Source organism: Streptomyces sp. NPDC102490, assembly GCF_044765285.1.
In the GTDB taxonomy this organism is placed as follows: domain Bacteria; phylum Actinomycetota; class Actinomycetes; order Streptomycetales; family Streptomycetaceae; genus Streptomyces.
In genome coordinates, this window is sequence record NZ_JBIWJU010000008.1 from 57672 (window position 1) to 115342 (window position 57671).

Annotated in this window: 41 protein-coding genes and 1 pseudogene (2 of these 42 cut by a window edge); 20 read left to right on the plus strand and 22 right to left on the minus strand. The window is 70.0% G+C overall.

Annotated elements, in window-relative coordinates; all coding sequences use genetic code 11:
• From ACIRGB_RS19380 to ACIRGB_RS19395, 4 genes are all read left to right on the plus strand, one after another.
• A protein-coding gene (locus ACIRGB_RS19380) for a hypothetical protein (RefSeq protein ID WP_403866139.1) crosses the window boundary here: on the plus strand, window positions 1-1638 show its end. 3366 nt of this gene lie to the left of the window's left edge; 1638 of the gene's 5004 nt are visible here — the last part of the coding sequence; its start codon lies beyond the left edge, outside the window; its stop codon occupies window positions 1636-1638.
• 164 nt (window positions 1639-1802) lie between these two features.
• On the plus strand, window positions 1803-5345 hold the full coding sequence (locus tag ACIRGB_RS19385; protein ID WP_403866142.1) for a hypothetical protein: 3543 nt from the start codon (window positions 1803-1805) through the stop codon (window positions 5343-5345).
• Between the two features lie 141 nt (window positions 5346-5486).
• Window positions 5487-5858: a hypothetical protein gene (locus tag ACIRGB_RS19390; RefSeq protein WP_403866145.1), complete on the plus strand. Its 372-nt coding sequence runs from the start codon at window positions 5487-5489 to the stop codon at window positions 5856-5858.
• Window positions 5859-6378: 520 nt separating this feature from the next.
• Entirely contained in the window at window positions 6379-10701 is a 4323-nt protein-coding gene (locus ACIRGB_RS19395; RefSeq protein ID WP_403866148.1) for an NACHT domain-containing protein, read from the plus strand.
• Window positions 10702-10934: 233 nt separating this feature from the next.
• Here ACIRGB_RS19395 and ACIRGB_RS19400 read toward each other — a convergent pair whose 3' ends face one another.
• The 9 genes and pseudogenes from ACIRGB_RS19400 to ACIRGB_RS19440 all read right to left on the minus strand — a co-directional run.
• The gene (locus tag ACIRGB_RS19400) at window positions 10935-12032 is read right to left on the minus strand and encodes an IS110 family transposase (protein ID WP_403866151.1); all 1098 of its coding nucleotides are present in this window, start codon (window positions 12030-12032) and stop codon (window positions 10935-10937) included.
• A gap of 550 nt (window positions 12033-12582) precedes the next feature.
• Window positions 12583-15975 (minus strand): hypothetical protein, encoded by a 3393-nt coding sequence (locus ACIRGB_RS19405; protein ID WP_403866154.1) that lies wholly within the window; start codon window positions 15973-15975, stop codon window positions 12583-12585.
• 11 nt (window positions 15976-15986) lie between these two features.
• A complete protein-coding gene (locus tag ACIRGB_RS19410) occupies window positions 15987-16310 on the minus strand; it encodes a hypothetical protein (RefSeq protein ID WP_403866157.1) in 324 nt (107 codons plus the stop codon).
• A gap of 768 nt (window positions 16311-17078) precedes the next feature.
• Window positions 17079-18302, minus strand: a complete 1224-nt coding sequence (locus tag ACIRGB_RS19415; RefSeq protein WP_403866160.1) for a hypothetical protein — start codon at window positions 18300-18302, stop codon at window positions 17079-17081.
• Window positions 18303-18407: 105 nt separating this feature from the next.
• Window positions 18408-19310, minus strand: a complete 903-nt coding sequence (locus ACIRGB_RS19420; protein WP_403866163.1) for a hypothetical protein — start codon at window positions 19308-19310, stop codon at window positions 18408-18410.
• Entirely contained in the window at window positions 19268-19600 is a 333-nt protein-coding gene (locus tag ACIRGB_RS19425; RefSeq protein ID WP_403866166.1) for a hypothetical protein, read from the minus strand. Before ACIRGB_RS19425 ends, ACIRGB_RS19420 begins: the two co-directional genes overlap by 43 nt.
• 481 nt (window positions 19601-20081) lie before the next feature.
• The gene (locus ACIRGB_RS19430) at window positions 20082-22997 is read right to left on the minus strand and encodes an NACHT domain-containing protein (protein WP_403866169.1); all 2916 of its coding nucleotides are present in this window, start codon (window positions 22995-22997) and stop codon (window positions 20082-20084) included.
• Window positions 22998-23628: 631 nt separating this feature from the next.
• Complete coding sequence (locus tag ACIRGB_RS19435; protein WP_403866172.1) at window positions 23629-24483, minus strand: transposase family protein; 855 nt, start codon at window positions 24481-24483, stop codon at window positions 23629-23631.
• Window positions 24484-26303: 1820 nt separating this feature from the next.
• Window positions 26304-26473: pseudogene (locus ACIRGB_RS19440) on the minus strand (pirin family protein); the annotation flags it as partial.
• Window positions 26474-27343: 870 nt separating this feature from the next.
• Between ACIRGB_RS19440 and ACIRGB_RS19445 the strand changes: the two are divergent.
• Window positions 27344-28732: an MFS transporter gene (locus tag ACIRGB_RS19445; RefSeq protein ID WP_403866175.1), complete on the plus strand. Its 1389-nt coding sequence runs from the start codon at window positions 27344-27346 to the stop codon at window positions 28730-28732.
• A gap of 50 nt (window positions 28733-28782) precedes the next feature.
• Here ACIRGB_RS19445 and ACIRGB_RS19450 read toward each other — a convergent pair whose 3' ends face one another.
• The 6 genes from ACIRGB_RS19450 to ACIRGB_RS19475 all read right to left on the minus strand — a co-directional run bounded on the left by ACIRGB_RS19450 (window position 28783) and on the right by ACIRGB_RS19475 (window position 35335).
• Entirely contained in the window at window positions 28783-30687 is a 1905-nt protein-coding gene (locus ACIRGB_RS19450) for a helix-turn-helix domain-containing protein (RefSeq protein ID WP_403866178.1), read from the minus strand.
• Between the two features lie 56 nt (window positions 30688-30743).
• Window positions 30744-31544: a 3-hydroxybutyrate dehydrogenase gene (locus ACIRGB_RS19455; RefSeq protein WP_403866181.1), complete on the minus strand. Its 801-nt coding sequence runs from the start codon at window positions 31542-31544 to the stop codon at window positions 30744-30746.
• Window positions 31545-31598: 54 nt separating this feature from the next.
• Window positions 31599-32078, minus strand: a complete 480-nt coding sequence (locus ACIRGB_RS19460; protein ID WP_403866184.1) for an NUDIX hydrolase — start codon at window positions 32076-32078, stop codon at window positions 31599-31601.
• 68 nt (window positions 32079-32146) lie between these two features.
• Complete coding sequence (lnt, locus tag ACIRGB_RS19465) at window positions 32147-33760, minus strand: apolipoprotein N-acyltransferase (RefSeq protein WP_403866188.1); 1614 nt, start codon at window positions 33758-33760, stop codon at window positions 32147-32149.
• A gap of 167 nt (window positions 33761-33927) precedes the next feature.
• Window positions 33928-34470 carry a hypothetical protein gene (locus ACIRGB_RS19470; RefSeq protein ID WP_403866191.1) on the minus strand — a complete coding sequence of 181 codons (543 nt, stop codon included), beginning with the start codon at window positions 34468-34470 and terminating at the stop codon, window positions 33928-33930.
• Between the two features lie 79 nt (window positions 34471-34549).
• Complete coding sequence (locus tag ACIRGB_RS19475) at window positions 34550-35335, minus strand: glutamate racemase (protein ID WP_403866194.1); 786 nt, start codon at window positions 35333-35335, stop codon at window positions 34550-34552.
• Window positions 35336-35374: 39 nt separating this feature from the next.
• Here ACIRGB_RS19475 and ACIRGB_RS19480 point away from each other — a divergent pair, with 39 nt between their 5' ends.
• On the plus strand, window positions 35375-36625 hold the full coding sequence (locus ACIRGB_RS19480; RefSeq protein ID WP_403866197.1) for a glycosyltransferase: 1251 nt from the start codon (window positions 35375-35377) through the stop codon (window positions 36623-36625).
• Window positions 36626-36640: 15 nt separating this feature from the next.
• Here ACIRGB_RS19480 and ACIRGB_RS19485 read toward each other — a convergent pair whose 3' ends face one another.
• On the minus strand, window positions 36641-37945 hold the full coding sequence (locus ACIRGB_RS19485) for a TerD family protein (protein WP_403866200.1): 1305 nt from the start codon (window positions 37943-37945) through the stop codon (window positions 36641-36643).
• Window positions 37946-38239: 294 nt separating this feature from the next.
• Between ACIRGB_RS19485 and ACIRGB_RS19490 the strand changes: the two genes are divergently transcribed.
• The 4 genes from ACIRGB_RS19490 (at window position 38240) to ACIRGB_RS19505 (ending at window position 42926) form a co-directional block, all read left to right on the plus strand.
• Window positions 38240-38683 carry a DUF6643 family protein gene (locus ACIRGB_RS19490; protein WP_403866203.1) on the plus strand — a complete coding sequence of 148 codons (444 nt, stop codon included), beginning with the start codon at window positions 38240-38242 and terminating at the stop codon, window positions 38681-38683.
• A 42-nt stretch (window positions 38684-38725) separates the two neighbouring features.
• On the plus strand, window positions 38726-39553 hold the full coding sequence (locus ACIRGB_RS19495; protein ID WP_403866206.1) for an MOSC domain-containing protein: 828 nt from the start codon (window positions 38726-38728) through the stop codon (window positions 39551-39553).
• 217 nt (window positions 39554-39770) lie between these two features.
• Complete coding sequence (locus ACIRGB_RS19500; protein ID WP_403866209.1) at window positions 39771-40379, plus strand: hypothetical protein; 609 nt, start codon at window positions 39771-39773, stop codon at window positions 40377-40379.
• A gap of 108 nt (window positions 40380-40487) precedes the next feature.
• Window positions 40488-42926, plus strand: a complete 2439-nt coding sequence (locus tag ACIRGB_RS19505) for a right-handed parallel beta-helix repeat-containing protein (protein ID WP_403866211.1) — start codon at window positions 40488-40490, stop codon at window positions 42924-42926.
• A gap of 28 nt (window positions 42927-42954) precedes the next feature.
• Here ACIRGB_RS19505 and ACIRGB_RS19510 read toward each other — a convergent pair whose 3' ends face one another.
• Window positions 42955-45312, minus strand: a complete 2358-nt coding sequence (locus ACIRGB_RS19510; RefSeq protein ID WP_403866214.1) for a hypothetical protein — start codon at window positions 45310-45312, stop codon at window positions 42955-42957.
• Window positions 45313-45565: 253 nt separating this feature from the next.
• Here ACIRGB_RS19510 and ACIRGB_RS19515 point away from each other — a divergent pair, with 253 nt between their 5' ends.
• Together ACIRGB_RS19515 and ACIRGB_RS19520 are read left to right on the plus strand one after the other, a co-directional pair.
• Window positions 45566-46390: a DeoR/GlpR family DNA-binding transcription regulator gene (locus ACIRGB_RS19515; protein ID WP_403866217.1), complete on the plus strand. Its 825-nt coding sequence runs from the start codon at window positions 45566-45568 to the stop codon at window positions 46388-46390.
• Window positions 46391-46542: 152 nt separating this feature from the next.
• Window positions 46543-47016: an SRPBCC family protein gene (locus tag ACIRGB_RS19520; RefSeq protein ID WP_403866220.1), complete on the plus strand. Its 474-nt coding sequence runs from the start codon at window positions 46543-46545 to the stop codon at window positions 47014-47016.
• A 41-nt stretch (window positions 47017-47057) separates the two neighbouring features.
• On the opposite strand, the gene ACIRGB_RS19525 is transcribed toward ACIRGB_RS19520, so the two are convergent.
• Window positions 47058-48182, minus strand: a complete 1125-nt coding sequence (locus ACIRGB_RS19525) for a PLP-dependent cysteine synthase family protein (RefSeq protein ID WP_403866223.1) — start codon at window positions 48180-48182, stop codon at window positions 47058-47060.
• 284 nt (window positions 48183-48466) lie between these two features.
• On the opposite strand from ACIRGB_RS19525, the gene ACIRGB_RS19530 reads away from it, so the two are divergent.
• A complete protein-coding gene (locus ACIRGB_RS19530) occupies window positions 48467-48790 on the plus strand; it encodes a hypothetical protein (RefSeq protein WP_076973109.1) in 324 nt (107 codons plus the stop codon).
• Between the two features lie 185 nt (window positions 48791-48975).
• Window positions 48976-49524, plus strand: a complete 549-nt coding sequence (locus ACIRGB_RS19535) for an ATP-binding protein (protein ID WP_403866226.1) — start codon at window positions 48976-48978, stop codon at window positions 49522-49524.
• A 301-nt stretch (window positions 49525-49825) separates the two neighbouring features.
• On the opposite strand, the gene ACIRGB_RS19540 is transcribed toward ACIRGB_RS19535, so the two are convergent.
• From ACIRGB_RS19540 to ACIRGB_RS19550, 3 genes are read right to left on the minus strand one after another with little or no spacing between them, the layout of a single operon-like run.
• Window positions 49826-52387 (minus strand): ABC transporter permease, encoded by a 2562-nt coding sequence (locus ACIRGB_RS19540; protein WP_403866229.1) that lies wholly within the window; start codon window positions 52385-52387, stop codon window positions 49826-49828.
• Window positions 52384-53133, minus strand: coding sequence for an ABC transporter ATP-binding protein (locus ACIRGB_RS19545; protein ID WP_403866231.1), 750 nt, complete (start codon window positions 53131-53133; stop codon window positions 52384-52386). Before ACIRGB_RS19545 ends, ACIRGB_RS19540 begins: the two co-directional genes overlap by 4 nt.
• Complete coding sequence (locus tag ACIRGB_RS19550; RefSeq protein WP_403866234.1) at window positions 53130-53414, minus strand: SHOCT domain-containing protein; 285 nt, start codon at window positions 53412-53414, stop codon at window positions 53130-53132. Before ACIRGB_RS19550 ends, ACIRGB_RS19545 begins: the two co-directional genes overlap by 4 nt.
• Before the next feature lie 191 nt (window positions 53415-53605).
• Between ACIRGB_RS19550 and ACIRGB_RS19555 the strand changes: the two genes are divergently transcribed.
• The 6 genes from ACIRGB_RS19555 to ACIRGB_RS19580 are packed head-to-tail and all read left to right on the plus strand — an operon-like array spanning window position 53606 to window position 56944.
• Window positions 53606-54178, plus strand: coding sequence for a TetR/AcrR family transcriptional regulator (locus ACIRGB_RS19555; protein ID WP_403866238.1), 573 nt, complete (start codon window positions 53606-53608; stop codon window positions 54176-54178).
• A gap of 16 nt (window positions 54179-54194) precedes the next feature.
• On the plus strand, window positions 54195-54590 hold the full coding sequence (locus ACIRGB_RS19560; RefSeq protein WP_403866241.1) for a cupin domain-containing protein: 396 nt from the start codon (window positions 54195-54197) through the stop codon (window positions 54588-54590).
• An 11-nt stretch (window positions 54591-54601) separates the two neighbouring features.
• Window positions 54602-55189, plus strand: a complete 588-nt coding sequence (locus ACIRGB_RS19565; RefSeq protein ID WP_403866244.1) for a DUF4865 family protein — start codon at window positions 54602-54604, stop codon at window positions 55187-55189.
• Window positions 55186-56097: a phosphotriesterase gene (locus ACIRGB_RS19570; RefSeq protein WP_403866247.1), complete on the plus strand. Its 912-nt coding sequence runs from the start codon at window positions 55186-55188 to the stop codon at window positions 56095-56097. The genes ACIRGB_RS19565 and ACIRGB_RS19570 overlap by 4 nt, the downstream gene beginning before the upstream one ends.
• A gap of 53 nt (window positions 56098-56150) precedes the next feature.
• On the plus strand, window positions 56151-56552 hold the full coding sequence (locus tag ACIRGB_RS19575; protein ID WP_403866250.1) for a tautomerase family protein: 402 nt from the start codon (window positions 56151-56153) through the stop codon (window positions 56550-56552).
• Window positions 56546-56944 (plus strand): VOC family protein, encoded by a 399-nt coding sequence (locus ACIRGB_RS19580; protein WP_403866253.1) that lies wholly within the window; start codon window positions 56546-56548, stop codon window positions 56942-56944. Before ACIRGB_RS19575 ends, ACIRGB_RS19580 begins: the two co-directional genes overlap by 7 nt.
• Window positions 56945-56965: 21 nt before the next feature.
• Here ACIRGB_RS19580 and ACIRGB_RS19585 read toward each other — a convergent pair whose 3' ends face one another.
• Window positions 56966-57671 carry the 3' portion of an ROK family protein gene (locus ACIRGB_RS19585; protein WP_403866256.1) on the minus strand. 533 nt of this gene lie beyond the right edge of the window, so only the last 706 of its 1239 coding nucleotides appear in the window; its start codon lies beyond the right edge, outside the window; it ends in the stop codon at window positions 56966-56968.

A 57671-nucleotide genomic window follows, 5' to 3' on the forward strand; every position in this document is an offset into this window, starting at 1 on the left:
AGCCTTCCGGAGTCCGTCCGGCCCGCCTTGAGCACACTGGCTGCCGTTGAACAACTCCTCACCGGGAGGAAGGCAAGGGACGTCCTCGACCCGGACCAGTACGCGCTGCTGCGGGCCTGCCGCGTGCCCCCGGCCGACGACGAACGCCTCGCCGCTGCCCACGTCGACGCCGAGTGGGCCGCACGCTGGGTCCTCGCCCGCGTCGCTGACCTGGGCTGGACGCCTGAACTGTTCGCCGAATTCGACAACATGCGTTCCCGCCACTCTGGCTCCCGCCAGTCACACAAGGGCGAACGGGTCGGCAAGAAGTACCAGTGGATGGCCCTCCACGAGCTCGTGGAACGCCTGGCGAACCACCGGCACCCCCACCGGCAGACCGAGCACGACGCCGCCGAATACCCGGGAGCGGCACGACTGTCGCTGCTCGACATCGACCCCTCCCTTCCTCCGGCCCGACACCCCTTCTCCGACACCGACGACGACAACAGTCCAGACGAAGCCGACCACGCCACCTTCCCAACCGCCGACCCCGCACACCCGCTGGCACCACCTGTCCCCGACCTGCCCGACGACGAGGGCGTCGACGAATGGATAAGCCGTCCGGACAACCTGCCCGACCTCGACGAACTGGGCATCCGCACCGACAGCGACGGCAGGCAGTGGATCGTCCTTTACGAACAGGCCATGGACGACCACGACGGCCGAGGATGGAACGTCACCCGTGGCCAGGCGGAGCAATGGCACCGCATCCACAGCTGGCTCGTGCCTGCCCCCCAACTCGCCAGCCTGCTCACATGGCTTAAGGGACGTTCGTTCACAAACCGGCTGATGCCCGAAGGGCCCGATCGCCACAGCCTTCTCCTGGCCGACTTCCCCACCGTCCCCAGTCCCTGGACCGATCCGGAACCCGAGTCCAGGCATGTGAGTAGCTTTCAGTACGACGAACCCGATCACGGTGAGGACGACTCCCCTGTCCCAGAGGACGACGATCTCTCCTCTCCGGAGCCAGCCCCTGGGCCACCGGCATCGGAGAGGAGCGTCGCCATCGCCATCTGGCGGGAGCGCAGGGCGAAGCGCCGGGAAGAGCTGCTCCTGGAGCTCGCAGAGCAGTGGGCGGACGGTCCGATGGAAGATGACGAGGACGACTGGCTGGAGCGCACCCTCGCCGCACAGCCGCGAGGCCGGATGGTGTTCGCCACAGACCCCGATGGGGAACCCGTCACCGCTATTCCGACTGACCAAACCTACAACTGGTATGGTCAGAGCCTGGACTGCTCCCTCGACGCATCCGTCTCCGTGACGCTGCTCAGTGACCCACTCCTGAGAGACAGCAAGCTGCGGCGCGACCCGGACCGCCCCTTCTGGTACGACACCGACGGGCAACTGCAGGTGCAGTACCTGACATGGGACCGCCCGAGCGGCAGGGCCTACAGTCTCCTCGCGTCCAGAGAGTGGCTCGAGCACCACCTCGAGCGCAGCGGCCACTGCCTGGTCCAGGGCATGACCGGTGAACGGCAGCCCGTGACCGCCGAGCACCCGCGTGTCTGGAGAGAGTTCAGCCAGAGCGCCGGCCGCACGGCCGAAGGACAATGCAACCCTGGGACCATCGTCACCGAAGTCAAGAGAAGCATCCGGTAGCAGGCCGTCGCCGGACTTGGCCCGGGCCCGGGCACGACCGCGGAGTACGGCCAGCGCGGCGACCCGTGCGTCGAGCGGGTCCGGCTTTCCCAGCAGACGGCGAGCCGTCTGGCTGAGCGGCTTTCCACAACCGTAGAACGCACACGGTGCGTAGCATGTGGGTTGTGAATCTTCCGGCTCGTGTGCGGCAGGCTCTCAACGAATCTGTCCATCCAGCAGAGTTCGAACGGTGCGCTTGTGCCCTGTTGCAGTCCCGGTATCCGGGGTTGTCGGCGGTCGAGGGCGGTCATGACTTCGGCCGTGACGCAGACATCTACTTTCCTTCCGACAGCAATGATCCTCAGGCGCGGGGGCGCCTTATGGTCACCACTGGTGATCCGATCGCCAACGTGCGCAACGGCCTGAATCGGATGCAGGAGGAGGGCTTGCAGGTCGACCTGGTTGTTGTAGCCAGCTCGCGCCCCGTCGACGCTCGCACCCGGAGGGCTCTGGACAAACTGTGCTCGGACCGAGGGCTACCTCCAGCCCACGTGTACGCCCAGGAGTGGTTCGTTCACCAGTTGGTGCGTGATGCGGCATGGCGGCGGAGTCTGTTGGGTATCGAGGGCCGACTCGGCGCCTTGCTCGACGAGCCTTTGGAGGCACCTCTGGTGGCGAGCCCACCGCCTCTGGTGGGCAGAGCGAGCGAGGTTGTAGCCCTGTCGGCTGCGGTGGATGCCTGCCAGGATGTGGTGCTCGTTGGAGTTCCGGGGGTGGGCAAAACTCGGCTCACCGGTCAGCTCGGAGATCAGGTGGTCTACGTAGAGCCCGCTTCGCTGGCTCACCTTCATGACGACCTGCTTCTGGTGCTGCCGAGAGCAGTGGTCGTGGACGATGCTCATGCTCATCCTGATGCGGTGCGTGTCCTGCGACACACCCGTCGACAGACCGGTCTTTTGTTTTCCGCAGTGGTAACGACCTGGCCGGATCGGCTCGCTGAGGTGGTTGGCTGGCTGCCCGGGGCGCTGGTCATCAACGTGGGCCCTCTCGAACGGACGGAGATGAACACGCTGGTCACCTCGGCGGGTGTCACCGGTCATCGGTCCCGGGCTGTAGTACTCGACCAAGCGGACGGGCGGCCGGGGTGGGCGGTGACGCTGTGCGAGCTGCTGGCCAGTGGGCAGGGCGGGGACGTCTTCAGCGGCAGAGCGCACGTAGCGCACGTCGAGCGGTACCTGAGTGAGGCAACAACATCACACACGGTGCTGGATGCGCTGGCCTGTGTGGCCGTCCTGGGTGGCGTATCGCCGGAAATGCTGTACGCCCTCGCGCCCCTGGTCGGAGTGGCTCCCGCTGAGTTGTCTGGCATGGTGGAGGGTCTTGCACACAATGGCCTGGTGGAGTCGGTGGAAGACGTTTGGCGTCTGCAGCCGGCCCTGTGCGCGCCGCTGGTAGCGCGCTGGTTCTTCACCAGTCCGGTGCGGCGGCCGTGGGCCACGCTGGTCGATGCCTTCCCCGACCACGCGCTTAACCTTGCCTCCGCGGTGATGTCCGCAGCCGAGGTATCCCCTTCCTCGCAGGCACGGGCTCAAGCAGAGAAGTGGATCCACTCGCTCTCGGCGCCCACGTCTTGGGACGTCGGCACCTTCGCCGTCGTGGCGCAGTATGCCCGATTGGACACCCGGGCGGCCCAGTTCGCGGTGAACGGGGCTCTGGCCGTGCTGGCCACTCCTCGCGAACCCGAAGAGCTGTATGGGATGCTCGTTGACCCTCTCGGTGATGCAGCTACCCGCCAACTCATTCAGAGCGCACGTCAGTTCTTGCTGCCGGAAGCGATCGGAGGACTGCTGGCCCTGGCGGTGGGAGACAGGCGGCGTCGGAACTCCACTCCGGATCACCCGCTGCGCGTGCTCAGCGATCTGGCCGGCGTGATCGACCCCGACTTCGGTACGTCCCTTGAGATCCGCGCCCGTCTGCTGCGGGCGGTGCTCGACTGGATGCGCCGCCATCGCGCCTCGGGCGAGCAATGGAGCGTGGCCACCGAGGCCCTGGCGGGCATTTTCAGCGTCGAGGTATCAGGGAACTGGCCGGATCCAGGGGCACCGAACAAAGTCACACTCGCCCACGGCGTGGACGCCGCAGAGAATCTCTCGAAGCTACTCGGTCTATGGGAGCAGGCAGTCCCGCTTCTGACCTGCGATACGGAAAGCGAGGACAGCGTCCCCTGTCCGCCCGTCGCGCTGGTCGCCCTGCTCGACATGGCGCTGGGATGGGTCCGGCTCGGCTTGGGCATCGCCCCCCGTGGCCAGCCTCCCTCCGCCGAGCAGATGCGGTGGGGGGTCGAGGGAGGACGCCGCGTTCTTGCTTCACTCCACTCGTTGCTGCAAAACAGCCCGGGAGCAGCGATGCGCGCTCACCGCGAACTCGCCCGGATCCGGGGCCGGGCTCAAACAGCTGGCCAGAAGCTGCCGACATTCGACGTCGACTCCGATCTTCAGTCCTTCTGTGAATGGGGAAGCGTCGAATTCACCCATGACTACGAGGCAGCCACCGAGCAAGTGTTCACTCAAGCGCAGACACTCGCGAAGAAGCTGACTGCTCTGGGGCCTCGAGCCGGAGTGGCCCGATTCAGCGAACTGGCCGAGCAGGCACAGGTCGTCGGTGACTACACCGGCCATCTGACAGCCATCCGCATGGCCGAGCTGATGAACGACCCGGCTGCCTGGTACCAGGCAGCCGCCGAATCAGGTGAGACCCTGTTGTTGGGAACTGCCCTGACGCAATGGCTCACCACGGCTCCCGACACCGTGCCGCCGTCCGTGTTGCTCGCGGCCCTCGACGATGCGGCCTCCCGACCCACTGTCATCAGCGCCGTCGTCGCGCGCAGCGTGGTGGATCAGACGGGAGAGCTGGTGATCGACTCGATGCGGGCCGAGGACGCGGCACTGCTCGAGACGCTGATTCGCCACGAGCCGGACGATGTCATGCAACGCCTGCTCGTCCACACCGTCCCTGCCATCGCCGCGAGCGCAGCGATCAGTTTTTCGGTCGGAGCACCACACGGCCCCACCCTGCCGACAGAATGGCAGACATCATGGCGCCGCGCGATAAAAGACCTGCGCATCGATCACCTACCCCCGCACAACCAGTGGCGAGCGGGCAGAGTCCTCACGCACCTCGCGGAGCATGACGCCGACACCTTCGAATCATGGTTCCACGAGCGGCTGAAGGACATGACCGCCCAGGGCTGGTACGCCTCGCCGCTCCCGCACGACAGCGATCACATCCTCGCTTACCTCCCACGTCCGCACCGGCTACGTCTGGCCATCCACTGCATGGGCCTGCCCCGCGTCGGCCACAGCGCCCTCATCCATCTCGTCGGCTCGGACACCAAGCTGGCCCAGCACCTGCTCGACCAACATGCCGTAAGCCCTGACAAGCTGGTCGACGCCCTCTTCGGGCAGCGCAACACGGCCGTAGAACAGATCGGTCCCCTCCTGTTGGAGCGGGGAGCGAGCGCTGACAGGATCGCGGCGGCTGTCGCCTGGTGCGACTCCTGGTCAGGGAATCGCTCGCGAATGCACTCTCAGCTTCTGGACTACTTCACCGCTCTTGCCGACCGAGAACCTGCGCTGCGCGCGGTCGCCGCAGCGGGCCGCGCACAACAAAAGGAGCTACTTGACCAGGCTGAAGAGCGCGAACGTGCCACACGAGTCCGCGGGCGATGACCACAGATGCCTCTGGTGAGCGGTCAACGCCACTGGAGTAACCGGATAAACGCAACCGCCGTCCTCACCACATGAAAGCCAATCCAACACAGTCTGATGCACGGCCCACACTCGAGGCGGCAAAGAAGGGATGAGCAAACTTTGGAAACGGAAAGCCGCGCGATGCTGATCGCCGCAGTCTCGGAGATGGCCGTACTGCGTGCACTTCAACTCGCAGGGAATCGGATCATCGGAGCGCGTGGGCGCTCCGTCCGTGGACCCATGAAGTCGGTTGAACCGTGGTCGATTCACGTGCACCTGCGGGTTGAAGAGCAGGAACTCGACGCCTTCCTCAAGGACGCCTGGCAGATTCCCATCGCAGTCGGCCTCCCCGACGACCTCCTCGATGCACTCGACCTACACACCCGCACCCTGCTGACAGCCGGCATCGAGTTCAACCGCGACGATCTACGGCGCACCCTGTGTCGACTTCCCCAGCAGCCCGCCCTGCCATGGGAGTCCGTCGGTTCGTAATGCGTACCAGCAGCGAGGAAGCGCACACTCCTCGCGCAGGTCGGGCGGCATGTCGCTTGAGGCATCGGATGACCTCACGCCGGGTCTCGCCTTCTGGGTCGGCGTTCGTAATACGCCTGGCTGCGGGCATCGAAGCGCAGCTAGGTGAACACGATGCGGTGCAGCAGTCCCGACACGTCATCACTCACGACAGCTACACTGCCAGACCCACCCGATACCGCCCCGACCACCTTGACCAAAGACATAGGGCCCCCACCGCGTTGCCCCCGGTCGGCAGGCTGTGACTCACCTGCTCTGAGCTGCGTGGGTGGCGACTGCACTCGGCGTTCGCTGCGTGCAGGCGGCTCAGGCGGCTGTTGGTCCGCCAGAGTCAGGCGCGGGTTGTTGGATGAGCGGAATGCCAGGCGTAGCCCTGCGGCGGTAGGTTCGGTGTCCTTGGCTGAAGGGGTGCCGTATGCGACTGGACAGATTCTGCGTCCCTGTGGGAGAGGACCTCCCTGTCGACTCCCATGGGTTCCTCATGGACACGTCGAGCTGGTATCGCCAGCCTCCGTCGGTTGTGCCGCTGATTGACGCCTGTTCCGCTTCTGCGGTGCTGCTCGGGGAAGCTGGCATCGGCAAGTCATCCGCGCTGAATACCGTTCTCGAGGCAACCCCGACGAGCCGGGGCTGGGATGCACAAGTGCGGGTTGATCTCGGCCAGGTCCGGTCCTGGGAGGACCTGACTCGCAAGGCTGATGCGGTACTCAGCCGACTTGGCCCTAGAGGACATACGCCCGCTGCCAGCTCGGCCGATGCCGAGGCAGGGCATGCGCATCTTCTCGTCCTGGACGGCGTTGATGAATGCCGGGCCACCGGCAAAGAAATTGCTGGCTGGTTTACCGACTTGGCCGCCACCTATGACTGCCGTCGGCTACAAGTACTGATCGCTTGCCGCAGCATGGCCTACACCGACGTCCTGAGCCAGGCAGTGATCGCCGCGTTCGATATCGACGAAGCCCGCACCTACACACTGGCACCTCTCCGCCGAAGCGACTTGGTCGCAGCCGCCTCCGCCAAGGGCGTGGATCCCAAGCTCTTTCTCGAAGCTGTGACCGACGCCGGCGCCCAAGCCCTCGCGCGTACCCCTTTGACTCTGGACCTGTTGCTCGACACGTTTCTGGAACACAGCACACTGCCTGCCAGCCGCGCCAGCCTCTACTCGTTCGCCCTCCCGCATGCCGTCATGCACCAAGGCCATGACCGTGCCCCTGACGACCTTGCTGGAAGCCAGTCCCAGAGGTTCGCCACCGCAGCCCGCCTCGCCTGTTACTGCGTGCTCACCGGCGCCGAGGGCATCACCACAAGGCGCCGAACCGAGCCCGGCCAGGCTCTGCTGGCCATCGACACCTTCCTCGGCACACGAGAGGGCACCCCCGGTGACACGTTCACGATCGAGCGCCCCATCGTTGAGGGGGTCCTGAACAGCTCGCTGTTCAGCAACCGCGGCCCTGCAGCCGCTGGTCCTGCTCACGCCTCCATCGCCTCCTACCTCACCGCTCAATACCTCACCGACCACCAAGTCCCCCGCGAACAACTGCAGGGACTTCTCGTCCACCGGGGGGAGGTCGGCGAGCCTGGCATTCCCACAGACCTTCATGAACTGGCTGCCTGGCTCATCTCCCTGCGTCCAGACCTCGGCCCTTGGCTGATCGAGGTCGACCCGCAGGCCATAGCCTCCTACAGCTCTTACATCGAGGACCCGCACTGCGCCGAACTCATCGTCGATGGCTTGCTGCGCCAAGCCCGACAGGACACGACTGGCGACGGCCTGCCCTGGTGGCATATGGCGCCCCTGCGACACCCCGGCCTTGCCGGCCAGTTGGAGCAGGCTCTTCACGAAGCCGTAAACCGCGCGCCCCACATCACACACGAACTCGAACTCATCCTCAACCTGATCGCCGAGAACGAGGTCAGGGAACTTTTGCAGGCAGTAGCTTCCATTGCCTGTGATGCCCAGCATCCTCACCGGCTGCGCCGCCTGGCTGCCCAATGTGCTGGCATGCTGGACCAGACAGAGGCTGCTCCACTGCTCAGGCCCATCCTCGCCGAACTAGCTCAACAGCCCGAGCACGATCCCGCCGACGGCTTGCGCGGCGCTGTCCTTCAGACATGCCAGCCCTGGCTCACCCTCGATGAACTCCTCGCAGCCCTGACGCCGCCACGAACCGATCCCAGCCTTTACACCTCTTTCTGCCGCCGTCTGCCTGCTTCTCTCTCGGAGGACCAGATCGCGCCATTTCTGGGCTGGGCCGGATCGCATCTCATGAATCCCAATTCCTTGTGGGCCGGCTGGTCCGACGAAGCAGCCATGGTCCAGGGCCTCCTCGACCGCGCACTGAGCGGGCCGGAAGCCGAGGCGCGTGTTCCCATTGTGGCTGTGTGGCTGCGTATCTACCTGCAGACGTACCCACAGTTGTCCGTTCCCGCGCCGCTGTGCGCACCGTTGGACGACCCTGACAACCAGCACGCTCGCCATCTGCGCCGCACGCTCACTCGACACCTCATCGACGTCGCCCAAGACGCAGAGGATGCCTTCCAGCTGGCCGAGGGATGGGACCCGCATTCCACACGGACCGTCCGCTCGCGTTTTGAGACATCCGTCGGCCCTGAACGAGAACAGCGCACCAGCCTGCTCGACGCCACAGATCTCGCCTGGCTCGTAAAATTCGAACAGAGCCTCAGCGACGAAAAGGCGCCGCATGCCTGGCCCATGCTGCAGCACGTGTGGTCCATGGCCAGGACGACAGACGCCGGGCAGGACACGGCATGGTCCACTCAAGGCACCAGAGTCTGGTCACAGGTGTTCGCTCAAGACCTTGAGGCCATTCCCATCGACGGCCCTCGCGCTGACCAGCTCAGGGCCCAGGCGGCAAGACGTCAGTCGCGAACGGAGCCATGGCAGGGCCGCGACGAGTACATCACCACCACCCGCGAGTTTCTCGCACAGGCGGAGTCGGGCGACCACGACAGCTTCGTGTCCCTGTGCTGGAACCTGCAATGCGATCCGGACACAGGCAGGTTCGCGGCCACCGAGTTGCTCACCGATCTGCTGTCTCTTCCCGGTACCGTCATCCTCGCCGACGGCTATGAACACCGCTTGCTGGCCGTAGCACGCAGGTTCGTCACGAACGGCCTGCCCACCGACAGCAGCTGGATCGGCACCAACAGCCTTCCCGCCCGTCCATGGGCAGCAATCTTTGCCTTCACAGCACTCCTCAACGACGACGGCGAGATACTGGCCACGCTGCCCTCAGGCCAATGGCAAGCCTGGGCACCGACACTCCTAGCCTTCCCCCTCACCAGCACTGCGGCCCGCCACGTCGGCCCGCGCGGCCAGCTGCTGGAAATGGCCCTCCTCCACGCCGCGCTGCAACTCGAGACCACCTACGACACGCTGGTCCGGGCGTTGTACGAGGCGGAAGAGACCTCGCCTGTCCTCGACCTGGCCTCCTACATCTGGACAACGGAGCTGGAGACCAGGTTGCTGCAGACACTCACTGACCTCACCGCGCAAGCTCACGAAAAGGCTCCCGCCATCGGCCCTGGCGGCCACGATGTCCTCGCTCGTGTCCTCACCATCCTTCTACGTCAAGGCAGCCCCCGTGTCTGCCACCAAGTACGGGACCGATTCGGTGCGCCGCTGAGCGAGCCCAACCCAGCACGCGACGAGCGTCTGGACGCCGCTTATCTGCGTGTCTTCCTGTTGGAGACACCCACAGAAATCTGGCCGACAGCAGAGCACCGTCTTCGTACCGACGGCACCGCGCTCGTAGCCGTTTCCGGCGCCTTTTCCCGCTCTCACAGCACTCAGGCGTGGCTCTTCAAACTGTCCGAACCGGCACTGGCCGAAATCGCCCGCATCCTCCTGGGCCGCTTCCTCTCGACGGACTCGGCTGGCTCGTCCCCGCCGGGTGCGACTGCTGCGCAGACGCACATTGATGTCGTACTCGACCACCTCGCCTCGCGGGGCACCGGTGAGGCCATCCGTCTCCTACGAGAGTTGGCGGCCGATTGGCCCAAGACCAGCATTATCCGAGCGGCGGCACAGAAAGCCGTGCAAGCGCACCGGGAAGGTTCCTGGGTCCGCCCCACCCCCGACGAACTCAGTCAGCTGATCCACGACCCACGTCGACGACTTGTCAGGGACGGAACGGATCTGATGGACGTCGTCATCGCTCTCCTGAACAAAATGCAGGAAGACCTGGCCCAAGGGACTCTCCCCGCGGCGATTCTGTGGAACGAAACCGAGCTGGAAACCCTGCCGAACGGCCAGAGCGGAAAGCAACGGCTGCGATTCCCCAAAGACGAGAACCTGGTGTCCGACTACCTCGCTTACGCCTTACGACGAGACCTCGTCGAAGGCGGCATTCTCATCAACCGCGAAGTGCAGGTGTACCGCAACATCAAGGGAGCAGGCGACCGCATCGACCTGCTCCTGCAGGCGCCCACCGCTGCGGCGACTCACTCCTCACCACAGCGGCAGGAAGAGTCCGTGGCCCAGGTCGCTATCGAAGTAAAGGGCAACTGGCACGACAAGATCAAAACCGCCATGCAAACCCAGCTCGCCGACGACTACCTCGCCGCGCTGGGCACTCGCAACGGCATCTACCTGATCGCCTTCTTCCCCACCGACCAGTGGACGGCGAAGGAACGCAAGCGGCCAGCTGCAAGGCAGACACCTGCCGGCCTGAAGGAGACCTACGATGCCCAGGCCGCTCAGCTCAACCAGAGTAGGAACCTGAACGTCCGAGCGTTCGTCCTCGACTGCACCATCCGCAGCTCAGCACAACGGAACACCTGACGAAACCGGCTTCTTAGGCGCATAGGCGAGTGCAATCGCAAAGTAGGCTCACCCCCAAACGCGTCACACGGGACAGGCCGCATGAGGAACCGACCACACGCGCCCGACAGCGCAGCCGCCCTCACGACGAAGCCGCACCGGAGAGCTCCGGTGCGGCTTCGTCGTCTCACGGCTCCGTGCACAGGCCCCACCAGGATGGTCCTTGGCGGGGCCTCGCCGTATCACCGACGCCCCTATAACGCGGGGGTACGGAAAACCGGTCTGACCAGGTTGAAGACCTCGCGGGCTGCGTATCGCTTGAGGCATCGGATGATCTCACGGCGGGTCTTGCCCTCCTGGGTGCGGCGTTCGTAGTACGCCTGGGTGCGCGGGTCGTGACGCAGCCGGGTGAAGACAATGCGGTGCAGGGCCGCGTTCGCCTGCCGGTCGCCGCCGTAGTTGAGCCGACGTGTGCGCCGCCGGCCAGAGGAGTACTCGATGGGGCTGACTCCGCAAAGGGCAGCAAAGGATGCCTCGGTGTTCAGTCGCTCGGGATTGTCTCCCATGGTGATCAGGAGAGTGACGGCGCTGTCCGGGCCGATACCCACCGGTTCGAGCAGCTGCGGGGCGTGGTGTTCGACGAGCCGGGTCAGGCGTTGGTTGAGCTCGTTGATCTGTGCGGTGAGCTGTTCGATGCGTTCGGCGAGCATGCGCAATGTCATGTGGGTGGCCTGGGTAACCGCGTCCTGGTCGTTCCCACCGTCGCCTGGGCTGAGGGTCGCGCAGGTGCGGAACAGCTCGGCGTTGCCGAGGCTCGACATTCGTTCCCGCAGGGCGGGGTCGGCGATGACCAGGACGGCCTTGAGCTGGTTGATCGCCTGGGTGCGGGCCTTGACCGCGGAGTCCTTGGCAAGTTTGTAGATCCGGGCGCTGTGCACCGGACCGTCGCCGGATTTGGCCCGAGCCCGGGCGCGACCGCGCAGCACGGCTCGCGCGGCGGCCTGAGCGTCGAGCGGGTCCGACTTGCCGAGCAACCGGCGGGCAGACCGGTCGGGCCGGTTCACCTCGTACACCTCGACGTGCTGGGCCAGCAGGTAGCGGGCGAGGCTCGCGCCGAAGGTACCGGTGCCCTCCACGCCGGCCCGGCGCACCGTCCCCCGCTTGCGGGCCCAGACAAGCAGTTGCCGGTAGCCGGCCGCCGTCGCCGGAAAGGACTCGGTGCCTAAGATCTTCCCGAGCGAGGAGATGACGGCGGCGACGTGTACCTCGCCGTGCGTGTCCACGCCCAGGACGACCTCGCGTCGAACCGGCGGATCCGTGCTTGAGGAGGTGCTGCGCTGTCGGGTCGTCATGGTGGTTCGCCTCCCGCTATGTGAGGTGCAGGGTGGATGGCACCGGGCTGCTCGGGCGGTCTGAACTGTGATGGCGCCTGATCGTCGGCAAGGCCCCTATGGGGACACGCCCTGTGGCTCGGTGGCAGGCAGCATCCCTCAACGGCAGTCGACAGGTCGGTGACTGGACACTTCGGTCAAAAATCTCACGAGTCAGACCTCCGCCGGGGACGGCACTGCACAACCGTCCCATCGGTCCCGGAACAGCGGTATGACTCGATCACTGGCGGATGACTTCGGCCGAACCGACGCTCAACTTGACTGAGCACGCCGACAAGGCGTGGACTCTCGTCCACTTCTGACCGGTATTTCTTGGCTGGCACCGCCCAGATCAGCACCGGTTACAACGGGCTTCTTGCACCTGATCTTCACCGAGCTGCTGGTCCATCGGCACAGGGGGACTTGCTTATGCCAGCGCAAGCGGAGCCAGCAACTTCCACTGCCGGTCGGTGAGTTTATGACGGAGTACCCCCACCATGTACCACTACCCGATGATCTTTGAAGGCGGACCCTAGCCTTCCGCTGGCACGAGGTCCGCCAGGAGGGGCAGGTGCTCCGGCGCCACACCGGTGATCTCCTCAGCCACCTGTTCCCATGGGCCCCAGCACAGTGCCTCGACCAGCACGAGGCGTCCCTGCGGGCAGGGGCCGAGCGACTGGGCGATCGCTGCGAGCGCCTTGCCGCGGTGCTCGGGCGCGGTGAGGGCGTCGGCCAGGGCGCGGGCCACCGCGCGGGCACCCACCTGGCAGAGCGTCTTGACGACGGCCGGCGTGGACGCCTCGCGCAGGACAGGAGTGCTGATCTCCTCCAGCAGCGCGGCGGCGCGGGTGACGTCTCCCGTGGCTGCGGCGCCCGCCGCGAGGTAGCCGAGGGCGCGCTCGTCTGCTTGCCTGGTGGTGATCTGCTCTGCTGCGGCCAGATCACCGGCGTCCACGAGCCCTTTCACGACACCGGTGAGGATCTCGTCGACCGCGTCCTTCGGCAGGCTGCCTTCCAGCCTGAGCACCGCGTCGATATCGCCCGCCGCGAGGAGGGCACCGGCGGCGGCGTACGTGTCCCAGCGTCGGCGGGAGGGGCTGTGGGCGGTTCCTGCCAGGCTCAGGATCTCCTGAGCCAGCTCTACTGCTCCGTCCGGATTCCCGGTGCGGCCGAATGCCTCGGCCACTCGTCGCAGGCCCTCGGCGCGCTCGGCAGGATCTGCCAGGGTCCGGCTTTCGTGGAGTACGCGGCGCAGAAGCTCGTCCCTCTCCGCGGGACGACCCGTGTGGTGCAGGCCCTCGGCTATCTCCGCGAGGTCGAGGACGCGTGCGTAACCGTCGGACGCGGCGGCGGCCTGTTCGGCGCGGTGTATGAGGCGGGCTGCGTCGTCCTGCTGCCCGGACTGGCCAACTGCGACGGCCAGCTTGATGAGGGTGGTTACCCCGAGCCTTCGATCCCTTTGCGCCAAGTTCGTCGCCCGCTCGACCACGGCGTGGGCGCGTTCCTTCTGGCCCGCCCGCAGCAGGAAGTCGGCGGTGTCGGCCGAAAGCGCCACCCGCCAGTGGAGGTAGGGCACCTCGTCGGTGACCTCGCGGGCGTCCCGGGCCAGGCGCAGCGTTTGCACCGCGTCACGGAACCCCGCCGCCGTCCGGCCAGCGGCGTTGAGGACGCGCGCCCGGTAGACGGGTTCCGTGATCCGCTCAGTCAGCTCCAGAGCTCGGTCGAGGTCACCGGCTTCCGCGGCCGCGATGCCGATCTCGACCAGGCTCTCCTCCGGATTGTTCAGGAAACGGCTGCCCAAGTCGATCGCCTGTTGGTGGTGCCCAGTCGCTTCCAGGCCCGCAGCAACCTCGGAGTAGAGCCAGCTCACGCCGTCGGGGTCGTTGACGTCCGCTGCCAGCTGGGCCGACGTCACGGCGAACTCGGCGGCCTGCGCGGCGAGCCCCGGTGCCGTGGACATCCCCCGGGCGAACAGGGCGAGGTACTGCGCCCGCCGGACCGTGTCGCCGGAGTCGGCCGAACTGGCCACGACACGCTCCGCCAGCGCCAGGGCTCGGCGATGCTCGCCGAGCCAGGAGAGCGCGGCGGCCAGTGAGGCGCCCAGGGCGCTCCGGGAGACGGTGTTGGGCACTGCCATGACCGCGTCGACGGCTTCCAGCGCCCAAGGAACCGCATTGGCTGCCCGGTTCCCGGCCGTCTCCTGAGCCGCCGCGGCGCTCCTCGTCACCGGGGACAGTGCCCCGATGCCGGCGACCAGAGCTTCTGCCCTGAGCTCCGGGTCGGTGATACGGCGGGCCGTCCGCAGGGCCTCGGCGGTCCGGCCGGAGTCCGCCAGGCCCTTGGCGATCGCCACCAGGAAGCGGTCGCGGGCTTCGGTGCTGTCCGCTCCGTCGAGCAGGGCGGCCGCCTGATCCAGGCGTGCGGCGGCGGCCATAGCGCCGGCGATGGCGCTCAGGGCTGCCACCCGGTCCCACGCGTCGCGCTGCGACTCGGCCAGATGAACGGCGCGCATGGGGTGCCCGCACCGGGCCCACAGGGCGATCAGGTCGGAGGAGAGAGGCGCCGTCCGATCGTGCAGCCCGTCCCGCGCGGCGGCCAGTCGCAGGGCCACGGACACGTCCTGATCGCCGCGGCGCCCGCCGTCCGCCAGCACCAGATCGAACGCGGCTGACACCGCGCTGAGCGCCTCCAGAGCCGCCCCGGACGCCTGCCACAGCCGTTCCTGCCACCGGGTATCGCAGGCCAGCGCCACCAGCCCAGATGTGTCCCCCTGTTCGTGCAGCAGTTGGGCGTAGCCGCGCAGCAGGTACTCGGGGGTTTCCTCCGGCCACCCCGCGCGCCGGTAGGAGTCCGCCCACCGGTGCAGACGGCTGCGGTGGGTCGCCAGCTCCTGGTCCGTGAACAGTTCCGCCGCGCCGCGCCGGATCTCGTCATGTGCGAAGAGAAAGAGGTGCGGACCGGCGGATGTCCAGTGCCCAAAGCGCTGGCGGAAGCTGCGGCCGTTCACCGCGGACAGCTCGCGCTCGACCAGCCGCGCCGGGCTCTCGGTCAGCTCAGCGAAGTCGTGCGCGCTCAGGCCGCCTCCTGCCGCGATGGTCAGAGCGGCCAGGTCCCAGCCCAGTCCGGCGCCGTCTCGCAGTCGCACCAGATCCCGCTCCGCGTCCCGGCGCGCTGCGCGGGCGTGCGGGGAGGGCTCCAGACGGTGGTCGATCCGCGTGCTGCGCAGGGGGTGGTCTGCGGGCACGTCCCCCGGTATCGGCGGATGCGGACGGCCGGCGACGAGGATTCGCATGCCGTGCGGGGGGACGCGTGGCAGCAGCGCCGCGATGCTGTGGCCGTCGGGACCAGCGGTCACGCCGCGGTCCTCGTCCAGCCCGTCCACCACGAGCACGAGCCGTCGGCCGCGCGCCGCGCATCCCTGTGCGGCGCGGTGCAGCGCGAGCAGCATCTGCTCGTCTCGCGTGGCGGGGGTGGTCAGCGGTTCTGCCTCGCCCAGCATGGCGTACACCTGCCGCTGGACGACCTCGCAGAAGGCCGCGGCGTCGTTCTGCCCGGCCATGCGGGAGGTGATGAAGAACGACACGACATCGACGCCGGGTGGAGGGTGCAGGACGAAGTGCGCCAGCAGGGCGGACTTTCCCGCCCACGCCGGGGCCACCCAGCGCCAGTAGCCGGTGCCGGGATGGTCTACGGGGGCATCGTGCGCGCTGAAGGCAGCCAGCTGGGCGAGTTCGCTCTCACGCCCCTGGAAGTCGGCGGCGGCGAGGGCCTGTTCCACCTTGAGGAGATACCCTGAGACAGCGGCGCGTCCCGCAAACACCTGCACGGAGCTGTCGATCATCACACCGCTGTTGGCGAAGGCTCCGGCTCCCTCGGCGGAGGATCCACCCGACTTGCGCACCGCAGCACGTCTGAGGAAGAACATCGGATGCGCCGCTACTCCTGCCGCCGGTAACCGGTGTTCGCACTGCCGCCGTCCGCCCGCGCGTCACCGGTCTCCTCGACGGAGACCTCACCGGCTGGCGAGGAGGCGACAGCACCCGTGTTGGCGTCCCCGCCACCGGTGGCCGTGGCACGCCCGGTTCTGGACACCTGTACGGACGTGCTCCCGGTCGGGGCCAGTAGCGCGCAGACGCCGACTCCCAGGGCGGCCATGCCGACCACCGCGGAGGCGACCCCGGCCACCTGGTTCGCCCGGTTCCAGCTCAGCAGCGAAAGCGCACCGGCGAAGACCGCGAGGGCCAGCACCGTCGTGACCAAGACGGCGCGCCGACCACCGTGGACAGGCACCCTCTCCCCCCCTCACGTCCCGTCGAGGCGGAACCGCACCGGGCCAGGTACGGGGGCCCCCGCCGCATGCCAAGTCCCACCATACGGCCAGACCCGAGTCGCCGTGGAGGAATGCCTTGAATGCACAACGATGCAGTTCAGAGGCAGATACTGGCACATCTCTGCAACGCAGCGCCATCAAGTAGACAACTTCAAAAGATCTCATCTGTCACCGAGCCGTGTCGCCACCACCCTGACCACCCTCGCCACCCGCACCGACAGTCCATCGGCCGGGCACTTGCCGCCCGCAGATCGCCCTCACCCCGAACGGCTCGCCGCACTCGTCGGCACCTCTCGCGAGACCTGCACCGACGTGCTGCACGAGTTCCCGACCGCGGCCTGCTCCGCCTGGCCCGCGGCCGCATCACGGCCCTCGACCCGGCTCGCCTGCACGACGCCGCCGGATGCCCGCCGCTTCCGGGCTGTGCCCACCGTTTGGGCAGGCGTAACTGCGGCGTTCGAACGCGGCGCTGCGGACAGAGGTGTCATGCGTCATCGTCGTGCAAGGGACAGTTTCTGCTGCCCATCCACGGCTCGTGGCCGACGGTGGCTGGTCCCAGGGGCAGTGACCACGCCTTGCGGACACTGTCGATTAGCGGGCGGGCACTGAAGGGAGAGACACCGAGTTCCTGACGCGCTTCCGCCAGCCGTTCCGGAGCGCCGTCCGGCCCTTGGCCGGCTGCCTGCCGGGTACGGCGTTTAAGGCCCTCGGAGCTGAAAAATGTCAAGGAGAGTAAGGGAGAAGTAGGCGTACGCGGATGCTTCCTCGATCAAAAGTCGAGCATCGTCTCCCAATTCGTGCTGGGCGACGGGGCCGGGGTGGTCGGCGGTGCCGTAGAAGGCGAACTTCTCCAGGGTGATGCGCAGTTCTCTCTCCACACAGACGCAGGGTTCACGCAGGTATCCGCCGAGGGTGCGGAAGACATGCAGGATGCCGCTGGTGTCACGGGTCCACTGGTGCTTGCTCAAGAGGATGCGGAAACCTGCGAGCGTTTCTGCCAGCTCGTCGAGGATGAGGTGGCGGGAGATGTACCTCAGTTCCAACGACTGAGTCATCTCCTGCATCTCCCGGATCTGGAGCCCGTAGCGCAGGAGATCTCGCGGTATGCCGCCGGACAGGACATGAGCAAGCAGTATGTAGGGCTCGGTCAGGGAACCGCTGCGTTGGGTAAGGATGGCCCGGGAATCTCTCAGGGAGCTGTCTGTGGCATCACGGTGCGGCAGGCCCCGGCGGACGAAGGCGGCGCCCACGTCCTCTGCCACCGATATCAGGTAGTAGACGTGTGGGACTCCCAAAATGGCCTTGATCTCGCTGAGAAACGCCAGCGCATGTGCGGATGAGCCGAGGCGGTCGACTTCATCGATGGCGATCACGACGATCCTGTCCTTCGACTTCTGCTCAACCGCGATCCGCCCGAGCAGGTCGCGGAAATCCTCCACCAGCTCCGGGAAGTTGGGCGGGACGGTGGAGACGGACGTGGTGTGCGAGCTGCCCACGGTCAGAACCTGTGAGGCGCCGGTGGACAGCGCATTCGTGGACATCTGGATCGTCTGGAGGCGGTACAGGTGGTCGCGGCATCTGGTCACCAGCTCGGGTTCCGCCGGCCGCGGGCGCCAGCCGCCCGCCCTGGCCACGAGGACTCCGCCGATCATGCCTGCGAGCCGGAGCGGGTTCTCGGGATCCGCCAGAATCGAGTAGGTCTGAGCATTGTGGATGAGGTATATCAGGAGAGCGCTCGCGGCGGCGGCGGCCAGGGGCCCGAAGATCATGTTCGGTGAAACGCGCCACGTGCCAACCGAAAGGGTGCTACCCGAGTCGCGCCACTTCAGGAAGTAGGCCCATGCGAGCATCAGGAACAGGGTACTCAGCATGGTGCCGAAGCTCAGGTGCCGTACCTGTTGTTGCACCTGTCGGTCGAGCACAATGCTCCCGAGTGACACTAGCGCCAGTCCCACACCGATGGGGGTGCTCCCGAAATGCCACAAGGCGCCCAGGATGCGGGGCAGCCATGCCGTCCGCCGCGTCTTCTACCATGCGACGCCTGCGACAACGGCCAGGACGCTGGCGGCAACCGAATGCCGTTTCCAGAGCTCCAACACCTGGGCCTGGATCAGGTCCTTCTGAGTGCCCGCCTGATCAGCGAGCGAGTCGGCGTACTGCGCATACAGTGAACGAGCGGACTCCGACAGTCCGAGAGCCACGAGTGCTGTGGCCGGAATGGCGAAGAATCCCCAGCGTGTCAGACGCGCTCCCGCCGAGGTGACACGACGCAGCCGACGACGCACGTTTGATAGCCGCGTGAACTCGGGGACGTCGTAGCCCTCGTCGCGGATGTACTCCTGACACAGCCGCACGGATAGCGAGAGCAGGAAGTCGTGCGGGGCGTAGGTGGCCGGCGCCTGAGCGAGCACCCCGAAATCCGCGTCCTTGACGCACTGCTCCAATAACTTGGTCTTGCCCGTGCCTCGTGGCCCACACACGGCGATGGTGCCGTAGTCGATGTGTGCGATCTTGCGCCGCAGTTGCCGTGTGACCTCATTCTCGACGAAGTAGCCCGGCGCCCGTAGCGCCCTCAACCCCTCGTACTCCCCCGGAATGAAAAGCGAGTCGGGGTCCTCGCCGAGCGACTGGCGCACCACCTGAGCGACCAGCGGCTGGGTGACCTTCTCAAGGGCCTCGCCCCAACGCACGGCAGACACCCCCAGTTCGACGCGCTGCGCCAGCCACGCCCCCTTCCACGCCGCGGCGACGAACGCCTGCCGTACGTTGAACCACACCGCGGTGCCACGCCAGAACAGAACGAACAGCGCCACCCCCGCCGCCGCAACGGCCCCGGCCAACGCCACCGGCCCACCGATGGCCAGCACCACTACGCTCGGACACACGATCAGCAGGCAGGTCGCCCACCAGTTCCACTCTGTCTCACGCACGGCTGCCCGGTGTTGTCCTGGATCTCCGCCAGGTCGGTGAGCGCCTTGTCGAATGCGTCCTTCCGTGGGCCACCGCACTGACTGACCGAAAAGGTCTCGTACGGCCCCGACCTCATCTGTTCCAGAACGGCTTCCCGGCTCGCACCACTGCGCTTGCCGAGCAGGCGCGCCGACTCCGGAGCATCAACAGCGGTGAGCACGCAGCGCAGGTAGATGAGGGACTGGTCCGGCTCCATAAAGTCCGCGATCTTCGCCCACCACAGATCCAGCCACGTTCGCAACGGAAGCATCGTCGCCTTTCCCTGAGTGCCAGAACTCGCGGATGTTAACGCCCCAGACGGTCCCACGGGAGGGGCACTCAGCGGTCAGGCCCCGGAGAGCACCGGCCACGGAGCTACTCAGGGGGCGCCTGGCTGCCGCGCTGGCCGTCTGGCCCTGTCTCTCCGCACCCACGGACGAGGCCCGCACCGCCGTCCACCAGGAAATCGACGCTTTCGCCGAGGGTCGGACTGCTCCAACTTGCATGTAGCATCATCTGCTTACGAAGAGACCAAACCTCATCCTGAAATGCTCAATAAGCACTGCCCCTATCGTGTAGCTGACTCGAAACGCTTCACGCGGGAGCATCCCCGCAGGCCCTCGGTGGACTTTTCCTCCGCACCCATGCCCTGCCCGATCGCAGCCGAGTGGCTCGCCAAATGGGAACTCACTGTTGACCGCACCTTGAATGGTGCTGAACCTCTTCCCATCCAGCTGAATACTCATGGCCGATCAGCCGAATCCGGCCACTTTAACCTCGCTTGGAGGGAGCAATAGGGGGTGAGCGAGCAAGTCGAGAAGTTGCGTGAAAGTCATGGAAATCTGCCAGGAATTGACATCCTGGGCGTTGACTACACTGATGCACGCCTCGATAGCTTGCTGGTCTCCTATGACGGCGAGCGCCCCTTCACTATCCAGTGGGAGCGAAGACTCAACGACAGGAATGGTAATATCCTCGACTCGAACCTGATGAACGGGGTGTCTTTCAAGCGCTGCAAGGAAACGTCGGGCAGGGCCAAGCTCCAGCAAGTTCTCTGGCAATAGGTGGTCTCGCGCATATTCGGCGAGATCAGATTTCTTGACCACATTGAAATCGAGAGGAGGGAGATTGGGAACCATTCCTGAGAGATACTCACTGGACAAAACTATCGAGGCCGAGCGTTCCTCGGCTCTCAAGTTGTCAATAGCCGCAGCAAGCAGTCGGCTAGTCCATGAACTGCCGGGACCCGTAGCCTGGGTCATACAGCTAAGGACTGCAAGGGCAGTCAGCAAGCGGGCGTCGCGTGCACTCAGCGCATCTCGAATCGCGTACTCAATTCGGATACGGGCTTGCTCATGAAGCTGCGCTGCCGAAGCAAGACTATGTGCGGCATGTTGCAGAATATGGATCCGTGGAGGCCGTCCGATTAGAGTAGTCGCATAGTCGACTAGCATATTATGAAAGCGCGGGTGATGGCGACTGAAATCGTCGTCTAGGAGATCGAGCGCGAGCTGCGCCCCAGGAAGCAGAAGCAGCGTCACTGCATCCCTGGAGTCAAACGAACGTAGCGCGTTGACGAGGTCGCCGCGCAGGTGCGGACGGTGCGTAAAGATACCTGCAGCGGCCAACAGCCAGGTGTTGCGCCACGAGTAGCTAGCAGTAAGAGATTCAAGTCGCGGGACAATTTCGGCTTCAGGTCCGGAGATTAGCGCTCGGGCAGCCATATATTCCTGAAGGCTGCGTACCTCAAAGCCGATAAAACCCGCATTCGGAGCAACGAGCAAGACAAGTCGTTCGGTTGCCGCTTCCAGCAGTTTATCAGCCAGGATCCCTGCAGCATCCTGGTCCTCGATTTCCTGAAGCAGTCGCTGTTGGATATCTTCTCGAAGTTCGCCATCTTCGATCACCGCATCCAATTCCTGCGACTTGGCTGCGCTAATCTGTAGCGACAGCCCCACATGCTGGTGGAGCCAATCGATCTGGAGCCTATTGTCTGCAAGGAGCTGTCCGGTTGCGCCTGGCTTATCCACCTCTCGGGCGTAGATGGTGTTGTAGTAGGCGTCAAAAAGCTCGTAGCGGTTCTGCGGCAGTCGGGCGCGCCGCTCGACTAGCAGGGACATGATCGTCACTTGGAGCGGCGAGCGCATTAGGTGAGCGGTGCCATCCTCGGATAGCGCTGCTCTGACTCGCTCCAACACAGTGTCACGCATATCAAGATCGTCACCGTGGCGCGCGATGGCGAGCCTTTCGGCGTACTGCAGTGCGTCGCTGTCCGCCATGGGCACCAAAGTAAGCGCCTCGTAATCGCCAGAGTAAAACTCGCCTTTGTAACCCTGCGGGCGCGTTGTTGCGATCACGAAGATATCGGCATCGACCTGTCGGGCTTCAAGAAGGAAATCAGATATGCGAGACATCACTTCCTCGCGCGCGCGGCGGGACGCTACCTCATCAAGTCCGTCTAAGATCAACAAACACGGCCATGTCCGCAACCAGCGCTTGATGTGGCTACCGGTAACGGGCACGGAACTTCGGTGGCCTACCCGGTCGGCCAGAAAGCGCATGAGACTGACGTCCTCGCCGCCGAGTAGGGCGTTGGCGTACTGGTTGAGGGCAATGCGGATGGGCCACCGGCGACCCTGGGGCGGGTGCAGCCCAATTTCTGCAAACTCGCGACGGAGGGAATGCAGAACTGTGCGAGCCTCGGTTGTGAGCAGGTGCTCTCCTTCTTCATCAAGAAGAGCAACACGATAAATCTGACAGATCAACTGCCCAAGCGTACTTTTTCCCTGTCCAGGACCGCCAATTAAGACGACGTTGCGCGCTTCGCTCAAGGGGTGTCGCGACGGACGTAGAACCGTATCGCCGCGTTCGAGGATATATGCGGCTACACAGGTAGAGTATGACTTTGGCCCGTCTTGATAAATTAGAGCCCGTTCCGTTTCCGGCCGAGTATCACGCTCTCCAAAGGTGGCGCGCAAATCGACCACTACCGGACCGAGTTTAATTTTTTGATTGTCTGCCTGAGATCCCGCCTGACCTAGGCGTACCCACTGATCAGAGAGGAGTTCCCTGCCGGCATGTGCACGGATCAGTTCGGCGGTCTCGGATTCCGCGTCGGGGACCGTGGTGAGCAGGCGTGAAAGAACATCACCCGGGGTGATGAAATGCGCGAAGGCCCGACGGACACCTTCGTAGATGTCCAGAAACCGGCAAATCTCGTCTCCATGCCACAGGGCCCAGCCTTTCAGGGGGATCCTTGACTTGTTGACGTAGGAGGCTATAAGTCGATCAATACGAGCGATTCCGCCGGTCTCAGGGACGGGCGAGAGAGACACATTAGTTGTAAAGATCAAATATTCCGGCAAGCGACCGCGCTTGGAGTATGCGTAGAGCCACGCTTTGAATTCCGCCTCAATTTGACGCTCAAGCCATTCGACCCCAGAGCTACCACCTTTAGGGCGTTGCATAAATTTGGCTTGTATCACCCCATAGCCATCCCAAGGCTGGTGCTCGTTTGGGTAAGGAATCTGACCGGTAAACGTCGCTTCCCGACCGCCGTCTTTGCCGTCCCCGAAGACCGAAACACCGGGGCCAAGCACGCACTTGGCCAGTGTCTGAGACAGGTGCTCGAACTCTCGCCACCCTAGACGCGTCAGGTCATAGTCCATCGGATCATCCTGGCACGCCGAGTCCTCAGCCGGGTCGCAGCAGCGAGCTTTCCCCATTATCCTTCTGGGGCAGGCCAGATGCAGGGGCAGGACGGCTTGGGAAGGTCGTCCTCTGGGTGAGGCCGCGGGAGCACTCGGACGCCGAACCACTGATGGCACTGCACACCAGGTGGCCGGTGGTCAGCCTGGCCGGGGCCCGCGGACGAACGCAGTTTCTGGGCAATGCGAAGGCACCACCCGGTGATCGCCTTGGGGTATATGTCATGGTGTTAATGCTCTCCCAGCTGTACCTCGCGCCGCTGCTCCTGCTTCTCGACCTGGCGGGCGTGCGACCAGGAGCGACACCGGACCGCTCACCCGACCTACGCCTCGGTGGCCGGGCCATGCTCCCGTGCTCGGTCTGGCTTACCGTGACACTGATCGGCCCCATGGATGAGGCGCACCGCTCGATCGTCACCAGTGCCAGCAGTCATCTACGCGAGGCACCCCGCCTGCGGGCCCAGACCGAGCATTGACGGTAATGGCCTCGGGCAGCTCCTCGCCCAGGTCCTGCTTTCCAACGAGCGGACCTACTAACGAGCTCGTGCACGGTAAGCGGTGAGACGTCGAGGATGGCGGTAGGGCTCGGTGTTCACGTCTGCCGTGCCGACATCAGGTTCGCGGTTTGCTGGTGTGAGAGCAGGCTGGCGATGGCCTGGACGGTGTCGCTCATGTGCTCGCGGCGGCCGAGGTGGCGGGCCAGGGCCCGCCAGTTCTTCAGGTGGGCGATGCCGTGCTCGACACGGATCCGCCTCGATGAGTGCGCCTTGCGCTGGCGCTCGTACATCTCCTCGTACCAGTCCGGGGCGTTCTTCTTGAACTTGCGGTGCGGCGGTGTGATCACCCGGCCGCCGGTCTGAGCGCCCAGGCCCTGGTAGCCGGCGTCGGCGAGGATTTCCACCGCGGGCCCGTCGGCCAGGAGCTTGACCAGCCCCAGCTGGCGGGCTTGGGTGATGTCCGCGCAGCTGCCGGGCCTGGTCGGGCTACAGAAGAGCACGCGGCCGTCCCCGTCCGTGACTACCATGGTCTTGACCGCGTTCTGCTTGTTCTTGCCGGAGATGAACCTGTCCCGGTCCTTGTGCCCGGCGGCCGGCCGGCGGGCCCGGATCTCGGTGCCGTCGATGATCCCGGTCTTCCCGCTGGCGCCGAGCTGGTCGATGACCTCGGCCAAGGTCCGCAACCGCACTCCGGGACTGAGGGTGCAGCCGCGCTCGGCCGGCAGGGGCCGCACCTCACCGACGGCGCGGGTGATGGTGGAGCGGTCCACCCCGAACTGGCAGGCCAGCACGTCGTGGGTGACTCCGTGTCGGAGGTGCACGAGGGCGGCCAGGAGCCGGTCGACGAAGACCAGCCGGTGCTTGGCCCCGGCAGCGATCGTCCGCTTCCGCGGCCTGGACGCAAGCCTGGCCTGGTGCCGTTCATGCCACAACGGGCCGAGCTCAGACACGAGTTCAGCGATCACGTCGGCCGACAGGCCCGTGATCCTCCGGTCGCTGATGATCGCTGCACGAGACGCGTTCCCCACCACACGACCATGATCAACGATCAGGAGCTTGACGCCTCACCGCCTACCGTGCACGAGCTCGTTGGGCCGACCAGGCAACCGGTGTCGGTTTCCCCTATCAGGTCTTCGGCGGCGGCCGCGTCGTACGGTCAGTCTTCGCTGCCAACCTGGACGAGATCGACGTGCTGCGCGAGGGCCGCCCACTGGCCGCCTCTCCCCGTCTTCTGAGGCCGCCGCTGGTGCCGGCAGATGCGCGTACGCACGAGACTACCGGCTGGCCCGCAGCCTTCTGGAAACGCTTCCGCTGCGCAGCACACGCAGCGTCAACGAACGCACCAACGAGCTCCTCAACGAGACCGCCGCGCCACCGACGCAATTTCGGCACGCTTGAGGCCGCAGTAGCGGTCACCGCCGAGCCGGGCCATCTGCTGAACGCCGACCGTCTCCACCGGGTGCTGCTCGAAGAGTTTTCTTGAGACCCGGCCCAATAGAAGAGTTCTGCCTTCCCGAGGACATCACCGCCCTCGACAACGAAGAGGGCGTCCCTGAGCGTTCGACAGGCAGCCGACACCGAGGACATCGCGCCGCCACCCGCTTCTACCGACTGTCCATGGCGATCACCGGCGCGGCGGATGGTTGGCTGACTGCGTCAGCATTGCACCTGGGGACGCACTCCCAGAACCGAGAGGAAGATGACCTGAACATCCTCACCGAGACAATGGCCTTCACCGCGCTCCACTCCCCCTTACCGAGGGGAGCCTGCTCCCGGGAGACACCTACGTACTCTGCGGGATCGGCGCGGGCTTCCGGTGAGGGCTCGGAGGCATGAACTCCACTCCCGGCAACGAGTGCGATTGCGAAGGGGGCGCGCCCAAGAAGCGTCATGAGGCTCCGACAGCAGGTGGGGCGCCAACCGCTAGTGTGCGGCAGCCGACCGGATCTCAAAACGAAGCCGCGACGGAGTGCTCCGTCGCGGCTTCGTCGACTCGCGATGCCACACCCAGTCCGGCCCGGACGCATCCTGCGGGACTTCGCGGTATCACTCGTCTGTCACACAGCAATCACCAACTGGGTGGCCCCCTCCTGGACTAGGAGACCCTGACCTGCACTTCCATACCCGTACTGGTCCGGCATGGACACCCCTGGACGGCCTCTACAACCTGTGCCATGTGGTACCACGGGGGTCACTCGCCGGCACCACGAACTACGGACCACATACCGAGATCCGGACCAGTCGCGGACCAACTCGGTTTCACAGCAGACCATTCAGCCCGTTACCGCGGGTCAGAGGTGAAGGCCAGCGCGTACCACGAGCAGACGAAGAACCTGCCAGTTACTCTCCCGCACAGCTTCCTCGGATCGGACCGAGCACGCGCTGCCGACGGTAAGCGGCGACACCAGTGTCTTGTCGGATCCCCACAAGGCAGCAGCGCGAACAGCGCTGTCCCTCTCCAACGCCCGACTCGATCGCCGGGCAGGTCAGCATTGGCCCGCCCCCTACCAATCCTGCAAACACCTACGCGATCGCCGGAACTGGGCAAAGGGCCCCTCAACCTCGCCTGACAGCACGTCAGCAAAGTCAGCATTGAGTCAGCAAGTGTCCTGCCACGCCTGCCCACAGACAGCCACATCGTGGAATCGTCAACCGCGCCGGTTTGAGCCAGACGGCTGTCTGGACGCCTTTGGCAAGCAGATGGAAGGCAGCGAGTACGGCCCGGCCGCCCTCCGCCCTGCGGACACCAATGCTGACGCCCTCCCGCAGGTCAGCGCACCCTCCCCCGCGGTTTCAACGGCACCGGCGGCAGCTCCGGTGCGGACAGCGGGGCGCCGTCGTAGCCCTTGACCTCCCCGAACCGTGTCCCTTCCACCCAGTCCCGCCGCGCCTGTACGTCTCTTCCTGGGAGCGCCCGATCCAGTTCCAGAACAAGTGGAGCAGTCCCAGATCCCCGAGCACGGCAACTTCCGAGTTCAGTACGACGCGTGAGAGTGCTTACCGACTGAGCCGAAGACGCGTTGTCGAGCCAATAGGTACCGTGGACCAGGGCGCGTCGCCGGTCATGCGCAATGCGCCCTCAAGCGCTCCGGGCACCATGCGGCAGACGAATGCCGTCGCTGCCTTAACCCAGCCCGCGAACCGGAATTCCAATCGACGACGTTCCATCCGCATGCCTACTCACGACAAGCAGCTCACTCGACGCCAGATCTGTCGTCGGTCCAGCAGGCGCGGCATGGCTGTCGTGACAACCATGCAACCGCGCTGACGGGCGTGCTGGACCGATACCGTCGCCTCTTGCTCAGGAATGGCCCCTTGCGGTCTATCAACTGGCGCGATGGTACGAGGACGCTTACGACACCACCAAGATCAAGTGTCAGACCACGTGCAGGCGGGCCATTCCGTTCGTCGCAGGGCCGCCTGGTCCTCGAGCTCTCAGGCCCAGCTCCACGCCGGACCAGGCGACAGAGGATGTCCGATCGGCCCCAGATGACGGGCTTCAACACAGCGTAGTCAGCACCAAGTCAGCAGGGGAGGGGTGAAGACAGGTGATGACGTGCGCTTTCAGTCAGCACCGAACCAGCACGGGAGTCAGCACGCCATCGCCAAATCATGTCAATCTACGCGTCACAGACACCGCTCGATCCGCTCCCTTCCAGGCCGCCAAGCCCCCTTGTCGAAGACGCATGGGGACTGCGCGCATAGCTCGCCTGCGAACTATGGTGTCCCACCACATACGCCTCTGACCTGCGCCTTCCTACGGTGTGGCGACACGCAACCGTCCCCGCAGATCCCCAGGAAGTGGTGCCGATGTCGTCGCCCGCAGCCGCTCCACCAGCCCCGAACAACCTCAAGCGCATCGTCGCCGCCAGCCTCATCGGCACCACCATCGAGTGGTACGACTTCTTCCTCTACGGCTCCGCCGCCGCGCTCGTGTTCAACGAGTTGTTCTTCCCCGACTCCGATCCGCTGGTCGGCACGCTGCTGTCGTTCCTGACCTATGCCGTCGGTTTCGCCGCGCGGCCGGTCGGGGCCCTGGTGTTCGGGCACTACGGCGACCGGCTCGGGCGCAAGAAGCTGCTGGTGCTGAGCCTGTTGATGATGGGCGGGGCGACCTTCGCGATCGGGCTGCTGCCCACCCACGCGACCGTCGGCACGGCCGCTCCCGTGCTGCTGACGTTGCTGCGGCTCGTCCAGGGCTTCGCGCTCGGTGGTGAGTGGGGCGGGGCCGTACTGCTGGTGTCCGAGCACGGAGACGCGCGGCGGCGCGGCTTCTGGGCTTCGTGGCCGCAGACCGGGGCGCCGGCGGGGCAACTGCTCGCGACCGGTGTGCTGTCGCTGCTGACGGCCCTGCTGTCGGACGCGGCGTTCACCAGCTGGGGCTGGCGGATACCGTTCCTGCTCTCCGGGGTCCTGGTCATGGTCGGCCTGTGGATTCGTCTCTCTGTCGACGAATCGCCGGTCTTCAAGCAGGCGTTGGCGCAGGCGGAGTCGCGCAGGGCGAAGGCCGAGCCGCTTCCGCTGGTCGCCGTGATGCGGTACCACTGGCGCGACGTGCTGATCGCCATGGGCGCGCGGATGGCGGAGAACATCAGCTATTACGTCATCACGGCCTTCATCCTCGTCTACGCCACGTCCGCGGCCGACGTCTCCAAACAGACCGCGCTCAACGCGGTGCTGATCGCCTCGGCCGTGCACTTCGCGGTCATCCCGGCCTGGGGCGCGCTCTCCGACCGGATCGGCCGGCGCCCCGTGTACCTGCTGGGCGCGGCCGGAGTCGGGCTGTGGATGTTCCCGTTCTTCATGCTGATCGACACCGGCCGCTTCGGCAGTCTGCTGCTCGCGGTGACCGTGGGGCTGGTGCTGCACGGCGCCATGTACGCGCCGCAGGCGGCCTTCTTCTCCGAAATGTTCGCGACCCGGATGCGCTACTCGGGGGCGTCGATCGGCGCCCAGTTCGCCTCCGTGGCGGCGGGTGCTCCGGCGCCGCTGATCGCCACCGCGCTGCTGTCCGAGTACGACAGCTCGACGCCGATCTCCCTCTATGTCATCGCGGCGGCCGTGCTGACGCTGTTCGCCGTGGGGGTTGCCCGGGAGACCCGGCACCGGGACCTCGCGGAGGTCGACGCGGTCCCCGGCGACGGCGAGGGGACCAGGCCGGTGTCCGACTCCGGTGCGCAGCGGGCGCGCAGCGTCTGAGCCATCCCGTCACCGGCCCGCCGGCCCCCGTACGCCCGTGCGTGCGGGGGTCAGTGCCGTCTCGGGGCCGACAACCGGTGGAGTTTGAGGGCCAGTTGTATCTCCAGCGCGCGTTCGGGACTCTGCCAGTCCTCGCCCAGGAGCCGGCCGACCCGCTCCAGGCGCTGGGCGACGGTGTTCACATGAACGTGCAGGGCCTCCTTCGTGCGGGCCGGGCTCATCCCGCAGGCGAAGTACGCGTCGAGGGTGTGCACGAGTTCCGTCCCGCGCCGTTCGTCGTAGGCGACGACCTGGCCGATGGTGCGGTCGACGAACCCGGGCACGTTCTGGTCCCCGGCCAGCAGCAGGCCCAGGAACCCGAAGTCCTCGGCCGCCGCGCCGTCCCCGCACCGGCCCAGCAGACGCAGGGCGTCCAGGCAGCGGCCGGCCTCGGTGTAGGCGGCGGCCACGGCGTCGGGGCGGGCGGCGAGGTCCGGTACGGGGGCGGAGGCGCCGACGGTGACGGCCTCGTGGACCGCGCGGCCCAGGTGCCGGGCGGTGCGGCGGGCCAGATCGGTGGCCCCGTCCCCGTCCGCCAGGGGCAGCAGCAGGACGGTGCCGCCGTCCCGGGCGGCGGCCAGGCCATGCCGGGTCGCGGCGAGGTGGGAGGCCGCGGCCCACAGGCGCCGGCGGGCGTCCGCCTCCTGGTCGGCGTCGGCCGCCGTGGCGTCGAGGCGGGCGACGAGGACGACGTGGGCGGCGGAGAGGTCGGCGTGCAGCCGTCGGGCCCGGTCGTTCAGCAGGCGCGGATCGCGGTCGCGGGCGTCGAGCAGGTCGTCGAGCAGCTCGCCGCGGACGCGCTGTTCGGCCTCGGCGGCGGAGCGGCGGGCGAGCAGCAGCAGGGAGGTGACCATCGCGGCGCGTTCGAGGGTGAGCTGGTCGACGGGGTCGAGGCCGGGGTGGCCGTGCAGGACGAGGGCGCCGAACAGCTCGTCACCGGCGGCGACGGCGGCGATCCAGTCGTCCTTGTGCCGTACCACGTGGCCGTCGGCGCGGGACGCCTCCAGCGCGTACTCGGGCGCCGCGGCGGCCTCGGTGAACTCCACGGTGCCGTCCAGCACCTGCGAGACGGCGGCGGCCACGTCGTGCACCCCTCCGCCGCGCAGGACCAGCTCGGCGAGCCGGTCGTGGACGTCGGAGGCGCGCTCGATGACGCCGCTGCGGTCCTTGATGATCTCGTTGGCCCGCTCCAGACCGGCGAGGGCCGAGCGGGTCTCGGCGAGCAGGTTCGCGGTGTCGATGGCGGCGGCCGCGAGAGCGGCGAAGGAACCGAGCAGGGCGATCTGCTCGCGTTCGAAGACCCGGGCCCGCCGGTCGGCGGCGAAGAGCACCCCGATGACGTGGTGGCCGAGCATGAGGGGTACGCCGAGGATGGCGACCAGGCCCTCGTCGCGCACTCCCGCGTCGATGGCACCGGTGTGCTGGAAGCGGGCGTCCTTGAAGTAGTCGTCGGTGACGTAGGGGCGGGCGGTCTGGGCGACGAGGCCGCCGAGCCCCTCCCCCATGCCGAGCCGCAGGGCCTGGAAGCGGGCGGCGACCGAGCCCTCGGTGACCCGCATGTAGGTGTCACCGCGCTCCGGGTCGTTGAGGCTGAGGTAGGTGACGTCGGTGCCGAGCAGGGAGCGGGCGCGCTGCACGATCGCCCGCAGCACCGCGTCCAGGTCGCGCAGTCCGGCGAGGTCGTGGGCGGTCTCGAACAGCGCGGACAGCTCGGCCTCGCGCCTGCGCCGGCCCTCCAGCTCCGAGCGCACCCGCAGCGCGAGGTGCTTGGCCCGTTCGAGCGCGTCGATCCGCTCGGCCGGTGCGCCTTCGGCACGGGCCAGCAGCACCGGCTGCTCGTAGGCGTCGGCGGAGGCGCCGCGGGCCAACAGCTCCAGGAACGGCGTCTCGGCGGACTGCGCATGATCACGGGACATGCTCACAGGATTCCCCATCACCCGCCCGTCCCGGCAGCCCTGTGGAAAACCCCGGTTCAGTGCGCGGTCCAGCCGCCGTCCAGGACGAGTGAGGTGCCGGTGAGGCTGGCGGAGTGCGGGCCGCACAGGTAGGCCACCGCTTCGGCGACCTCGTCGGGTTCGATCAGCCGCCGCACGGCGCTGTCCCGCAGCAGGACGTCGGAGAGCACCTGCTCCTCGGGGACCCCGTGGGCCCGGGCCTGGTCGGCGATCTGCCGCTCCACCAGCGGGGTGCGGACGTAGGCGGGGTTCACGCAGTTGGAGGTGACACCGTGGGCGGCGCCTTCGAGGGCGGCTGTCTTGGACAGTCCCTCCAGCCCGTGCTTGGCGGACACGTAGGCCGCCTTGTAGGCCGAGGCGCGCAGGCCGTGGACGGAGGAGATGTTGACGATGCGGCCCCAGCCCTGCCCGTACATGTGGGGCAGGGCGCCGCGGATCAGCCGGAAGGGGGCTTCCAGCATCACGGTGAGCACGGTGTGGAAGACGTCCGGCGGGAACTCCTCCAGGGGGCGCACCAGTTGCAGCCCGGCGTTGTTGACGAGGACGTCGGTGCCGGCCGCGGCGCGTTCGGCGGCGTCCAGGTCGGTCAGGTCCAGGATTTGGGGCTCGACACGGCCCGCGAGGTCCCCGCAGCTCCCGGCGAGCGCTTCGAGACCGGCGGCGTCCCGGTCGACCGCTCTGACCTCGGCACCGGCGGCGGCCAGCCGCAGTGCGCAGGCGCGGCCGATGCCGCCGGCGGCGCCGGTGACGAGGGCGGTGCGGCCGTGGAGGTCGAGCGAGGAGGCGTGGGGGGCCTGGAGGACGCTGGGCGAGGTCATGTCCCGACCCTAGGCAGCGTCCACCCCGCCCCCCATGTGGGCACGCCCCATACTTCAGCGGGAACCAGTGGGTTCGAACCATGTGGGGGCGTCGGACAGGGCCTGCTTGACCCTGGTCTGCCCGAACTCCTTGATGTCGGGCAGCGCGTCCACCGCGAACCAGCCCACCTCGAGCGACTCGTCGTCGTTGACCCGGGCCTCGCCGCCCACGGCCCGGCAGCGGAAGGTGATGTCCATGAACTGGCAGACGTCACCGTTGTCGTAGGTGACCGGCTTCAAGGCCTGCACCAGGACCAGTCGCTCGACGACGCACTGGACGGCGGTCTCCTCCTCGACCTCGCGCACGGCGCAGGCGGCGGGCTGCTCCCCCGGGTCCGGGATGCCTCCGATCAACGACCAGCGCCCGTTGTCGGACCGTCGGCCGAGCAGCACTCTGCCCTCGTCGTCGAAGACGACGGCGGTGACTCCGGGGAGCCACAGCAGCTGGTGTCCGGCCGAGGCGCGCAGGTCGCGGATGAAATCGGGAGTAGCCATGGGTCCGACCCTAACGGGGCGGCCCGGCCGCTCCCGACGGTCTCGTGGGGCGTGCGACGGGCGTACGGCTACACGGCGTGGGCGCGCCGACCGCGCACACCGGCACCGACGGCCCAGCCGAGTCCGCCGGCGGCGACCAGCACCAGGGCGATCTCGGGCGCCACACCGAGCCGGGTGGCGGGCGTCTCGGAGGAGCGCAGGGGCACCTCCTGGACCAGGGAGTCCGCCACGAACATGCCGGTCTTCTGGGTGATCCTGCCGTCCGGCATGATGATCGCACTGACGCCGCTGGTCACCGGAACGGTGACGGTCCGGCTGTGTTCCACCGCGCGGATCCGGGACATGGCGAGCTGCTGGTACGTCATCTCGCTGCGGTCGAAGGTCGCGTTGTTGCTGGGCACGGAGATCAGCTGGGCGCCGTCGGTGACCTCGGAGCGCACGGCCCAGTCGAAGGCCGCCTCGTAGCAGGTCACCAGGCCCACCTCGGTGCCGGCCATGGTGAACACGCCGGGCTCGGTGCCCCGGCTGAAGTCCCTGCTGACCATGGAGGTCCAGGTCTCGTTGATCGCCCCGATGAGCGAGCGCAGCGGCAGGTACTCGCCGAAGGGCTGGATCTGCCGCTTGTCGTAGGTGTCGACGGGGCCCTTGTCCGGGTCCCACAGGATCTGCTCGTTGAGCAGTTTCCCGTCACGTTCCACGACGCCGCCGACCGAGATGGGCGCGCCGATCGCCCGGGCGGCCTCGTCGATGATCCGGCGGGCGTCGGCGTTGGCGAAGGGGTCGATGTCCGAGGAGTTCTCCGGCCAGAGCACGAAGTCCGGGCGTGCCACCTCGCCCGCCCTCACCTCCGCGGCCAGGCGCTGCGTCTCGCGCGCGTGGTAGTCGAGTACCGCGCGGCGCTGGGCGTTGAAGCCGAGCCCCGCGCGCGGCACGTTGCCCTGGATCACGGCCACGGTCGCGGTGCCGTCCTCCGCCGTGTCGCTGACCAGCGGCCGGGCGGCCACGGCGCCCACGACGGGCACGGCCACGCCGAGCAGCGCCACGGCCGCGGCGCCGCGCCGTACCCCGTCGCCGCGGCGTGCCCGGTCGGCCAGGCGTACGGCCTCGCAGAGACCGAAGCCGCACAGGACCACCGCGAAGCCGAGCAGCGGTGTGCCGCCGACCGCCGCGAGCGGCAGGAACACGCCGTCCGCCTGTCCGAACGCGATCTTGCCCCAGGGGAAGCCCTGGAAGGGCACGCGCGCGCGTGCCGCCTCTCCCGCGATCCACAGCGCCGCCGCCCACACCGGCCACCCGGGCAGTTTCGACACCGCGGCGACGCCCGCGCCGACGGCCGCCACGAACAGCGCCTCGATCGCGGCCAGGGCGAGCCAGGGGGCGGGGCCGACCTCCACGCCGGTCCACACCAGCAGCGGGAGCAGGAAGCCGAGGCCGAAGAGGTAGCCGAGGCCGAGGCCCGCCTTCCAGCCGCGGCCGCGCAGCACCCAGCCGAAGACGGCGAACGCGGGCAGCGCGAGCCACCACAGGGTGCGCGGCGGGAAGCTGACGTAGAGGAGCACTCCGGAGAGCGCCGCGGCGGCGGCCGGGACGAGGCGCACGAGCCGCGCGAGGGCCCCGGGGGCGGGTGTGGGCTGCGGCTCTGTCCGGTCCGACTCGCCGACGGAGGTTGCGGTGGCTGTCACCCCCCGGAGTGTACGGCGGGTGACCTGGCCGCGGACAGGACGGTCCGAGCGGCCCGACCGGCTCGGCGGGGGCTCGGCCTGCGTGCCGCGTCTCGGCCCACCGGGCGCCCCGGATCGCCCGGCACGCTCCGCCCGCCCGGCGGGGCGGGTCGCTCGAAGCGTTCGGTTCAGTGAGCCGGGCCCGGTGTCTTCGGACGCAGCCGGTCCTTGATGACCTGGACGGCCGCCTCCGCGTCGTCCACGGTGACCGTGAAGGTGTGCCCGTCCCACAGCCGCAGGATCAGGCCCTCACCGCGCCGCACGACGACGGCGGTGCCCATCTCGGGACGCCACCGGTAGCCCCAGCCGCCCCAGTGGCGCGGGGTGACGTGCGGCGCGAACTCGGCACCGGCGACATGGGAGAGGGGGATGCGGCGGCGTGGCACGCCGATGTGGCCGCAGCGCACCTCGAGGCAGTCCTCGTCGACTCTCAGCGCCACGTGCACGAACGCGAGGGTGCCGAACAGGACCAGGAGTCCCGCCGCGATGCAGCCGACGACGGCCATGGCGAGCGGGGCGACGCCGGTCTCCCAGGCCGATTCGACGGCCAGGGCGATGCCGAGCGCCATGCAGGCGGCGCCGATGAGCGCCAGGAACCACTGGACCCGGTTGGTGGCACGGCCGGTCCAGACGTTCGACGGTGGGACGGTCTCGCCGTGGCGATGCCTCATGGATATGAGGTTACTCATGTTTCTCTGCGCGGGTACCTCGTCGCGCAGGGTGACTGAGCCGACCGGGCGGAACGGCGCGTCAGCCGGCGGGCGTGACCGCGCGCAGGAGCCTGCCCTCGTCGTAGGCGAGCGCCGGCGCGGGCAGGGTGCCCTCGCGTCCGCTCAGCAGCACGGTCAGGGTGCCCTCCGCCGGGGCGCCGGGGTCGGGGCGGGCCCCGATCCGGCGCAGCGCCTGGGCGGCCACCGCTCCGGCGGAACCGTGCAGGACCAGGCGCGGGGCGTCGGGGCGCTGCACGGCGGCGCGGATGCGTTCGGCGACCAGTTCGTAATGGGTGCAGCCCAGGACGATGGTCGTCACGTCGCCGGGTGTGAGGGCGGCGGCGGCGCGGACGGCCTCGGTGATCGCCGTCTCGTCCGCGTGCTCGACGGCGTCGGCGAGTCCCGGGCACGGCACCTCGGTGACCCTCACCCCGCCGGCGAACTCCTCGATCAGACCGCGCTGGTAGGGGCTGCCGGTGGTGGCCGGTGTCGCCCAGATCGCCACGGGACCGCCGCCGGCCGACGCGGGCTTGATCGCCGGCACGGTGCCGATGACGGGCACCCCGGGTTCGAGCCGGGCACGCAGCGCGGGCAGGGCGTGCACCGTGGCGGTGTTGCAGCCGACGATCAGGGCGTCCGGACGGTGCGCGGCGGCGGCCTCGGCCACGGCGAGGGCCCGCCCGGTCAGGTCCTCCGGGGTGCGCGGGCCCCAGGGCATCCCGTCGGGGTCCAGGGAGAGGATGAGATCGGCGTCCGGTCGCAGCCGCCGTACCGCGGCGGTCGCCGCCAGCAGACCGATTCCGGAGTCCATGAGCGCGATCTTCACCCGGCCACCATAGACGATGCGCCGCCACCGGCCGGTGCCGTGGGGCAGACTGCGCACGTGAGCGCCGATGTGTGGACTTCCGTCGTGACCGTCGTGGCAGCCCTCTCCCTCGCCGCCTGGCTGTGGCTGCTGCTCGCCCGGGGCTTCTTCTGGCGTACCGACGTCAGACTTCCGGCCTGGGAGGAGCCGGAGGTCTGGCCCTCGGTGTGCGTCGTGGTCCCCGCGCGCGACGAGGCGGCGGTGCTGCCGGAGAGCCTGCCGTCCCTGCTCGCCCAGGACTACCCGGGGCGGGCCGAGGTCTTCCTGATCGACGACGGCAGCACGGACGGCACCGGTGAGCTGGCGTGCGAGCTGGCCCGGCGGCACGAGGGGCTGCCGCTGACCGTGGCCTCGCCCGGGGAGCCGCCCGCCGGCTGGACGGGCAAGCTGTGGGCGGTGCGGCACGGCATCGGCCTGGCACGCGCGCGTGAGCCCGAGTACCTGCTGCTGACGGACGCCGACATCGCGCACGCCCCGGACAGTCTGCGCGGGTTGGTGTCGGCGGCCGGCACCGGCGGTTTCGACGTCGTCTCCCAGATGGCCCGGCTGCGGGTGGAGAGCGTCTGGGAGCGGCTCGTGGTGCCGGCCTTCGTCTACTTCTTCGCCCAGCTGTACCCGTTCCGGTGGATCGGCGGTGGCCGCGCCGGGAGCAGGCGGAAGAAGGCGACGCGGACGGCGGCCGCGGCGGGCGGCTGTGTGCTGCTGCGTGCCGACGCCGCCGAGCGGGCGCGGATCCCCGACGCCATCCGGCACGCCGTCATCGACGACGTGGCCCTCGCCCGCGCGGTCAAGGCCACCGGCGGCCGGGTCTGGCTGGGCCTGGCCGAACGGGTGGACAGCGTGCGTCCGTACCCGCGGCTGCACGACCTGTGGCGGATGGTCTCGCGCAGCGCGTACGCGCAGTTGCGGCACAACCCGCTGGTGCTCGCCGGAACGGTGCTCGGCCTGGCACTGGTGTACCTGGTGCCGCCGTCGGCGTTCCTCGTCGGCCTGGCGGCGGGGCAGGGGGCCGGGGCCGCGGCCGTGCTGGGCGCCGCCGCCTGGCTGGTGATGGCGGGAACGTATCTGCCGATGCTGCGCTACTACCGGCAGCCGCTGTGGCTCGCTCCGCTGCTGCCGTTCACCGCGTCGCTCTATCTCCTGATGACGGTCGACTCGGCGGTGCAGCACTACCGGGGGCGGGGCGCCGCCTGGAAGGGCCGCACCTACGCCCGTCCGGACGCCGTGCCCGAGGAGGGCCGAGCGGGCTGAGCAGCCCGGGGCGGGTCATTTCCGGCCGGGGGTCCAGTTCATGCCCCAGCCGTAGGCGTAATCGACCGTCCGCTGGGGGCTCACGCCGCGCTCGGGCACCAGGTAGCGGGCCTCGCGCTGGACGACGAGGTCGCTTCCGGTGTTGGTGATCAGCGCGAGGGCGCACACCGTCGAGGGCACGGCGCACTCGTCGAGCGAGAAGTCGACCGGGGCGCCGTACTGCGGCTGGAGGGTGACCGTGGCGTGCAGGTCGGCGAAGGAGCGGGCGCCCTCGTAGATGGTCACGAAGACGAGGATGCGCCGGAAGTACCGCTGGTGGTCGAGGCTGATGGTGAGGTTCTCGCCGGTCGACACGGCGCCGGTGCGGTCGTCGCCGTCGAGGTGGATGAACGGCGGCTGGTGCAGCGCCCCGAAGGCGTTGCCGAGTGCCTGGACGACGCCCTTGCTGCCGTCGCTCAGTTCGTACAGGCAGCACAGGTCGAGGTCGAGGTCGTCGTGCATGGCGACCGGGCGGCCGAGCTTGCGGGCCCAGCCCGAGAACTGTTTGCGCACCTGCCAGTTGAGGTTGACGCGCAGGGCGCCGGAGGTACCGCCCTGCTTGGTCAGCGAGACGGAGGGCGCCGCCTTGGTGAGCGTGACCTTGGTCAGCCGGACCGGCTGGGCGGGGGGTGCGGAGGGCGCCGGCGGGGGCGCCGCGGCAGGGACGGCGGGCGCGGCGGGCGGACCGGGCGGGGCCGTCGGCGCCGGCGGGGCGGGCGCGGGCGGGGCGGGGGTCGTCGGGGCGGTCGCAGGTGCGTGCTGCGGTTCGTCCACCGAGATGCCGTAGTCGGTGGCCAGTCCCTCGAGTCCGCTGTCGTACCCCTGCCCGACGGCGCGGAACTTCCAGGCGCCCTGGCGGCGGTAGAACTCGCCGAGTACGAAGGCCGTCTCGACGGTCGCGCCCGGGTTGTCGAAGCGGGCCACGACGGTGTTCCGCGCGGCGTCGCGCACCTCGATGTACAGATCGGGGACCTGGCCGAAGGACCCGCCGTCCGAGGAGGCGGCGAGGATCACGGTCTCGATCGCGGGTTCCACGCGCGCGAGGTCGACGAGCAGGCTGTCGGTCACCCGGCCGCCGACGTCCCGCTTGCCCTCGTGACGGACCGAACCGGAGGCGTGGACCGACTGGTTGTAAAAAACGAAGTCCGCGTCGGAACGGACCTTGCCGCCCACCAGCAGGAGGGCGGAGGCGTCCGCGTCGGGCACGCCGGGTCCGGACCGCCAGCCCAGTTCGACCCGCAGCGCCGTCGTCGGCACCGGGGTGTTCGATCCTTTCGGCATTGACATGTCCGCCCCCATCACGTGTCACCGAGCCGGGTGATGTCCCGGCGCATCGTCGAGTCCTGACGCACAACCTATTCTCCGGGCCGCCCGCCCTTGAGGAAGCGTCCCGCGGAAGGTTCGGCCAACCGCCGGTAACCCGCCCGGAACTCGGCCTTTACCGCAAAAGCGGGTGGCCAGGCGCCCTATTTTGCCAAGTTCGCTCGCATTGGGGATGCCCGGTCACCGCGGACACGGAAAACAACCCTCTTATCGGTCTCCCCAACCAGCACATCGTGGGCTTAACTTATGGCCATGACCTCCCCCCGCTCCACTTATGGCGGCGGCTACTACTCCGCCTCCTTCCCGGACACCCCGATCTACGACTCGCTCGTGGCCGAACGGGGCACACCGCAGATCGCCCCGATCCGGGTCCCCGCCGCGTACGACATGCCGAGCAGCAGCCACCTGCCCGCGCGGTCGTCCGCCCTGCCCGCCCTGCCCGCGGGCCCCTCGCAGCCCTCCTACGGATACCCGCAGCAGGCCCCGCAGCCCGCCCCGTTGCAGCAGGCCCCCGCCGCGTACATCCCGCACCAGGCGACCGCGCCACGCGGCTACCCGGGCCCCCAGCAGCCGCAGCAGCCCCGCCCGGCCGCGCCCGGCCCCGCGGGGTACGAGGCGATGCGCCCCGCGGCTCCCCGGCCGGCCCCCGCGCCGTACCAGGATCCGTACCACCAGCAGCAGTACCGCGGCTACTGAGCCGTCCTCCGGGTTGTCGGTGCCACCTGGCACGATGACCTCATGGGGTATGCGCGACTGCAGTCGATCCACGTCCATCCGGTCAAGGCGTTCCGGAGCCTGTCGCTCCAGGAGGCCGTGGTGGAGCCCTGGGGGCCGGCCGGAGACCGACGCTGGATGCTGATCGACGACGGGGGAAAGGTCGTCACGCAACGCGGGCAGCCGCGCCTCGCCCTGGCCGCCGCCGAGCTTCTGCCCGGCGGCGGCGTTCGGCTGTCCGCGCCCGGCATGTCACCCCTCTCGGTGCCCGTCCCGCGCGCGCCGGGCACCGTGACGGTGCGGATCTTCCGGGACAAGGTCGAGGCACTGCCCGCCGAGGACGAGGCCGCGCACGCCTGGTGCAGCGCGCTGCTCGGAGCCGACGTCCGGCTGGTGCACCTGGACGACCCCGCCACCCGCCGCCCCGTGGACCCGCAGTACGCGCTGCCGGGCGAGACCGTCTCCTTCGCGGACGGCTTCCCGCTGCTGCTGACCACCACCGCCTCGCTCGACGCCCTCAACTCCCTGATCGCACGCGGTGAACACGCGGACGATGGCCCGCTGCCCATGAACCGCTTCCGGCCCAACCTGGTCGTCTCCGGCACCGCACCCTGGGCCGAGGACACCTGGTCGCGCATCGCCGTCGGCGAGGTCGTCCTGCGGGTCGCCAAGCCGTGCGGGCGGTGCGTCGTGACCACCACCGACCAGGGCACCGCCGGCCGCGGCGCCGAGCCCCTGCACAGCCTCGGCCGGCACCGGCGCGTCGACGGCAGACTGGTCTTCGGGCAGAACCTGGTCCCCCTCGGCCGCGGCACGGTCCGGGTCGGCGACCCGGTGCGGATCGTCGAGTGAGGAGCGGCCGCCCGCCCGGACCGCGCTCCGGTTCCGGACGAACGGCCCGGTGACGGGAACCCGGTGCGGGGTACGCGCGTTGGGCTTGATGAGAGGTTCATGAGAACCGGCCGTGACGGGCCACCGAGCGGGGACGGCGCCCCCCGCGGTCCGATCCGCCCGGGGTCCACGTGAACGGCTCGACGGGGGGTGGAGCGGAGCGGAAGGGGCTGCGTGCGTGCGGGCGATCACAGGTCTGTGGCGTTGGCGAGGCAATCCGCTGTGCCGCACGAGCGACCGGGCCGAGGCCTGGGTGGCCCTGACGGCGCTGCTGCTGACGGTGTTCGTGGCGCCCCTGGTCGGCGTGCTGGTGGGCGGCGCGGCGCAGAGCGCCCTGCAGCGGTCGGTGCGCGAACAGCACGAGGCGCGGCACCGGGTGATGGCCACCGTGGTCCGGCCCCTGGAGCGTTCGCCCCTGACCGTCGACCCCGAGGGCGCCTCCTCCGGCGAAGAGCTGCGCAGCCGCGTCCTCGCCGCCTGGTCCGGGCCGGACGGCTCGCGGCACGAGGGGCCCCTCCTGGTGGGCATCGACCGCCCCGGCAGCGGCGACCGATTCGCGCTGTGGACGGACGCTCGGGGCCGCGCGGTGGCCCGGCCGCTGGACTCCGCGACCGCGGCCACGCACGCCGTGCTCGCCGGGATCGGCACCGCGGTGGTGACGGCGGCCCTGGTGGAGGCCGCCCGGCGGATCGTGGTCTGGCGCCTGGTCCGCCGCCGGTACGCGCGCCTGGAGCAGGAGTGGGAGCGGGCGGGACCGGACTGGGGCAGGACCGGCGCGGGCAGTTGACGGGCTTCGGGCTCCGGTCAACTCACCACCTGCGCGCACGCTACGGTGGACCGGCCGAACCGAATCGGCGACGACCCGCGTACGACGAGGTGGGGGCACAGCAACGCCATGGCACAGGGCACGGTCCAGGTGACGCACACCGGCACCTCGCGGTGGCGGCGCCGCACGGGTGAGTACGCATCGCTCGCCGCTGCCCTGGAGGCCGCGGCCGACGGCGACGTCCTCACCGTCGCCCCCGGGACCTACCGGGAGAACCTCGTCGTCCAGCGGGCGGTGACCCTGCGCGGGCCCGAGGGTGCCCAGGGTTCGGTCCGGATCGCGCCCGCCGACGGTGTCCCGCTGACCGTGCGCGCCTCGGCGGTGATCCAGGACCTGCACGTCGAGGGCCAGGACGCGGCGGCGCCCGCGGTGCTGGTGGAGGACGGCACACCGGAACTGCTGGGCCTGAGGATCGTCGCGCGTTCCGCCTCCGGGATAGAGGTGCGCGGCAGCGCGCGTCCCACGGTGCGGCGCTGCACCGTCGACAACCCGGCCGGTGTCGGCATCGCCGTCCTGGACGGCGGGGGCGGCGTGTTCGAGGAGTGCGAGGTCGTCGCGGCCGGTCAGGCGGGCGTCGCGGTGCGCTCGGGCGCCCACCCCCGGCTGGAGCGCTGCCGGGTGCACCACGCGGCGGGTTCCGGCCTGACGGCGACCGGCGAGGGCTCCGCCCTGGAGGCCGTGGGCTGCGAGGTCTACGAGGTCCGCGGCAGCGGCGTGCAGGTGACCGGCCGGGCCACGGCCCACCTGACCGACTGCGACGTGCACCGCACCACCGGCGACGGCGTCACGCTGGACACGGACGCCGTGCTCACCCTCGCCGACTGCCGCATCCACGACATCCCGGAGAACGCGGTCGACCTCAGGTCCCGCTCGGTGCTCACCCTGACCCGCACCAGTGTGCGGAAGTTCGGGCGCAACGGCCTGTCGGTGTGGGACCCGGGCACCCGCGTGGACGCCAACCAGTGCGAGATCTTCGACAGCACCGGCGACTACCCGGCGGTCTGGGTCAGCGACGGTGCCACCGCGGTGCTCGACTCCTGCCGGGTGCACGACGTGCCGGACGCGCTGTTCGTGCTGGACCGCGGCTCCCGCGCGGACGTCGTCGACAGCGACCTCTCCCAGGTGCGCAACACCGCCGTGTCGGTGAGCGACGGCGCCACCGCGCAGCTCGACGACTGCCGCATCCGGGACGCCGCCACCGGCGCGTGGTTCCGCGACCACGGCAGCGGCGGCACTCTGAACAACTGCACCCTGGACGGCAATCGCACCGGTGTGATCGTCACCAAGGGCGCCGATCCCACCATCGAGCGCTGCACCGTCGACTCCCCCTCCGAGGCGGGTGTCTACGTGTCGGCCGGAGGCCGCGGCAGCTTCCTGAACTGCCGGGTCACCGGCAGCGCCGGCTACGGCTTCCATGTGATCGACGGCTGTCGTACGACGCTGAAGAAGTGCCGCACGGAGCGGTGCGCGCGCGGCGGGTACGAGTTCGCGGACGGCGGCCCCGACACGGCGTACGACTCCGGGCCGCTCGTCGAGGACTGCACCAGTGACGAGAGCACCGGCCTGACGGCGCCCGCCGCGCCCGAGCCGGTGGTGCAGACGGCGGCCCAGTCCCCGGGGCTGCTGGGCTCGATCCCCGGGCAGCGCACCACGGAGCAGGAGCCGCTGATCGCGGGCACCGCCCCCCAGGAGCCGGCCCGGACCTCGAAGGCCGTGCTGGGCGAACTGGACGCCCTGGTCGGCCTGGACAGCGTCAAGCGCGAGGTGCGCGCGCTCACCGACATGATCGAGGTGGGCCGGCGCCGGCAGCGGGCGGGCCTGAAGGCCGCGTCGGTCAAGCGGCACCTGGTCTTCACCGGCTCCCCGGGCACCGGCAAGACGACGGTGGCCCGGCTGTACGGGGAGATCCTCGCCTCGCTCGGCGTGCTGGACAAGGGCCACCTGGTCGAGGTGTCCCGGGTGGACCTGGTGGGCGAGCACATCGGCTCCACGGCGATCCGCACCCAGGAGGCGTTCCAGCGGGCGCACGGCGGCGTGCTGTTCATCGACGAGGCGTACGCGCTCTCCCCCGAGGACGCGGGCCGGGATTTCGGCAAGGAGGCCATCGACACGCTGGTCAAGCTGATGGAGGACCAGCGGGAGTCCGTCGTCGTGATCGTCGCGGGGTACACGGCGGAGATGGAGCGTTTCCTGTCCGTCAACCCCGGTGTGGCGTCCCGCTTCTCCCGGACCATCACCTTCGGCGACTACGGCCCGGGGGAGCTGCTGCGGATCGTGGAGCAGCAGGCGGACGAGCACGAGTACCGGCTGGCGCCGGGCACGGCCGAGGCGCTGACGAAGTACTTCACGGAGATTCCGAAGGGCCCGGCCTTCGGCAACGGCCGCACCGCCCGCCAGACCTTCGAGGCGATGGTGGAGCGGCACGCGAGCCGGGTCGCCCAACAGTCCGACCCCAGCACGGACGACCTGACCCTGCTGTACCCCGAGGACCTGCCCGAAATGCCCTAGCGGAGCGGGCGCCCGTTCCGGACGGGCCTCAGCAGCTCTCCGTCGCGTCGTCCGCCGCCGGGACGGACTCCGCGGCGCCGCCCGTCCGGCGCGGCACCGGTACCTCCGGCCCCAGTCGGCCCAGCAGCCGTCCGCGTTCCTCGGCGAAGGCCGGGTCGGCCTGGTAGTCGGAGTGCCCGAGGACCGGCGCCGGCAGCGGGTGGAGTTCGGTCCGGCCGTACGTCAGCGGGTCCTTGAGGGGTGCGCGGTCCACCGCGGGGCCCGCGTCGCCGGGCAGTCGCATCGGGCCGCCGATGGGATCGGTGCGCCGGTAGAGGTTGCGCCAGCAGTCGACCTCCGCGTGCAGCGAGGCGAGCGCCTCGGGGCCGAAGTGGGCGGGGAACCAGCGGCCGTACAGCCGCTCCAGCGGGGAGCCGTAGGTGAGCAGGGCGACCCGCTTGCGGACGGACGGTTCGAGCTGCCAGGACGCGGCGGCGGCGAGGACGCTGCCCTGGGAGTGCCCGGAGATGACCAGCCGGCCGCCGGTGGCGCGGGTCCAGGTCGCCATCCGCCAGGTCAGGTCGGGCACCGCGCGCTCGGCGTAGCACGGCGGTGCGAAGGGGTGTGCGGCGCGCGGCCAGAAGGTGCCGACGTCCCACAGGATGCCGATGGTGCGCCGCGCGGAGGCGTCCTTGTAGGCGCGCCTGCCCCAGGTGACGAACAGTATGAAGCCGAGGCCGATCAGCCAGGAGCCCAGCTCCTGCGCGGTCTGGGCGGCCCCCTGGACGGCGGCGTACGTCCCCCGCGCGGCCTCCCCCGGCACCTTCTCGGTGGTCAGGGCGCCCACCAGGGCTCCGGCGCCCAGAAGCAGGGTGGCGGCGGAGGTGAGGGCGACGAGGAGGGGCGCCCGGTCGGTGAGCGTGGCCGTGGCGCGGGTGAGGGCGATGCGCCGGGTCCGCCCGGGGTCTCCGGTCTCCCCGGGGTGGTCGCGTTCCACGGCGTCCCGTTCCGCGCGGGCCAGGCGCAGGGTGTGCCGGGCGAGCACGGCGCACATCAGCAGCACGACGAGGAGCAGCGGCGGGATGACGGACGCCTGCCAGGTCAGCAGGACGGGCGGGCCGTCGAGGAAGGTGCCGGTGCCGTCCATCCAGTCGGAGACGCGCTGGGAGACGCCGCCGGACATGACGCCGCCCAGCGCGCAGGCCAGCATGGCGACGGCGGGACCGCCCAGGCCCCGGATCGCGGCGCGGGCGTCGGGGCGGCTGCGGTGGAGCAGGTGGGCGACCACGGCCAGCGCGATGACCAGCAGCCCCTGCACCAGGGCGATGCCACCGAAGGCCATGTCGCCGGCCAGCCGGCCCTGCGACGTCCATTCCGGGCGGGCCCAGCCGCCGTACAGCAGGGCGAGGACGCACAGCAGGAGGGCGGCGAGCGGCAGACGGCGTACGAGGTGCTCGTCGAGCCGCCGGTCGAGGCGGCGCTCGCTGCGGCCGCGGCGGCACACCACCGCGACCACGGCGACGGCCCCCGCGGACAGGGCCCCCAGCAGCAGCCATCCGAGCGTGTCGAGCAGCGCGGGCCCGCCCGGCCGGCGGTCGAACCGGGCCGCCGGTGCGGTCGCCGCCACGGCGACGGTCAGCAGTCCGGCGGCGGTGTGCGCGCCGCGCAGCCGGGCCACCAGGCGGCGCCCGTACCAGAACCCGGGGCGGCCCAGCGCGGCGTGGCGGGGGTCCTCCTGGGGGTCGGCCCCGCGGTCCATCGGCTGCTGGGACTCGTACGCCCGCCAGGTGCGCAGCGACAGGTACCAGAGCAGCCCGGTGAGTGCGGCGGGCACCGCGGCCGCGAGGGCGAGCCTGCGGCCGGGCATGCTCCACCAGCCGCCGTCGGACATCACCGGCGACAGGAAGCCCAGCCAGCTGTGCCGCTCGGCGCACGCGCGCGTGCCCGCGCACTGCCAGGCCACGAGGTCGAGGGCGACCTCGCAGGCGGCGGCGACGAGGAGCACCGTCAGGGTGAGGGCCGCGAGCCGCAGCAGCAGTCCGTAGAGGCGGACCGTGCGGATCCGGCCGTGGGCGGCGGGCCGCATCCAGTGCGCGATGTTGACCACCATGAAGGGCAGGAGCAGCAGCCACAGGGCCCGGGTGCCGTTGCCGGAGGTGAGGTTGCACCAGACGTAGGCCTCGGGCACCGGCCGGCCCCGGTAGTCCTCGGGCCGGGACTCGGCGTCGGCGTCCTCGGTGCGCCGGAAGACGGCCGCGACGTGGTCGCCGGTGATCCGCACGGTCCGCGGGTCGTCCAGCATCTCGGCGGGTGTCGTACCGCCCACTCCGTGGACCAGGAGTTCCAGGGCGGCGCCGCTTGGCGCGTCGGTCCCGCCCGTCCCGACCCGTTCCTGCGCCTTCTTCACTGTCCGCACTCCCCCGTGACGCACCGTCGGCTGTGTCCGTGCGGGCACAGGATCTCCCGTCCGCGGGCGTCGTGCACCCCTCGCCACGGAATCTCCCCGTTCCGTGCGACCGGTGGCGCCCGGCGGGCGGTGGCGCGGGCCGTGGCGGGGCGTGCGAGGATGGGATGTCCGCGCACGGGTGCGGGGACAAGCCCTCATCAGAGCGAGTGCGGCGGCGGGTCGGACGGTTTGCGGCGAAAGGACCGAAGCGTACGTGAGTGAGAATCCGAACCTCCTCGCGGAGCAGCGGCGCGCCCTGATCCTCGACGAGGTGCGCCGCCGGGGCGGGGTCCGGGTCAACGAGCTGACCCGCAAGCTCGGCGTGTCGGACATGACGGTCCGCCGCGACCTCGACGCGCTGTCCCGGCAGGGTGTGCTGGAGAAGGTGCACGGCGGAGCGGTCCCGGTGGCGGAGGCGAGCACCCACGAACCGGGGTTCGAGGCCAAGTCGGGTCTGGAGCCGACCGCCAAGGAGGACATCGCGCGGGCCGCCGCGGAGCTGGTCGCGCCGGGCGCCGCGATCGCCCTGTCGGGCGGTACGACGACGTACGCGCTGGCGCACCGGCTGGTGGACGTGCCGGAGCTGACGGTGGTCACCAACTCGGTGCGGGTGGCCGACGTGTTCCACGTGGCGCAGCGCACCTCGGGGGCGCGGCAGGGCGGGGCGACGGTGGTGCTCACCGGCGGGGTGCGCACCCCCTCCGACTCGCTGGTGGGCCCGGTCGCCGACCAGGCGATCGCGACGCTCCACTTCGACGTGCTGTTCCTGGGCGTGCACGGGATATCGGCCGAGGCCGGCCTGTCCACGCCGAACCTCGCGGAGGCCGAGACGAACCGGCGTCTGGTGCAGTCGGCACGGCGTGTCGTGGTGGTCGCCGACCACACCAAGTGGGGTGTCGTGGGGCTGAGTTCGTTCGCCGCGCTGGAGCAGGTGGACACGCTCGTGACCGACTCGGGCCTGTCCGCGGACGCCCGCGCGGAGGTCGCCGAGCACCTCGGGCTGGTCGTGGCGGGCGAGCCGGAGCCCGCGGCGGACTGACGCCGGCGGGCACGGGACCCCTGCCGCGCGAGGCGCCGGGCGGGCCCGTCGCAGGGCGCCCGCCCCGCTGACACCGGGCACGCGCGGGTCTATCGTGGCGCCACCCGGCCGCTCGTCCGCCATGCGCGGCTTCGCACAGAGGGGTGGTGTCCATGGTTCGCCGTCTGCGCCCGGTGGGTCTCGGCTTCGTCGAGACGGCACCGGTACGCCTGGTCTTCGCGCGGGAGATCACCGCCGCTCCGGACGCCGTCTTCCGCGCCCTGGCCGAGGACGTGCCCGGCTGGACCGCGTGGTTCTCGGCGGTGACGTTCGCCCGGCCCATCGGTGAGGGCGCGGGGCGCGAGATCCGGCTCAAGGGCGGCACGCGCTTCGTGGAGACGGTGCTGGCGGCCGAGCGGCCCGAGGTGTACGCCTACCGCGTCGACGTCACCAACGCGCCGGGCGCCCGGGCCATGCTGGAGGAGTGGCGGCTGACGCCTGCCGGTGCCGGGACGCGGGTGCGCTGGACGTTCGCGGCGGACGGTACGGCGCCGTTCCGCTTCGTGCTGGACCGGGCGCGTCCGGGGCTGGGGCGGGCCTTCCGGGGCGCCATGACGTCGTTGGACCGGCGGCTGCGGCGCCCGTAGCCCGGCGACCGGCGACCGGCGACCGGCGACCGACGCCCGGGTCAGTCGAGCAGTCTGCCGGTGCGCAGCAGGGACTCGATCGCCGCCGTGTACGGCTCGATGTCGAGGCCCTGTTCGGCGAGCCAGGCGTCCGAGTAGTACTTGTCGAGGTACCGGTCCCCCGGATCGCACAGCAGCGTCACGACGCTGCCCCGCTCCCCCGCGGCCACCATCTCGGCGACGATCTTCAGCGCGCTCCACAGCCCGGTGCCCGTGGAGCCGCCCGCCTTGCGGCCGATGGCCCGCGCCAAGGAGCGTACGGCCGCGACGCTCGCCGCGTCCGGCACCTTCATCATGCGGTCGATGGCGCCGGGCACGAAGCTCGGTTCCATCCGGGGGCGGCCGATGCCCTCGATCCGGGAGCCCCGGTCGCAGGCCACGTCCGGATCTCCGGTCGTCCAGCCCTCGAAGAAGCAGGAGTTCTCCGGGTCGGCGACGCAGACGCGGGTGTCGTACTGCATGTAGTGGACGTAGCGGGCGAGGGTCGCCGAGGTGCCACCGGTGCCGGCCGTGGCGACGATCCAGGACGGCTCGGGGTACCGTTCCAGCCGCAGCTGGCGGAAGATCGACTCGGCGATGTTGTTGTTGCCGCGCCAGTCGGTGGCGCGCTCGGCGTAGGTGAACTGGTCCATGTAGTGGCCGCCGGTCTCCGCCGCGAGGCGGGCCGACTCCTCGTACATCCGCCGGGAGTCGTCCACGAAGTGGCACCGTCCGCCGTGGAATTCGATCAGGCGGATCTTCTCGGTGCTCGTCGTGCGGGGCATGACGGCGATGAAGGGCACGCCGATCAGGCTCGCGAAGTACGCCTCGGAGACGGCCGTCGAGCCGCTGGACGCCTCGATCACCGGGCGGTCCGGCCGGATCCAGCCGTTGCACAGGCCGTAGAGGAACAGGGAGCGGGCGAGGCGGTGTTTGAGGCTGCCCGTCGGGTGGGTCGACTCGTCCTTCAGGTACAGGTCGATGCCCCAGTGCTCCGGGAGCGGGAACAGGAGCAGGTGGGTGTCGGCCGAGCGATTGGCGTCGGCCTGGACCTTGCGGACGGCTTCTTTCAGCCAGGCGCGGTAGGCGGTGTCGCTGTGGTCGACGTCGAGGGTGGCGCCGGTGGCGGTCTGCCGGTCAGTGCTCACTTCGGGGGCTCCTTACGCTGCGCGCCGACGGCGGACAGCGCGGCCGACACCTGGATCATAAACACCTTCCACGCGCTTCTCACCTGCATAAACACCCCTTTGGGCGCCTCAAAGGCACCCCTGGGGTGCCGGCGGCGACGCGGTGGCGGTGCGGCGGGGGGGCGCATTCGCGCGAGTGCTCCGGTCGCCTCCGGAAACGGGCGGTGCGTACTGGTGCTCGGTGCGCGGTACGGGCAGACTGCCAGCGGCGGGCGGGAACCGACACGCGCGAGGGGGCGACGGCCATGGCGGAGCCGGAGTTCAGGGCCACGGGGGTGCGGATCGGCAAGCGGCTGCGTTCGCTCACCCGGGCCGGGACGGTCCGGATCAGCGGCGGCCGGGTGGAGTTGCTGACCAGCTACGGCAGTGAGATAGACAGCGCGCCGGTGCAGGCGGTACGCGCCTCCCGCCCGTGGTTCGCCCCGCAGGACCGGGCACTGGCCGACCTCGACGGCAAGCGGTACCTGCTGACCCTCGGCGAGCGCGACCCGGCTCCCGGCGAACCGGGCCCGCCCGCGGCCCGCCGCTTCATCGAGGCGGTGCGCAGGGCGTCCGGACGCCGCGCCTGAGAGATGGCCGTAAGTTGCGGTGCCTCACCCCTTGCGTCACGCTGGTCACACGTCACTCTGGGTTTACCGGCGATAACGCTGCGAACCAGCCCGCCGGCCATGACAGCGGGCGGCGTGCGCCAGGTGCGCCTCGCTGGATCCGAACTCCGTGTTCTTCCGGACCTCTATGTCGGGGAGTCGCAGCCGTGATCACTCACCCAAGCAGACACTGCACGGTGGAGCTCCAAGCTCTGCCGTCGCGGATCGGCCAGGTCCGCAGAATCGTATCTGCGCAATTGCGCTACTGGCATATGGATCTCCTGATCGACCGGGCGGTGCTCGGCGTGACGGAGTTGTTGACCAACGTCCACCTGCATGCCAGACCCGACAAGACGTGCACCGTGGAGATGGAACTGCTCCTGGACCGGCTCACGGTCTCGGTGCGCGACCACGATCCGCGGCTGCCCGTCGTCGACGACGCCGAGCCCCTCGCGACGTGCGGGCGCGGACTCGCCATGGTGGCCGCGATGAGCGGCAGCTGGGGCGTCCGGCCGGACGGCGAGTCGGGCAAGGTCGTCTGGTTCACGCTGCCGACGGCCGCCACCCCCGTACCGGCCACCGCACCGCCGGTGGCGGCGCGCCCGCCGCGCCGTCTGGTCGAGGAGGTGCCGGCCGCCGCGTTCGCCGAGGTCGAGCACGCGGTCGGCCTCGGCGGCCACCAACCCGCTCCCGCCCGGTCGGCCGTTGCCGGCTGACCGGGCGGTGACCGTCCGCTGCCGCGGGCGGTACGGCACGGTACCGGCCGGCGTGCGGGGCTCCGGGACGCGTCTTCGGGCGACCGGCAACCGTCGGCCCCGGCGCGGGACCTGACGGCACGTCGTCCGTGCGGACCAGGGTGCGGTCGGCCTGGGTGGACGCGGCCGGTCGGCGGCGGGAGTTCGAGTCGTCCGCCCCCGCCGCTTCCGCGACCCGGCCGCCGGTACGGCACCCGCACCGCGGTGCAGTGCGGGTGCCGTACCGGCCGGGTTCGCCGGGCTCGGGCGGTGACGGTGCGGGCTACTCCGTGGCCACGGCGCGCAGTACGTCCAGGCGGGCAGCGCGCCGGGCCGGGCGCAGGCCCGCCAGGGCGCCGGCCGCGAGGCCGACCAGAGCCACCACCGCGAGCTGCGCGGGCGGCACCGCGAAGGCGAAGGCGCTGTCCGAGGCGCCGTCGGAGGCGGCCACCAGGACCCAGCCGAGGAAGGCGCCGAGACCGAGCCCGCCGACCGTGCCGAAGGCGGCGACCAGGACGGACTCCCAGCGGACCATGGCCCGCAACTGGGCCCGGGTCTGCCCGACCGCCCGCAGCAGACCGAGTTCGCGGGTGCGCTCCTGGACCGCCAGCGTGAGGGTGTTGGCGATGCCGAGCAGCGCGATGAGCACCGCGAGGGCGAGCAGCGCGTAGACGAGGGTGAGCATCATGTCGATGCCGCCCGCCGAGGACTGCGCGTACGCGTCCCGGGTCTGCACCTCGGGGTTGCCGTACCGGTCGGCGACCCGCTCGACCGCCGCCTTGCCCGCGTCCGCGTCCACGCCGTCCTCGAAGGCGACGGCGACCAGGGTGTCGGAGTCCTGGGTGCGGTGCGGGGCCCAGGCGGCGCGGGTGATGACGTAGTCGCCGGCGAGTTCGGACTGTCCGTAGACCGCGCGGACGGTGAAGGTCCCGCTGCGTCCGTCGGTGAAGGTGAGCCGCGTGGTGTCACCGGTGGTCAGTCCGCGCTTCTCGGCCTCGCTCTCGGTGACGGCGATGCCGTCGGTGCCGAGGTCGTCCAGTGAGCCGTGGACGGTGCCCAGGTCGAAGGTGCGGTGCAGGGCGACCGGGTCGGTGACGGTCAGCGCCCGTCCCTGGCCGTCCACGTCCGCCACTCCGCGGCCGAGGCCGACGGCGGTGTCCACCTCGGGCAGTTCCTGGACTGCGCCGGCCAGGCGCGGGCTGAGGCCGCTGCCGCCGGCGCCGAAGGACGGCGCGCTGACGGCGACGTCGCCCGCGAAGGACCGGGAGACGGTCTGGTCCATGGTCGCCTTGAGCGAGGCGCCGAACACGGTGAACAGCGACACGACCGCCACGCCGATCATCAGCGCCCCCGCGGTGGCCGCCGTCCGCTTGGGGCTGCGCAGGGCGTTGCGCCGGGCGAGGACGCCGGTGACGCCGCGGAGCCGGTCCAGCGGGGCCCCGAGGACGCGTACGGCGGTGGCGGAGGCGACCGGGCCGAGTACGACGAAGGAGGCCAGGGCCAGCACCGCGCCCGCGCCGGCCAGCCACACCGACGGGGAGAGCAGGACCCCGGCGAGTGTCACCGCGAGGGCGAGCACGAGCATCCCCGTGCCGGTGACCGCCCGCGCGCGGGAGGCGCCGGAGGTGTCGACGGCGGTCTCGCGCAGCGCCGCCAGGGGTGCGGTGCGGCCGGCCCGGGCGGCGGGCAGCAGGGCGGAGCCGAGGCAGACCACGACGCCGACGGCGAGCGGGAGCAGCAGCGACGGCGCGCTGATCACCAGGGCGCCCTCGGGGAACGGGAAGCCGATCGCCGGGAACAGGGCCTGGAGTCCGGCCGCGATGCCGATGCCGCCCGCGAGTCCGGCGGCGGACGCGGTCACGGCCACGACGGCCGCCTCGACGAGGGTGGCGGCGGTGACCTGGCGGCGGGAGGCGCCCAGGGCGCGCAGCAGCGCGTTCTCGCGGGTGCGCTGGGCGACCACGATGGCGAAGGTGTTGTGGATCGAGAAGGTGGCGACCAGCAGGGCGATGCCGGAGAAGACGAGCAGGAAGGTCGTGAACAGGCTCAGGAACTGGCTGGAGATCATGTCGGTGTTCTCCGCGGCCGACTCCTCGCCGGTGATGGCCTCGACGCCCTCGGGCAGTACGGGAGTCAGCCGGTCGACGAGTTCCCGCTGGCCGACGCCCGGCCCGGCCCGCACCTGGATGCTCGCCGCCTGGCCCGGCCGCGCGGTGAGGTACTTCTCGGCGTCGGCCCGGGTCATGCCGGTGAAGGTCACCTGGGCCATGCCGTCCTCGCCGCCGAAGGTGGCGAGACCCACGACGGTGACCTCGACGGGGTCGGGCGTGCGCAGCGTGGTGGTGTCGCCGATCGCCAGGCCGCCTTTCTCGGCGGCGCCGCGGTTGACGACGACCTCGCCGGACTTCTGCGGGGCGCGGCCCTCGGCGAGGCGGTACGGGTTCAGCTCCGGGTCGGTGATCCAGTTGCCCGCCAGGGTGGGTGGCCCCTGACCGCCGATCGGGTCGCCGTTCGCGCCGACGAGCTGGCCCGCGCCCTGGATGCTGGGGGCGGCGGCCGCGACGCCGGGCACCCGCTCGACGGTCCGCACCAGGTCGGTGCCGACCGGCTGCCGTACGCCCTGGCTCTCGCCCGGGGTGGTGATGGCGTCGGCGCTGCGCACCACGGCGTCGGTGCCGCCGGCGGCGTTGCCGAACAGGGTGTCGAAGCTCGCGCGGAGCGTGTCGCCCATGACCAGGGTGCCGGCCAGGAAGGCGACGCCGAGGACCACGGCGAGGAACGTCCCGGCGAAGCGGCGTTTGTGGGCCCGGAGCGAGGCGGCGCTCAGGCGGACGGAGGCGTTCATGAGGGCACCTCGAAGGCTTTCATCCGGTCCAGGACCTTGTCGGCGGTCGGCGCGTCCATGCGGTCGACGAGGCGTCCGTCCGCGAGGAAGACGACCTCGTCCGCGTGGGCGGCGGCGACCGGGTCGTGGGTGACCATGACGACCGTGCGGCCGGTCTGCCGGACGGTCCGGCCGAGGAGGCCCAGCACCTCGCCGCCGGAGCGGGAGTCGAGGTTGCCGGTGGGTTCGTCGGCGAAGACCACGTCCGGCTGTCCGGCGAAGGCGCGGGCCACCGCGACCCGCTGCTGCTGGCCGCCGGAGAGTTCGGCGGGCCGGTGGTGGAGGCGGTCGCGCAGTCCGACGACGTCGATCAGCGTGTCGACCCACGCGGTGTCGCCCCGGCGGCCGGCCAGGTCGAGGGGGAGGGTGATGTTCTCGGCGACGGTCAGCGTCGGCACCAGGTTGAACGCCTGGAACACGAAGCCGACGCGGTCGCGGCGCAGCAGGGTGAGCCGGCGGTCGTCGAGGGTGCTCAGGTCGGTGTCGCCGATGCGGGCGGTGCCCGAGGTGAGCGTGTCCAGCCCCGCGGCGCAGTGCATCAGGGTGGACTTGCCGGAGCCCGAGGGCCCCATGATGGCGGTGAAGCGGCCGGCCGGGAAGTCGACGCCGACCCCGTCCAGGGCGCGTACGGCGGTGTCGCCACCGCCGTACACCTTCACGGCGTCCACGACCCGGGCGGCGACCCGGGTGCCGGTCGTCGCGCTCATGCCGCACCGCCCTTGCCGGTCCGGCCGAACTGCTCGTCCAGCACGGACAGTCGGCGCCAGTACTCGTCCTCGTCGATCTCGCCGGAGGCGAAGCGGTGGCCGAGCACGGTGATGGGCGAGTTGTCCTCGACGGCTCCCCGTCGTGCCGGGCCGCGGCGGCCGCGCCACACCGTGCGGCGCAGCAGGGCGATGCCGCCGCCGATGACGAGCGCCCAGATCACCGGGAAGAGCAGGATCCACGGGCCGGGCCCGCCGTCGCCGAACTGTGCCAGGGTCTCCATGTCGTCCAACTCCTCGGTCGCGATGTCCCTCGTGTCGCTTCCGAGCCTCGCTCCGGGAGGGGGCCGCGGTCGTCGTACGGCCAGCGGCAGTGCGCGTACGTCGCGGGGAGTACTCCGGCGGTCCGCGGCTGCTTCCCCGGTCTCCCGCGCACCGCTCGACTTCTGTAACTACTAGTATGTACAGTGCCTGCATGAGCACCTCGGAACGACTGATCGAGTCCACCCGCGAGCTGCTGTGGGAGCGGGGTTACGTGGGCACCAGCCCCAAGGCGATCCTCGACCGGGCCGGCGCCGGGCAGGGCAGCATGTACCACCACTTCAAGGGCAAGCCCGACCTCGCGCTCGCCGCGATCCGGCGGACGGCCCAGGAGATGCGGGCCACCGCCGAGGCCGTGCTCACCGGTCCGGGGACGCCGTACGAGCGCGTCGAGGCGTATCTGCGGCGCGAGCGCGACGTGCTGCGCGGGTGCCCGGTCGGGCGGCTGACGATGGACCCGGACGTGATCGCCGACGACACCCTGCGCGCCCCGGTGGACGAGACCCTCGACTGGCTGCGCGAACAGATCGCCCAGCTGGTGGAAGAGGGCCGGGAACAGGGCGAGTTCGCGCCCTCGCTGGACGGTGAGGAGATCGCGGCGGCGGTCGTCGCCACCGTCCAGGGCGGCTACGTCCTGGCCCGTGCGTCCGGCTCGCCGGCCGCCTTCGACGCGGGCGTCCGGGGCCTGCTCTCGCTGCTCGCGGCCCACAAGAACACCATCGCGTAGAGGAGTTCGACGACACGTGCGCATCACCCGACAGCGCCCCGGGACCGAGCGGGGCGCGGCCGAGAACTTCAGCGGCGCGGTATGGCTGGACGAGATCGCCGCTCCCCCGGCTCCCTCCCGGCTGCGTGTGTTCCACGTCCACTTCGCGCCGGGCGCGCACACCGCCTGGCACCGCCATCCACACGGCCAGGTCCTGCACATCCTCCAGGGCGAGGGCCGGGTGCGGCGCAGGGACGGTGCGGTGGAGGCCGTCCGCGCGGGCGACACCGTGTGGATCGAGCCGGGCGAGTGGCACTGGCACGGGGCCGGGCCGCACACCTTCATGAGCCACCTCGCGGTCGTCGAGGCCGCCGGGGACGGCACGACCACCGACTGGGGCGCACCCGTCGAGCCCGGGGACCGGCACGCCTGAGGGGGCATCCGATGCACGCCATGCAGTACACCTTCACCCTGCCCGCCGACTATCCGATGGACGTCATCAGGGAGCGCGTGGCCCGCACCGGGCACCTGCTGGACGACTGGCCCGGGCTCGGACTCAAGGCGTATCTGGTCCGCGAGCGCGGGAAGGACGGCTCGCCGGTCAACCAGTACGCGCCGTTCTACCTGTGGCACACCGTGGAGGGCATGAACTCCTTCCTCTGGGAGGGCGCCTTCCAGCGGCCCACCGACGACTTCGGCCGGCCCGCGGTCCGGCAGTGGACGGGCCTGGCGTACGAGGAGGGCGGCGCCGCCGACGCCCCCGCGCGGGCGGCGGTGCTGCGGCGGCGCCCGGTGCCGGAGGGGGTGCCGCTGGCGGAGGCGGCGGCGGCCGCGGTGCGGGAGACCGGGCGGCTGGCGGCCGGGGACGGGGCGCTGCTCGCGGCGGCGGTGGTGGACACCGGCCGCTGGGAGCTGCTCCACTTCACGCTCCACGCGGGCGACGCGCCCGACGGGGTGGCGGGCGAGGTCTTCCGGGTGCTGCACCTGTCCGAGCCGGGGCGGGCCCTGCTGCCGAGGGGACGCCAGTGGTGAGCGGCGCCGTCCGCACGGTCCTCGGGGACGTGCCGAGCGGTGAGCTGGGCGTGTGCGACGCCCACGACCACCTGTTCTTCGCCAGCCCCCGGCTGCCCGGCGAGGAGCTGAACGACGTGACGGCGGCGCGTGCCGAGTTGACGGCGTTCCGGGAGCGGGGCGGTGGCGCGGTGGTGCAGTGGACGCCGTACGGGCTCGGCAGGCGGGCCGCGGATCTGCCGGCGCTGTCCCGGGAGACCGGTGTGCACGTGGTGGCGGCGACGGGGCTGCACCAGGACGTCCACTACGACGCGGACACGCTCAGCGCGCTGCGGGGCCGGGCCGCGGACGTCTTCGTCACCGAACTGACGCGGGGCATCGGGACGTCGGGGGTCCGCGCCGGGCTGATCAAGGTGGCGGGCGGTTTCCACGCGCTCGACGCGCACGCGCGGTGGACCATGTCGGCGGCGGCCGAGGCGCACCGTGCGACGGGGGCGCCGATCGCCGTGCACCTGGAGCTGGGCACCGGCGCCCTGGACGTACTGGAGCTGCTGTGCGGTGAGTTGGAGGTGCCGCCGGACCGCTTGATCCTCGGGCACCTCAATCGGTCCCCCGACCCCGTGACCCACCGGCAGGCCGCCGGGTCGGGGTGCTGGCTGGCCTTCGACGGGCCGTCGCGGGGGAACCACGCCACCGACTGGCGGATGCCGGACGCGGTGCGGGACCTCGCCGAGGCGGGGTTCGGCGACCGGCTGCTGCTCGGCGGCGACACGACGACCGCGTCCGCCCGGTCGGTCAACGGCGGTCCGGGCATGCCGTACCTGCTGCGCCGGGTGGCGTCCCGGCTGGCCCTCGCGGTGGGGGACGACCTGGTGCGCCGCGTCCTCACCGAGAACCCGGCGCGGGCGTTCGCCGCCGACTGGCGCTGACTGCTCCCCCCCTTCCGCGGACCCCGTTCCGGCCACCCGACAGGAGATCCCTCATGCCCTTCGTACGCATCGACGCCTACGGCTCCGGTACCGACGACGACCGGCTCGACGCGCTCGGGCGGGCCGTCCACGACGCCCTGGTCGAGACGCTCGGCATTCCGTCCGACGACCGCTTCCAGGTCCTGACCGCCCATGACGCCGCCCGTGGCACCCTGCGCTACGACGACTATCCGGGCGTGCGCCGGGACGAGGGCATCGTCTTCGTGGCGATCACGCTGCGGGCGGGCCGGACGACGGGGCGGAAGCAGGCGCTGTACCGCCGGATCGCCCGGCTCGCCGAGGAGTACGCGGGGACCGATCCCCGCAACGTCTTCGTCACCCTGACCGAGAACACCTCCGCCGACTGGTCGCTGGGCAACGGCCTGGCGCAGTACGTAGGGTCGGGATCATGCTGAGACTCGGAATTCCCGTCATCGGGGTCAGGGACATCCCCCGCGCGGTGGCGTTCTGGACGGCGGCGCTGCCGCTGGTCGCCGTGGAGGAGTGGAAGAGCGAGACCTGGCGCACGTTGGAGTACGCGGACGGCTCCGGGCGGGCCCTCGGCCTGCTGCGCAGTGACTCGCCGCCCGAGCCTCGGCCCCGGCTGCACCTCGACCTGTTCACCGACTCGGCCGAGGAGCAGCAGGCGGAGGTGCGGCGGCTGATCGGTCTCGGCGCGCGGGCCGTCGAGTGGGACCTGTACCCGCCCGACCCCGACTTCGTCGTGCTGGCCGACCCGGACGACAACGTCTTCTGCGTCGTCGACCTCAGCCACGCCCCGAGCGGCGGCGGCCGGCCCGCGCCCTGACGCGCGGCCGGATTCGGTCGCCTACGCCGGCACGCCCAGCGGGTCGTCCAGGACCGGCTGCCAGGCCAGCTCGGCGGCGCCGACCAGGCTGTTGTGGTCGAGGCCGCAGGGCAGGATCGGCACCCCGCCGCTCTGGCCCCACAGGCTGCGCCCGGCGACGACCGCGCGCAGCCGCTCGGGGTCGGCGTCGAGGAGCGCCCGGTGCAGTCCGCCGAGGATGATGCGGTCCGGGTTGAGGATGTTCACCAGACCCGCGAGGCCCAGGCCCAGGCGGTCGATGAGGGTCTCGGTGGCGGTGCGGACGGCCGGGTCGGCGTAGTGCTCGCGGATCAGGTCGTAGGACTGCTGGAGCAGGGACACCTCCGGTCCCGGCTCGCGGCCGGCCGCCGTGAGGAAGGCCAGCGGGTCGGTCTCCACGTCCAGGCAGCCGCGGCTGCCGCAGTGGCAGGGGCGGCCCTCCGGGTTGACGGCGAGGTGGCCGACCTCCAGGGCGAGCCCGGAACTGCCGGTGTGCAGACGGCCGTCGAGGACCAGCGCACCGCCGACGCCGCGGTGGCCGGTGGCCACGCACAGCAGGTCGCGGGAGCCGCGTCCGGCGCCGTGGCGGTGCTCGGCGAGGGCGGCGAGGTTGACGTCGTTGGCGGCGAAGGCGGGCCCCTCGATGCCGGCGTCCCGCACCTGCCGCGCGAAGATCTCCCGCACGGGCGCGCCCGCCGGCCAGGCCAGG

Coding starts and splice junctions, on each gene's coding strand:
- ACIRGB_RS19395 (WP_403866148.1), top strand. CDS start 6,379: ATGGACACGTCGAGCTGGTATCGCCAGCCTCCGTCGGTTGTGCCGCTG.
- ACIRGB_RS19400 (WP_403866151.1), bottom strand. CDS start 12,032: ATGACGACCCGACAGCGCAGCACCTCCTCAAGCACGGATCCGCCGGTT.
- ACIRGB_RS19405 (WP_403866154.1), bottom strand. CDS start 15,975: ATGTTCTTCCTCAGACGTGCTGCGGTGCGCAAGTCGGGTGGATCCTCC.
- ACIRGB_RS19425 (WP_403866166.1), bottom strand. CDS start 19,600: ATGCTTCCGTTGCGAACGTGGCTGGATCTGTGGTGGGCGAAGATCGCG.
- ACIRGB_RS19430 (WP_403866169.1), bottom strand. CDS start 22,997: ATGGACTATGACCTGACGCGTCTAGGGTGGCGAGAGTTCGAGCACCTG.
- ACIRGB_RS19445 (WP_403866175.1), top strand. CDS start 27,344: ATGTCGTCGCCCGCAGCCGCTCCACCAGCCCCGAACAACCTCAAGCGC.
- ACIRGB_RS19450 (WP_403866178.1), bottom strand. CDS start 30,687: ATGTCCCGTGATCATGCGCAGTCCGCCGAGACGCCGTTCCTGGAGCTG.
- ACIRGB_RS19455 (WP_403866181.1), bottom strand. CDS start 31,544: ATGACCTCGCCCAGCGTCCTCCAGGCCCCCCACGCCTCCTCGCTCGAC.
- ACIRGB_RS19460 (WP_403866184.1), bottom strand. CDS start 32,078: ATGGCTACTCCCGATTTCATCCGCGACCTGCGCGCCTCGGCCGGACAC.
- ACIRGB_RS19470 (WP_403866191.1), bottom strand. CDS start 34,470: ATGAGGCATCGCCACGGCGAGACCGTCCCACCGTCGAACGTCTGGACC.
- ACIRGB_RS19485 (WP_403866200.1), bottom strand. CDS start 37,945: ATGCCGAAAGGATCGAACACCCCGGTGCCGACGACGGCGCTGCGGGTC.
- ACIRGB_RS19490 (WP_403866203.1), top strand. CDS start 38,240: ATGACCTCCCCCCGCTCCACTTATGGCGGCGGCTACTACTCCGCCTCC.
- ACIRGB_RS19495 (WP_403866206.1), top strand. CDS start 38,726: ATGGGGTATGCGCGACTGCAGTCGATCCACGTCCATCCGGTCAAGGCG.
- ACIRGB_RS19505 (WP_403866211.1), top strand. CDS start 40,488: ATGGCACAGGGCACGGTCCAGGTGACGCACACCGGCACCTCGCGGTGG.
- ACIRGB_RS19520 (WP_403866220.1), top strand. CDS start 46,543: ATGGTTCGCCGTCTGCGCCCGGTGGGTCTCGGCTTCGTCGAGACGGCA.
- ACIRGB_RS19530 (WP_076973109.1), top strand. CDS start 48,467: ATGGCGGAGCCGGAGTTCAGGGCCACGGGGGTGCGGATCGGCAAGCGG.
- ACIRGB_RS19540 (WP_403866229.1), bottom strand. CDS start 52,387: ATGAACGCCTCCGTCCGCCTGAGCGCCGCCTCGCTCCGGGCCCACAAA.
- ACIRGB_RS19545 (WP_403866231.1), bottom strand. CDS start 53,133: ATGAGCGCGACGACCGGCACCCGGGTCGCCGCCCGGGTCGTGGACGCC.
- ACIRGB_RS19550 (WP_403866234.1), bottom strand. CDS start 53,414: ATGGAGACCCTGGCACAGTTCGGCGACGGCGGGCCCGGCCCGTGGATC.
- ACIRGB_RS19555 (WP_403866238.1), top strand. CDS start 53,606: ATGAGCACCTCGGAACGACTGATCGAGTCCACCCGCGAGCTGCTGTGG.
- ACIRGB_RS19565 (WP_403866244.1), top strand. CDS start 54,602: ATGCACGCCATGCAGTACACCTTCACCCTGCCCGCCGACTATCCGATG.
- ACIRGB_RS19575 (WP_403866250.1), top strand. CDS start 56,151: ATGCCCTTCGTACGCATCGACGCCTACGGCTCCGGTACCGACGACGAC.
- ACIRGB_RS19580 (WP_403866253.1), top strand. CDS start 56,546: ATGCTGAGACTCGGAATTCCCGTCATCGGGGTCAGGGACATCCCCCGC.